General features: G+C 39.3%; 48 protein-coding genes, 1 pseudogene and 2 other annotated features. Of the genes and pseudogenes, 9 read left to right on the top strand and 40 right to left on the bottom strand.

Annotated elements, in window-relative coordinates; translation table 11 throughout:
- The 3 genes from HMPREF2619_RS00515 to typA form a co-directional block, all read right to left on the bottom strand.
- Window positions 1-687, bottom strand: a 687-nt coding sequence (locus HMPREF2619_RS00515; RefSeq protein ID WP_070458127.1) for a YSIRK-type signal peptide-containing protein, incomplete at its 3' end; no start/stop codon positions are given.
- Between the two features lie 365 nt (window positions 688-1,052).
- Window positions 1,053-1,298 (bottom strand): DUF3165 family protein, encoded by a 246-nt coding sequence (locus tag HMPREF2619_RS00510; protein ID WP_045763157.1) that lies wholly within the window; start codon window positions 1,296-1,298, stop codon window positions 1,053-1,055.
- A gap of 19 nt (window positions 1,299-1,317) precedes the next feature.
- Window positions 1,318-3,159: a translational GTPase TypA gene (typA, locus tag HMPREF2619_RS00505; RefSeq protein ID WP_049503436.1), complete on the bottom strand. Its 1,842-nt coding sequence runs from the start codon at window positions 3,157-3,159 to the stop codon at window positions 1,318-1,320.
- Window positions 3,160-3,320: 161 nt separating this feature from the next.
- Between typA and HMPREF2619_RS00500 the strand changes: the two genes are divergently transcribed.
- Window positions 3,321-4,046, top strand: a complete 726-nt coding sequence (locus tag HMPREF2619_RS00500; RefSeq protein WP_070458124.1) for a 16S rRNA pseudouridine(516) synthase — start codon at window positions 3,321-3,323, stop codon at window positions 4,044-4,046.
- Between the two features lie 42 nt (window positions 4,047-4,088).
- Here HMPREF2619_RS00500 and HMPREF2619_RS00495 read toward each other — a convergent pair whose 3' ends face one another.
- From HMPREF2619_RS00495 to HMPREF2619_RS00460, 8 genes are all read right to left on the bottom strand, one after another.
- Window positions 4,089-4,316: a hypothetical protein gene (locus HMPREF2619_RS00495; RefSeq protein ID WP_070458121.1), complete on the bottom strand. Its 228-nt coding sequence runs from the start codon at window positions 4,314-4,316 to the stop codon at window positions 4,089-4,091.
- A gap of 166 nt (window positions 4,317-4,482) precedes the next feature.
- A complete protein-coding gene (locus HMPREF2619_RS00490) occupies window positions 4,483-4,710 on the bottom strand; it encodes a hypothetical protein (RefSeq protein WP_006145992.1) in 228 nt (75 codons plus the stop codon).
- 91 nt (window positions 4,711-4,801) lie between these two features.
- The gene (locus HMPREF2619_RS00485) at window positions 4,802-5,182 is read right to left on the bottom strand and encodes a rhodanese-like domain-containing protein (RefSeq protein ID WP_000259323.1); all 381 of its coding nucleotides are present in this window, start codon (window positions 5,180-5,182) and stop codon (window positions 4,802-4,804) included.
- 5 nt (window positions 5,183-5,187) lie between these two features.
- A complete protein-coding gene (locus tag HMPREF2619_RS00480; RefSeq protein WP_000646475.1) occupies window positions 5,188-5,412 on the bottom strand; it encodes a YqgQ family protein in 225 nt (74 codons plus the stop codon).
- Window positions 5,413-5,480: 68 nt separating this feature from the next.
- Window positions 5,481-5,942 carry an ECF transporter S component gene (locus HMPREF2619_RS00475; protein ID WP_049529908.1) on the bottom strand — a complete coding sequence of 154 codons (462 nt, stop codon included), beginning with the start codon at window positions 5,940-5,942 and terminating at the stop codon, window positions 5,481-5,483.
- The gene (locus HMPREF2619_RS00470; RefSeq protein ID WP_070458118.1) at window positions 5,920-6,693 is read right to left on the bottom strand and encodes a bifunctional hydroxymethylpyrimidine kinase/phosphomethylpyrimidine kinase; all 774 of its coding nucleotides are present in this window, start codon (window positions 6,691-6,693) and stop codon (window positions 5,920-5,922) included. The genes HMPREF2619_RS00475 and HMPREF2619_RS00470 overlap by 23 nt, the downstream gene beginning before the upstream one ends.
- A complete protein-coding gene (gene truA, locus HMPREF2619_RS00465; RefSeq protein WP_070458114.1) occupies window positions 6,683-7,432 on the bottom strand; it encodes a tRNA pseudouridine(38-40) synthase TruA in 750 nt (249 codons plus the stop codon). Before truA ends, HMPREF2619_RS00470 begins: the two co-directional genes overlap by 11 nt.
- Before the next feature lie 85 nt (window positions 7,433-7,517).
- Window positions 7,518-7,973 carry a GNAT family N-acetyltransferase gene (locus HMPREF2619_RS00460; protein ID WP_070458133.1) on the bottom strand — a complete coding sequence of 152 codons (456 nt, stop codon included), beginning with the start codon at window positions 7,971-7,973 and terminating at the stop codon, window positions 7,518-7,520.
- Window positions 7,974-8,043: 70 nt separating this feature from the next.
- Here HMPREF2619_RS00460 and HMPREF2619_RS00455 point away from each other — a divergent pair, with 70 nt between their 5' ends.
- Window positions 8,044-8,706 (top strand): prepilin peptidase, encoded by a 663-nt coding sequence (locus HMPREF2619_RS00455; protein ID WP_070458110.1) that lies wholly within the window; start codon window positions 8,044-8,046, stop codon window positions 8,704-8,706.
- Here the strand turns inward: HMPREF2619_RS00455 and trpA are convergent.
- The 12 genes from trpA to HMPREF2619_RS00390 form a co-directional block, all read right to left on the bottom strand.
- The gene (gene trpA, locus HMPREF2619_RS00450) at window positions 8,675-9,457 is read right to left on the bottom strand and encodes a tryptophan synthase subunit alpha (RefSeq protein WP_070458107.1); all 783 of its coding nucleotides are present in this window, start codon (window positions 9,455-9,457) and stop codon (window positions 8,675-8,677) included. The genes HMPREF2619_RS00455 and trpA overlap by 32 nt on opposite strands.
- Window positions 9,450-10,673 (bottom strand): tryptophan synthase subunit beta, encoded by a 1,224-nt coding sequence (trpB, locus tag HMPREF2619_RS00445; RefSeq protein ID WP_070458104.1) that lies wholly within the window; start codon window positions 10,671-10,673, stop codon window positions 9,450-9,452. Before trpB (HMPREF2619_RS00445) ends, trpA begins: the two co-directional genes overlap by 8 nt.
- Complete coding sequence (locus HMPREF2619_RS00440; protein ID WP_070458100.1) at window positions 10,651-11,250, bottom strand: phosphoribosylanthranilate isomerase; 600 nt, start codon at window positions 11,248-11,250, stop codon at window positions 10,651-10,653. Before HMPREF2619_RS00440 ends, trpB (HMPREF2619_RS00445) begins: the two co-directional genes overlap by 23 nt.
- Window positions 11,237-12,004 (bottom strand): indole-3-glycerol phosphate synthase TrpC, encoded by a 768-nt coding sequence (gene trpC, locus HMPREF2619_RS00435; protein WP_070458097.1) that lies wholly within the window; start codon window positions 12,002-12,004, stop codon window positions 11,237-11,239. The genes HMPREF2619_RS00440 and trpC overlap by 14 nt, the downstream gene beginning before the upstream one ends.
- Window positions 12,001-13,005, bottom strand: coding sequence for an anthranilate phosphoribosyltransferase (gene trpD / locus HMPREF2619_RS00430; protein WP_070458094.1), 1,005 nt, complete (start codon window positions 13,003-13,005; stop codon window positions 12,001-12,003). Before trpD ends, trpC begins: the two co-directional genes overlap by 4 nt.
- Window positions 13,006-13,015: 10 nt before the next feature.
- Entirely contained in the window at window positions 13,016-13,582 is a 567-nt protein-coding gene (locus HMPREF2619_RS00425) for an aminodeoxychorismate/anthranilate synthase component II (RefSeq protein WP_070458091.1), read from the bottom strand.
- Window positions 13,579-14,940, bottom strand: coding sequence for an anthranilate synthase component I (trpE, locus tag HMPREF2619_RS00420; RefSeq protein ID WP_070458087.1), 1,362 nt, complete (start codon window positions 14,938-14,940; stop codon window positions 13,579-13,581). Before trpE ends, HMPREF2619_RS00425 begins: the two co-directional genes overlap by 4 nt.
- A 71-nt stretch (window positions 14,941-15,011) precedes the next feature.
- Window positions 15,012-15,244: a binding site (T-box leader), on the bottom strand.
- Window positions 15,235-16,413, bottom strand: coding sequence for a tryptophan synthase subunit beta (gene trpB, locus HMPREF2619_RS00410; protein WP_000208448.1), 1,179 nt, complete (start codon window positions 16,411-16,413; stop codon window positions 15,235-15,237). It overlaps the preceding feature by 10 nt.
- Window positions 16,414-16,476: 63 nt before the next feature.
- Window positions 16,477-16,707 (bottom strand) — a binding site (T-box leader).
- A gap of 60 nt (window positions 16,708-16,767) precedes the next feature.
- Window positions 16,768-17,994 carry a DegT/DnrJ/EryC1/StrS family aminotransferase gene (locus tag HMPREF2619_RS00405; protein ID WP_070458083.1) on the bottom strand — a complete coding sequence of 409 codons (1,227 nt, stop codon included), beginning with the start codon at window positions 17,992-17,994 and terminating at the stop codon, window positions 16,768-16,770.
- Window positions 17,995-18,034: 40 nt separating this feature from the next.
- A complete protein-coding gene (locus HMPREF2619_RS00400; RefSeq protein WP_000922181.1) occupies window positions 18,035-18,727 on the bottom strand; it encodes a sugar transferase in 693 nt (230 codons plus the stop codon).
- Between the two features lie 105 nt (window positions 18,728-18,832).
- A complete protein-coding gene (locus HMPREF2619_RS00395) occupies window positions 18,833-20,575 on the bottom strand; it encodes an ABC transporter ATP-binding protein (RefSeq protein WP_070458080.1) in 1,743 nt (580 codons plus the stop codon).
- Window positions 20,565-22,310: an ABC transporter ATP-binding protein gene (locus tag HMPREF2619_RS00390; protein ID WP_070458076.1), complete on the bottom strand. Its 1,746-nt coding sequence runs from the start codon at window positions 22,308-22,310 to the stop codon at window positions 20,565-20,567. The genes HMPREF2619_RS00395 and HMPREF2619_RS00390 overlap by 11 nt, the downstream gene beginning before the upstream one ends.
- A 262-nt stretch (window positions 22,311-22,572) precedes the next feature.
- On the opposite strand from HMPREF2619_RS00390, the gene HMPREF2619_RS00385 reads away from it, so the two are divergent.
- Together HMPREF2619_RS00385 and HMPREF2619_RS00380 are read left to right on the top strand one after the other, a co-directional pair.
- The gene (locus HMPREF2619_RS00385) at window positions 22,573-23,400 is read left to right on the top strand and encodes an exodeoxyribonuclease III (protein WP_070458073.1); all 828 of its coding nucleotides are present in this window, start codon (window positions 22,573-22,575) and stop codon (window positions 23,398-23,400) included.
- Window positions 23,401-23,411: 11 nt separating this feature from the next.
- A complete protein-coding gene (locus tag HMPREF2619_RS00380) occupies window positions 23,412-23,798 on the top strand; it encodes a bleomycin resistance protein (protein WP_070458070.1) in 387 nt (128 codons plus the stop codon).
- A gap of 87 nt (window positions 23,799-23,885) precedes the next feature.
- Here HMPREF2619_RS00380 and HMPREF2619_RS11460 read toward each other — a convergent pair whose 3' ends face one another.
- The 5 genes from HMPREF2619_RS11460 to HMPREF2619_RS00355 form a co-directional block, all read right to left on the bottom strand.
- The gene (locus HMPREF2619_RS11460) at window positions 23,886-24,656 is read right to left on the bottom strand and encodes a DUF6339 family protein (protein WP_222563149.1); all 771 of its coding nucleotides are present in this window, start codon (window positions 24,654-24,656) and stop codon (window positions 23,886-23,888) included.
- Window positions 24,649-25,512: a hypothetical protein gene (locus HMPREF2619_RS00370; RefSeq protein WP_070458067.1), complete on the bottom strand. Its 864-nt coding sequence runs from the start codon at window positions 25,510-25,512 to the stop codon at window positions 24,649-24,651. The genes HMPREF2619_RS11460 and HMPREF2619_RS00370 overlap by 8 nt, the downstream gene beginning before the upstream one ends.
- On the bottom strand, window positions 25,496-27,412 hold the full coding sequence (locus HMPREF2619_RS00365; protein WP_070458063.1) for a hypothetical protein: 1,917 nt from the start codon (window positions 27,410-27,412) through the stop codon (window positions 25,496-25,498). Before HMPREF2619_RS00365 ends, HMPREF2619_RS00370 begins: the two co-directional genes overlap by 17 nt.
- Window positions 27,413-27,425: 13 nt before the next feature.
- Window positions 27,426-27,662 carry a hypothetical protein gene (locus HMPREF2619_RS00360; RefSeq protein WP_070458060.1) on the bottom strand — a complete coding sequence of 79 codons (237 nt, stop codon included), beginning with the start codon at window positions 27,660-27,662 and terminating at the stop codon, window positions 27,426-27,428.
- A 105-nt stretch (window positions 27,663-27,767) separates the two neighbouring features.
- Complete coding sequence (locus HMPREF2619_RS00355; RefSeq protein WP_070458057.1) at window positions 27,768-29,258, bottom strand: Sau3AI family type II restriction endonuclease; 1,491 nt, start codon at window positions 29,256-29,258, stop codon at window positions 27,768-27,770.
- Window positions 29,259-29,374: 116 nt separating this feature from the next.
- On the opposite strand from HMPREF2619_RS00355, the gene HMPREF2619_RS00350 reads away from it, so the two are divergent.
- On the top strand, window positions 29,375-30,640 hold the full coding sequence (locus HMPREF2619_RS00350; protein WP_070458054.1) for a DNA cytosine methyltransferase: 1,266 nt from the start codon (window positions 29,375-29,377) through the stop codon (window positions 30,638-30,640).
- Between the two features lie 59 nt (window positions 30,641-30,699).
- Here the strand turns inward: HMPREF2619_RS00350 and HMPREF2619_RS00345 are convergent, their stop codons facing one another.
- From HMPREF2619_RS00345 to HMPREF2619_RS00335, 3 genes are all read right to left on the bottom strand, one after another.
- The gene (locus HMPREF2619_RS00345) at window positions 30,700-31,104 is read right to left on the bottom strand and encodes a PaaI family thioesterase (RefSeq protein WP_006152721.1); all 405 of its coding nucleotides are present in this window, start codon (window positions 31,102-31,104) and stop codon (window positions 30,700-30,702) included.
- A gap of 69 nt (window positions 31,105-31,173) precedes the next feature.
- Window positions 31,174-32,655, bottom strand: coding sequence for a UDP-glucose--hexose-1-phosphate uridylyltransferase (locus HMPREF2619_RS00340; RefSeq protein ID WP_070458051.1), 1,482 nt, complete (start codon window positions 32,653-32,655; stop codon window positions 31,174-31,176).
- Between the two features lie 18 nt (window positions 32,656-32,673).
- The gene (locus tag HMPREF2619_RS00335; RefSeq protein WP_070458048.1) at window positions 32,674-33,852 is read right to left on the bottom strand and encodes a galactokinase; all 1,179 of its coding nucleotides are present in this window, start codon (window positions 33,850-33,852) and stop codon (window positions 32,674-32,676) included.
- Between the two features lie 168 nt (window positions 33,853-34,020).
- Between HMPREF2619_RS00335 and HMPREF2619_RS00330 the strand changes: the two genes are divergently transcribed.
- The gene (locus HMPREF2619_RS00330; RefSeq protein WP_070458045.1) at window positions 34,021-35,022 is read left to right on the top strand and encodes a LacI family DNA-binding transcriptional regulator; all 1,002 of its coding nucleotides are present in this window, start codon (window positions 34,021-34,023) and stop codon (window positions 35,020-35,022) included.
- A 67-nt stretch (window positions 35,023-35,089) separates the two neighbouring features.
- Here the strand turns inward: HMPREF2619_RS00330 and HMPREF2619_RS00325 are convergent, their stop codons facing one another.
- On the bottom strand, window positions 35,090-36,127 hold the full coding sequence (locus HMPREF2619_RS00325; RefSeq protein WP_070458041.1) for a zinc-binding dehydrogenase: 1,038 nt from the start codon (window positions 36,125-36,127) through the stop codon (window positions 35,090-35,092).
- A 79-nt stretch (window positions 36,128-36,206) separates the two neighbouring features.
- Window positions 36,207-37,103 carry a cation diffusion facilitator family transporter gene (locus HMPREF2619_RS00320; protein WP_061863636.1) on the bottom strand — a complete coding sequence of 299 codons (897 nt, stop codon included), beginning with the start codon at window positions 37,101-37,103 and terminating at the stop codon, window positions 36,207-36,209.
- 133 nt (window positions 37,104-37,236) lie between these two features.
- Between HMPREF2619_RS00320 and HMPREF2619_RS00315 the strand changes: the two genes are divergently transcribed.
- From HMPREF2619_RS00315 to HMPREF2619_RS11455, 3 genes are read left to right on the top strand one after another with little or no spacing between them, the layout of a single operon-like run.
- Complete coding sequence (locus tag HMPREF2619_RS00315; RefSeq protein ID WP_070458038.1) at window positions 37,237-37,776, top strand: TetR/AcrR family transcriptional regulator; 540 nt, start codon at window positions 37,237-37,239, stop codon at window positions 37,774-37,776.
- A gap of 15 nt (window positions 37,777-37,791) precedes the next feature.
- Window positions 37,792-38,262, top strand: coding sequence for an HXXEE domain-containing protein (locus HMPREF2619_RS00310; RefSeq protein ID WP_070458035.1), 471 nt, complete (start codon window positions 37,792-37,794; stop codon window positions 38,260-38,262).
- Between the two features lie 35 nt (window positions 38,263-38,297).
- Entirely contained in the window at window positions 38,298-38,630 is a 333-nt protein-coding gene (locus HMPREF2619_RS11455) for a glucuronide permease (RefSeq protein WP_083279559.1), read from the top strand.
- A gap of 73 nt (window positions 38,631-38,703) precedes the next feature.
- Here HMPREF2619_RS11455 and HMPREF2619_RS00305 read toward each other — a convergent pair whose 3' ends face one another.
- From HMPREF2619_RS00305 to HMPREF2619_RS00275, 7 genes and pseudogenes are all read right to left on the bottom strand, one after another.
- Window positions 38,704-40,221 (bottom strand): ABC transporter permease/substrate-binding protein, encoded by a 1,518-nt coding sequence (locus tag HMPREF2619_RS00305; RefSeq protein ID WP_070458033.1) that lies wholly within the window; start codon window positions 40,219-40,221, stop codon window positions 38,704-38,706.
- Window positions 40,214-40,942, bottom strand: coding sequence for an ATP-binding cassette domain-containing protein (locus HMPREF2619_RS00300; protein ID WP_070458030.1), 729 nt, complete (start codon window positions 40,940-40,942; stop codon window positions 40,214-40,216). The genes HMPREF2619_RS00305 and HMPREF2619_RS00300 overlap by 8 nt, the downstream gene beginning before the upstream one ends.
- Window positions 40,943-41,902: pseudogene (locus tag HMPREF2619_RS00295) on the bottom strand (zinc-binding dehydrogenase).
- Window positions 41,903-41,915: 13 nt separating this feature from the next.
- Complete coding sequence (locus tag HMPREF2619_RS00290) at window positions 41,916-42,680, bottom strand: nuclear transport factor 2 family protein (RefSeq protein ID WP_070458027.1); 765 nt, start codon at window positions 42,678-42,680, stop codon at window positions 41,916-41,918.
- A 3-nt stretch (window positions 42,681-42,683) separates the two neighbouring features.
- Window positions 42,684-43,133, bottom strand: coding sequence for a MarR family winged helix-turn-helix transcriptional regulator (locus HMPREF2619_RS00285; RefSeq protein ID WP_049503489.1), 450 nt, complete (start codon window positions 43,131-43,133; stop codon window positions 42,684-42,686).
- A gap of 133 nt (window positions 43,134-43,266) precedes the next feature.
- Window positions 43,267-43,971, bottom strand: coding sequence for a hypothetical protein (locus HMPREF2619_RS00280; RefSeq protein WP_070458024.1), 705 nt, complete (start codon window positions 43,969-43,971; stop codon window positions 43,267-43,269).
- A gap of 152 nt (window positions 43,972-44,123) precedes the next feature.
- Entirely contained in the window at window positions 44,124-45,272 is a 1,149-nt protein-coding gene (locus tag HMPREF2619_RS00275; RefSeq protein WP_070458021.1) for a DUF4767 domain-containing protein, read from the bottom strand.
- Window positions 45,273-45,742: the final 470 nt, after the last annotated feature.

The following is a 45,742-nucleotide window of genomic DNA, read 5'->3' as shown; positions in this document are numbered from 1 at the left end:
TTCTGTCGTCACTTCAAGCTCTGGTTTCACTTGGACCAAACTTGGAACACCTTCGCTTGGAATTGAGGTGGATTCTAGCTTATCTGCTTGTAGGGAATGAGGTTTTGTATCTTCAGTCTTAGAAATTTCCTCATTTTCTCTTACAAAGTAATAACCTGTAAATTCATACCCCTCAATCCTTTCTGGACTAGGCAAAAATTCTCCTACAACTGTTTTGACAAGAGCTGGACGAAGCTCCACTAAGTTCTCCAAGGCAGAAACCGATAGAGCAGTCCCACCTACAGCCAAAACTGTCACTAGAAAGAGAGAGGCACCCTTTCTCTTTTTAATGAGAGTGAGCGAAACTAACAAGAGTCCTGTACCTAGCACTGGCAGGATGGCATTTGAAAACAAGCCAGTATCCGGTAACTTCGCAGTAGATTTTCGGTAGACGAAGTAATAATCCTTACCTTCCTCCACTTGGATAGCATTCTCTTCAAACCAACGTAGTTCAGCCTTCAAAGATTCAGGCAAGTCTTTATCTTCCACATAGTGTGACACTAGCTGGGGAATCCTTTCCTCTGCAAGCACAGTATTTCCACTTGTGCCTACAAAAAATAAACTCGTTCCTAATAAGACGGAACAAGTTCCTAATGCATACTTTCTCAAAGAAAAGCGTTGTTTTTCTTTAAAATGATGTTGTTTCATGACAAACTCCAATTTCGTATCTATTCCTTCTTCCAGTATATCAAAAATAGTAAACGCCTACAAAGGATTTGAATAACAAAATTGTTATATTTAGCTTCTTTATCCAATTTTGAAAGAAAAGCATCCGTAGCCTTTGTAAACATTCACAGTAAGAATGTGATTTCCTCCCAGAAGTTCTTCTATTATCTGCTACTTAATAAAAATCTATAGTGAATGAAAGTAGGAAGTCGATGAAGCTGAAAGAACCTAAATTTCTAGATTCTACAAAGCAAAAACCACAAGTAAACTCAGTTTTTCTGACTTCACTTGTGGTATGTTTAATAAATATCTTTACTGAATTCTAGCAGAACTCCACAGCCGTTTTCCTATCTCTTTTTCACCGACATTAAGGATATATCTCGCAAACTAAAGTAAGTAAGGACCAGCATGGCTACTGTAATAAAGAATTCTGTTGGTAGCTGAAAGATTTGCAGGATGGACAACATGAGCAAAATCACGAGGGAAACGAGACCAAAAACAAGAATTACAATATTAACCGTTCCCTTGATACTTTGAGGTGTCGCAAATATATAGAGTAAGAGTAATAAAATCCCTATGATTAAATAGACCATTTTCTGCTCTTTCTAGCTCTTATTCAGCTGATTTTTTCTTTTTGTTTGCTTTCTCACGCTCTGCCTTGTTAAGGATTTGTTTACGCAAACGAATAGATTCAGGCGTTACTTCCATGTATTCATCGTCGTTCAAGAACTCAAGTGATTCTTCAAGAGTCAAGATACGAGGAGTCTTGATAACCGCTGTTTGGTCCTTGGTAGCTGAACGAACGTTGGTCATTTGTTTGGCTTTAGTGATATTAACTGTCAAGTCATTTTCACGAGAGTTTTCACCGATGATCATTCCTTCGTAAACCTCAGTACCTGGGTTAACAAAGATTGTTCCACGTTCTTCGATAGACATGATAGAGTAAGTCGTTGCCTTACCAGTATCGATAGAAACAAGTGCACCACGGTGACGTCCACCGATTTCACCTGGAATCAATGGCAAGTATTGATCGAAGGTATGGTTCATGATACCGTAACCACGAGTCATTGACAAGAACTCAGTTGAGTATCCAATCAAACCACGCGCAGGAACGAGGAAGACCAAACGAGTTTGACCATTACCAGTTGAGATCATATCCAACATTTCACCTTTACGTTCAGAAAGGCTTTGGATAACGGATCCTTGGTATTCTTCAGGTGTGTCAATTTGCACGCGTTCAAATGGTTCACATTTGACGCCATCAATTTCTTTTACGATAACTTCTGGACGAGATACTTGAAGCTCATAGCCCTCACGACGCATTGTTTCAATGAGGATTGACAAGTGCAATTCCCCACGTCCTGATACAGTCCATTTATCTGGTGAGTCAGTTGGTTCAACACGAAGAGAAACGTCTGTTTGCAATTCTGCTTGAAGGCGCTCTTCAACCTTACGAGAAGTGACCCATTTACCTTCACGACCAGCAAATGGTGAGTTGTTGACCAAGAAAGTCATTTGAAGTGTTGGCTCATCGATGTGAAGAACTGGAAGAGCTTCAACTGCGTCTGTAGGAGTAATTGTTTCACCAACGAAGATATCTTCCATACCTGAAACGGCAATCAAGTCACCAGCTTTAGCTTCTTGAATTTCACGACGTTCCAAACCAAAGAAACCAAAGAGTTTTGTGACACGGAAGTTCTTAGTTGTACCATCCAATTTAGAAAGGGTAACTTGGTCCCCAACCTTTACACTACCACGGAAGACACGTCCGATACCGATACGACCTACGAAGTCATTGTAGTCTAAAAGTGACACTTGGAATTGAAGGGGCTCATCTGAGTTATCAACTGGAGCTGGAATGTGGTCGATAATAGTGTCAAAGATTGGCGCCATAGTCTTTTCTTGGTCTGCTGGATCATCTGACAATGAAGATGTTCCGTTGATAGCTGACGCATAAACAACTGGGAAGTCAAGTTGGTCATCATCCGCACCAAGCTCGATGAAAAGTTCCAAGACTTCATCTACTACTTCTGCTGGACGAGCTGATGGCTTATCAATCTTGTTAACCACAACGATAGGCACAAGGTCTTGTTCCAAGGCTTTTTTCAATACGAAACGAGTCTGTGGCATGGTTCCTTCGTAGGCATCTACGACCAAAACAACACCGTCAACCATTTTCATGATACGTTCAACTTCTCCACCGAAGTCCGCGTGCCCTGGTGTGTCCATGATATTGATACGAGTTCCGTTGTAGGCAACTGCTGTATTTTTCGCAAGGATGGTGATCCCACGCTCTTTTTCAATATCGTTTGAGTCCATTGCGCGCTCTGCCAACTCTGTACGCGCGTCAAGAGTTTCAGATTGTTTCAACAATTCGTCAACAAGGGTAGTTTTACCGTGGTCGACGTGGGCGATAATCGCGATATTACGGATATCTTCTCTTAATTTTGTCATGATTTCCTCTATTGTATTCAAAAATTTATTTTCTAACTGAACGATTATACCACAATTTTGAGCAAATGACTTAACTCAAGTAAGTGTAAATGTTTTCACTGTACTTTTCTTTTCACTTCAAGCCTTTTCAAAGCAAGCGACTTATGATAAGATAGGCTGGTATGCGTTTAGATAAATTATTAGCTCAGGAAAAAATCAGTCGAAAAGCCATGAAACAAGCTCTTTTGAAAAAAGAAATTTTAGTTGATGGACTCCCTGCTAGTTCCCTTGCACAGAATGTTGATACAGGACTTCAAGAACTGATGTTCCAAGGCATAAGAATTCAAGGATACGAACACACCTACCTCATGCTCCATAAGCCAAATGGAGTCGTAACTGCAAGCAAGGATAAGAAACTCCCAACGGTCATGGACCTCCTTCCTCAGCATCTCCAGTCTGACCAACTCTACGCCATCGGTCGTCTGGATCGGGATACGACAGGACTCCTCCTCTTAACAGACAATGGGCCTCTAGGTTTTCAACTCCTCCATCCTCAATACCATGTCGATAAAACTTACCAAGTAGAGGTCAATGGAGCACTGACTCCTAATCATATCCAAGAATTTAAGAATGGAATTGTATTTTTAGACGGAACTACCTGTAAACCTGCTCAACTTGAGATTTTATCCTCAAGTCCTAGTCTCAGCAAAGCCACTATCACCATCTCTGAAGGAAAGTTTCATCAAGTCAAAAAAATGTTCCTCTCTGTTGGTGTCAGGGTCACTGCCCTAAAACGAGTTCAATTTGGAGATTTTATGTTAGACTCTGACCTAGCAGAAGGTGGTTTCCGACCTCTAAACAAAGAAGAACTGCGGATTATTAAAACATACTTAGAAAATAGTGGATAAAACAAAAAAGCTTTAAACAAATAAAGCTTTTTTAAATCTTCTTTAGCGTACGAATAGCATAACACCTAAAATAAAGTGAAGTGCAGAAATGACAATCCCTAGGATGGACAAATTTTTTTCTCTCTTATAGTCTAGTCCAGATTCTTTTTGATGTGAGTTAGCTAAGACTAGACCAATAATCCCCAAAATCAAACTTACCACTGGCGAAAGCAAACCAAGAATGATAGATAAGATTCCTAAGACAAGTGACGCTTTTTTCTTTTCTTGCATATTCTAAAAACTCCTTAAACTAAACACAAATGAATAATACCATAAAAATCGGCTTTATCAATTGGGTGAAAAATATTAGCACTATGTTATCCGATTCTTGAACCGAGAAGAGTGGATAAAACAAAAAAAGCTTTTAAAAATAAAGCTTTTTTTGTTAGAATCCTGATTAGTGCATCATTAAGATGAGTCCTGCAACCCAGTTAATTACAGAAACTACAATCCCTACGATATTAAGAATTCGTTCTGTTTTATAGTCTAATTCAGATTCTTTTTGATGTGAATTAGCCAAGACTAGACCAATGATCCCCAAAACGAGACCTACGATTGGAGATAGCAAACCAAGAACGATAGATAGGATACCTAAAACAAGTGATGGTTTTTTCTTTTCTTTCATCTTCAAAAAACTCCTTAAATTTTATACTAACAATTATACCATAAAAAGCCGAGACTTTATATTAAACATATGTGACAAGTTTTTTCACATTTTAATTAGACTTCACCTTCCCAGTCCATGAATCCAATCCGTAAGAGAGGATATAAATTTCTGAGAAGCCTTGCTTTTTCAAGAAAAGTGCTGCATTGGTCACACGTTGCGCACGTTGGTTTTCATATAGAAGGACTGGTTTATCCTTGCGAAGAGCTGCAAGACTTGTCTTCAATTGATTTGAAGGAATATTACGAGCTCCAAGGATATGTTTTCTGTGGAAGTCAGCTGGATCACGCAAGTCAATTAACTGACCTGTACGAATCAAAGACTCAAACTCTGCATTGTCTACAATTTTTGCTGCACGACGAATGCGAAGGTAGTTGTATCCCATCCAAGCCAACATCGCTACAATAAGTCCCCATAATACCCAAGTTACCATATTACCTAATCTCCATTTTTTTCTAAATAGTCTAATTCTAGTTTGTGCTCTCTGCGAAGAACAGCTTCTGCTTCAAGATAATCTAGCTTATCCATCAAGCCTGCATCATAAATCCGTGATAGTTCAATCTTCATCAGTTCAATGTCATAGAGACGTTTTCCCATATAAACAATGATACCGAACTGTTTGAGAAATTGTTGCACATCGTAGAGTGTTTTCATAGCTTTCATTTTAGCAAATAATCAGAGTTTTTTCAATAGTTCCCTAATAGTTCGGAGTAGGTTTCCTTTTTTCACTATTATCTGAATTTCTTTACACTGTGACAAAGAAGAAATCCTAGAGTCATTCCAACAACATTTTGCATGAGATTTGGGATGATTTCTGGAATAGCTGCTCCCCAACCATTCATCCAAGCTGATGCCAAGGCATAACCAGCCACCATGAATAGAGTCGCTAAGACTAATCCTAACCATTGCCATTTCCCTTTAAAGCCTGCAAAATAGCCTTGCAAACCATGATTGATTAAGCTAAAAATCATCCACTGAGGGTAGCCTGAAATGAGGTCAATGAGAAATCCTGCTAACCCTCCGACAACGGCTCCTTCACGGCTTCCAAAGTAAAAGGCTGTGAAGAAGACTCCAACGTCCAAAAGTGTTAGAAAACCAGTTGGTGTTGGGATTTTTATAAAATACCCCAATACGACAGAACTGGCTGCTAAGATAGATACTAGGGCGATTTTAGTTGTTTTGGTTTGCTTCATATTGTCTCACTCCATATTGATCTGCTTGTGCAATAGCTCGGTAAACAAAGGCTTTAGAACTTTCTACTGCTGGTAAAAGTTCTTCTCCCTTAACTAGCTGGCTAGCAATACTTGATGCAAAGGTACATCCTGCACCAGCATTTTGTCCTTGAATGACTGGGTTTTCAAGAATAGTGAAATTCTCTCCATCATAAAAGACATCCACAGCCTTATCCTTACTGAGACGATTTCCTCCCTTGATAATGACTGCTGGCGCTCCTAAGTCATGCAATTTCTGCGCTGCAGACTTCATATCTTCTAAGGTTTCAATCTTTTGATCTGCTAGCAATTCTGCCTCAGGTAGATTGGGTGTAATGACAGTCACATAAGGGAAAAAGCGAATCAACTCTTGACAGAGTTCGCTAACTGCAACATCATGCGTTTCCTTACAAACCAATACAGGATCCAGAACGACAGGGACTCCTGATCTTTCCTTGATGAAATTCAATGCTTTCTCAGCAACACCAACAGTCGGCAAGAGACCAATCTTAATCCCTCCAAAGTCTACGCTTTTAAGACTATCCAACTGTTGTTGAAAAATAGTCTCATCCGTCGGGAAGACTTCAAAACCATTTTCTGTCAAGGCAGTCAAGCAAGTCATGGCTACAAAACCATGCAAACCATTCAAAGTATAGGTCGCAAGATCAGCAGCTAGTCCACCACCACTAAAAATATCATTTCCTGAAAGTGCTAAAATACGATTATTCTTCATAACGAATCTCCTTTAAATACAATCCATTAGGTGCTGCAGTTGGACCTGCCAACTGTCTGTCTTTTTTCTCCAAGATAAGGTCAATCTGTTCAACTGGCATACGGTTATTACCAATTTTCAGCAAGGTTCCAACCATATTTCGAATCTGCTTATAGAGGAAACCATTGCCTGAGAAAGTAAAGGTCAAAAACTGACCTGTTTCATCAACCATAAGACTAGCTTCCGTGATCGTTCTTACCTTGTCCTCCACACTGGTTCCGGCAGCAGTAAAACCGGTGAAATCATGGGTTCCTTCTAATTTCTTCACAGCCTTTTGCATGCGTTCCACATCTAGTGGATAGGGATAGTGGGTAGCATAATGACGTTTCATAGGATTTTTAGGACGCCCCCTGTCCACAATAAACTCGTAGGTTTTGCTATGCTTGGCATAACGGCAATGAAAATCATCAGCCACTATCTCAATCGAAATCACATCAATATCTTCAGGACTTTGAGTATCGAGAGCAAAGCGAAGCTTTTCCTCATCCATCTGATAGGGAAGATCAAAGTGGATGACCTGCCCTAAGGCATGAACACCACTGTCCGTTCGCCCAGCACCATGAATGGTAATGGCCTGCCCTTTATTTAATTTGGTTAAAGTTTTTTCAATTTCCTCTTGGACACTACGCGCGTGTGGTTGCCGTTGAAAACCAGCAAAGGCGTAACCATCATAGGAAATGATAGCTTTATATCTAGTCATATATCTATTTTATCAAGAAAATTTCTCTGCAACAAGTTTGAAAACCAAAAATTGTACGGGTACAGTTCTCAGTATCATCTAGTCCTTACCTAGATTTTCTCATCATATATTTTTGTTCTGGAATTTCAATAGTCTGAACAATTTCAAATCCTTCTTTTTGGTAAAGATTGTAAGCTGTTTGATTTGCCTCGTAGACATTTAGAGAAATAGTATCTATGTCTTCATTTTCAAAGGCCAAACTAACAAATTTCCTTAAAGCCTGGCTACCTAAGCCCTGCCCCTGTTTCTGAGGATTGATAAAAAATCTCCCGATATGAAGATTCCTGTCTTCTAGCCTGATTTTCTGGATGACACCTACAAACTCTTCATCAGCAAAAATGGAAAAAATTCCTTCCAGCTTTTGTAAGGATTGGACAATCAAGGGACAAGAAATTTTGGGTCCCATCCATTGCTTCTGAAAACTTTCTCCCAAAGCATTAGACCAGCGACAAATGAGTTGGGCATTTTCTATCTGAAGTCCTTTTTCAAAGTGAATTTTCATATTTGCTTCTAAAATTTCTCCTTTATCCAACTATTATACTCTTTCTCTTATTTTTTCCGAATTAATAAGTATGATTCACCTTTACTTTTTTCTTGTTGGAGCTATTTTTGCTTCCTTTCTTGGATTGGTCATTGATCGTTTCCCTGAGCAATCCATTGTTTTCCCTGCTAGTCACTGTGATTCTTGTCAGACTCGCTTGAAATCACTGGATTTGATTCCGATTGTCTCTCAAGTAGTCCATGGCTTTCGCTGTCGCTATTGCAAGGCCCACTATCCTTTCTGGTATACCCTCTTTGAGTTATTCTTGGGGCTACTCTTTCTAACTTTTTCTTTGGGATTTCTAACTTTGAATCAAGTCATTTTGATCGCCGCTGGCTTGACCTTAGGCATCTACGACTTTCGTCATCAAGAATATCCCTTGCTAGTCTGGCTGACTTTTCACTTATTCCTCATAGTTTGCTGTGGTTGGAATCTAGTTATGATTTTCTTTCTTATCTTGGGAATTTTGGCTCACTTTATCGATATCCGCATAGGTGCTGGAGATTTTCTCTTTCTGGCTTCTTGTGCACTTATTTTTAGCCTAACTGAAATGCTGATTTTAATTCAATTTGCCTCCACGACTGGTATCCTAGCCTTTCTCCTACTAAAGAAAAAGGAAAGACTTCCTTTTGTGCCTTTCCTCTTGCTGGCCGCTTGTATGATTATTTTTGGTAAGCTAGTGCTTCTCGGATAAAGTCAGCGATTTCTCCTACTTGTCCTTCATGCAGAGCCTTAACAATCTTGGAACCGACGATAACGCCATCCGATACCTCATTGAAACGTTCTACATCAGCCTGTGTGGATACACCAAAACCTGTCAATACTGGAATATGTGCCACTTGATGAAGTTGAGCCAAGTGCTTGTCCAAATCATCTCGGTAGTTTCCTGATTTTCCTGTCACTCCATTAATAGCAACAGCATAGACAAAACCTTCAGCTCCCTCAATGAGTTCTTTTTGACGCTCCATTCCTGTCGTTAAGCTTACAAGTGGAATCAAAGCAATGTCTGTATCTGCCAAGAAGGGCTCTACAAAATTAGCATGTTCATGAGGGAGGTCTGGGATAATCAATCCCTTGACCGCTGTAGTAGAAAGGTCTTTGACAAATTTCTCAACACCGTACTGAAAGAGGGGGTTAAAATAGGTCATGATGACAAGCGGGATTTCTGTTTCAATGGTTTTCAAGGTTTCAACCAAAGCCTGGGTAGAGGTTCCGCGAGCTAGACTGCGCAAGCCTGCTTCTTCGATAACAGGACCATCTGCAACAGGGTCTGAGAAAGGAACTCCCACTTCAATAGCAGACACACCCAAGTCTTCTAAAAAGCGAATTGTTTCAGCAAGACCATCCAAACCTTTTTCATGGTCTCCAGCCATGATATAGGGAACGAAAATTCCTTTTCCAGTTACTTTGATAGCGTTCAATTTTTCTGTTAGAGTCTTAGGCATGAGCTTCTCCCTTCTTTGCTGCGTCTGCTTCCAATCGGTCTTTAACTTGAATTACATCCTTGTCCCCACGACCTGATAGACAGACAATCATAGACTTGTCTGGTCCAAGTTCTTTAGCCAATTTCACTGCGAAAGCGATAGCGTGACTAGATTCCAAGGCAGGGATAATTCCTTCCACACGAGACAAGAGTTGGAATCCTTCCAAGGCCTCTTCATCTGTCACAGGCACATAGGACGCGCGTTTGATATCGTGGTAATGTGAATGTTCTGGACCGATACCAGGATAGTCCAAACCTGCTGAGATTGAGAAAGCTTCTAGGATTTGACCATGAGCATCTTGGAGCACATCCATGAGAGAACCATGGAGAACACCTGGACGACCCTTGGTCAAGGTTGCTGCATGATGCTCTGTATCCACACCGAGTCCTGCTGCTTCAGCTCCATACATAGCCACTGACTCATCTTCCACAAATGGATGGAAAAGTCCGATGGCATTAGAGCCACCACCAACACAGGCTACTAGGGCATCTGGTAAATTTTCACCTGTCAATTCACGGTACTGTTGTTTGGCTTCTCGTCCGATAACACTTTGGAAATCACGAACAATTTCTGGGAAAGGATGAGGCCCCAAGGCAGAACCAAGGATATAGTGGGTATCATCAATATTAGCCACCCATGAACGAAGGGCTGCATTGACCGCATCCTTGAGCACGCGCGAACCATCTGTCACTGCCTCGACCTTGGCTCCCAAAAGCTCCATACGGAATACATTGAGGGCTTGGCGTTTGACATCTTCCTCACCCATATAGATGGTACATTCCATGTTAAAGAGAGCCGCAGCTGTTGCAGTTGCCACACCGTGCTGACCAGCACCTGTCTCTGCGATAATTTTCTTTTTACCCATGCGTTTAGCAAGCAAAACTTGTCCCAAGGCATTGTTAATCTTGTGGGCCCCTGTATGGTTAAGGTCTTCACGTTTAAGATAAATCTTGGCTCCGCCGATATGTTGGGTCAAGTTTTTTGCGTAGTAAAGGGGAGTTTCACGACCCACATACTGGCGTAAGAGTTGGTTTAATTCCTCTTGGAAACTTGGGTCTGCCTGACTTTCACGATAGGCCTTCTCTAACTCCAAAACTGCTGTCATCAATGTTTCTGGGACAAAACGTCCGCCGAATTTTCCGTAAAATCCATCTTTATTTGGTTCCTGATATGCCATGCTTTACCCTCTCTATAAATCTTCTAATCTTTTCATGATCTTTTTGTCCATCTGTCTCCACTCCGCTCGATACATCTACTGCATAGGGAGTAAAGTGTTGAATTGCTTTTATTACATTGTCTTCCTTAAGCCCACCTGCGATAAAGAAGGGCTGAGTTAATCCAGTCGTATCCAGTTGACCCCAATCAAAGGTCTGGCCACTCCCTGCCACAGGGGCATCAAAGAGTAGATAATCTGCCTGAGAATTGGGTACATGCCCCCCTTCATCGACCTGAACAGCCTGAATACTTGCACAAGGCAAATCCCCAAACAAATCATCCGCCACCTGACCGTGAACTTGTACAAAGTCCAAACCAACTTTGTCTACCGCTTCTAACAGTTCTGCCCGACTGGGTGAAACAAATACTCCAACTTTTTTAACGTTGACAGGAATGAGCTTTGCCAGCTCAGCAGCCTGTTCCAAGGTCACCTGTCTTTTGCTAGGAGCAAAGACAAAACCAATGTAGTCTGCTCCAGCCGACACAGTTGTTTTTACGGCTTCTTTGGTCGATAGTCCACAAATCTTAACTTTTGTCAATTTGCAACTCCCTGATTCTCTGGGCTACATCTTCAGCTTGCATGAGAGCTGTTCCCACCAAAATTCCGTTAAAGTATGGTGCAACTCGTTTCGCATCTTCTTCTGTAAAAATAGCAGATTCAGAAATGTACAAGCAATCGTCCTTAAAGTATTGGGCCAAGTCTACACTGGTCTGCAAGTCAACTTCAAAGGTAGTCAAATTGCGATTGTTGACACCGATAATTTGAGCGCCAAGACGGTGAGCTACTTCTAGCTCCGCTAGATTATGAGTTTCCACTAATACTTCTAGACCTAGCTCTGTCGCATAGCCATACAGTTCCTTGAGGCGTTCTTCTGATAAAGCCGCTACGATGAGCAAGATAACTGTCGCACCTGCATTGCGAGCACGGATGATTTGCTTTTCATCGATGATAAAATCCTTGTTCAGTGTCGGAATCTGTACCTGGTTGGAAATCTCACGAAGATAATCCAAATGACCTTTGAAGAAAACTTCATCTGTCAGAACAGAAATCATAACAGCGCCGTTAGCCTCGTAAGTCTTGGCCTGTTGAACAATATCCACATCCAGATTGATATCACCCATACTTGGACTCGCCTTCTTGACCTCTGCAATGATTTGCAAGCGGTCCTGATGGTTTTTCAAATATTCAGCTAAGCGATAGCTTTCACGCAAAGGTTGAAGCTCCTCTCGCTCCATCGTTTCAACTTCACGCGCCTTCTGCTCTAAGATACGCAACAAAAATTCCTGACTCATCTTTGGTACTCCTGTAATAGTCTGAGTTTTTCAAGGGCCTTACCGCTGGCAATCACTTGACGTGCCATTTTAACTCCGTCTTTGATACTATCTACCTTACCATTGGCATAAAAACCAAGGCCAGCATTTAAGACTGTTGTTTCTAAGAATGGACTTGGTTCATTATTAAGAACGCTGACAAGGATGGCTGCATTCTCATGAGCATTACCACCACGAATGTCCTCAATGGCAATGCGTTCCATTCCCAAATCTTCTGGAGTAAAGGTTGACAAAGTGATTTCACCATTTTCAAGAAGGGCAATGCTGGTAGTTCCATTCAAACCAGCTTCATCCAATCCTTCTGGACCAGCTACTACGATAGCACGTTTGCGACCCATATTTTTCAAAACCTGAGCAGTACTTTCCAGAAGTTCTGGACGACTGATTCCTAGAAGCTGTGTTTCCAAGACCATTGGGTGAATGAGTGGACCTGTCAAATTCATGATAGTTGGAATTCCCAACTCCAAGCGTGCTGGCATGATGTATTTCATAGCTGGGTGCATGTTTTTGGCAAAGAGAAAGACGATTCCTGTTTGATCAAATACCTTCCCCAATTGTGCTGGCTTGAGGTCAATATTGATTCCCAAAGCTTGCAAGACATCTGCTGACCCAGATTTTGAGGAGATGGAGCGATTTCCATGTTTGGCCATGTGGATTCCCCCACCTGCCAAGACAAAGGCTGCAGTTGTTGAGATGTTAAAGCTAAATGACTTATCTCCACCTGTACCGCAGTTATCCATAGCATCTTGAATATTTGTTGGAATGTGTTGAGCATGTCCTCTCATAACTTGAGCGAGGGCTGTTCTTTCTTCAGGTGTTTCCCCCTTCATCTTAAGGGCTAAAAGGAGTGAAGCAATTTGTGCTTCTGTCACTCGCCCTGTCACGATACGTTCGATCACATCTGTCATTTCAACACTTGATAAATCTTCAAAGTTCGCTAATTTTTCAATAATTTCTTTCATTTTGTGTTCCTCACTTTACAACTTTCTCGATAAAATTCTGAATAGAAGATAGACCATCTGGCGTTCCAATACTTTCTGGATGATACTGCAAGCCATAAATCGGCAAGGTTTTGTGTTGAATCCCCATAATAGCTTGGTCATCTGTCGAACGGGCTGTCACTTCAAACTCTTCTGGCATCTCTTCAATTAAAATACTATGGTAACGCATGACTGGACGATTGTCCTCAATTCCTTGATAGAGAACTGATGGAGTCTCAAATCGAATCTGGCTTTGTTTACCGTGCATAACTTTAGGAGCCAAACCCAACTTACCACCAAAGACTTCTGCGATGGCTTGGTGCCCCAAACAAATCCCTAGAATAGGTTTCTTACCTGCAAAACCACGAATCATTTCTTCCATTTTCCCAGCATCAGCTGGCCAACCTGGGCCAGGAGAAAAGACCAGTCCATCTGCCTTTGTAGCTTCTTCATAAAGGTTTGGATCATCATTTCTCAAAACCTGAACTTCTGCGAAATTCCCGATATATTGAGCCAGGTTATAAGTAAATGAATCATAATTGTCAATCAATAAAATCATGGTCTTAGTTCTCCCATTCTTGTCATAGATTTAGCTTTGTTAATCGTTTCTTGGTATTCATTCTGAGCGATGGAATCATAAACAATTCCTGCACCAGCCTGTACGTAGGCCCTTTTATTTTTAAGAATCATGGTTCGAATTGCAATAGCAAAATCCATGTCTCCAGTTGCTGATAAGTAACCGATAGCTCCTGCATAGACACCTCGCTTCTCTGTTTCTAGTTCATAGATGCGTTTCATGGCCCGAATCTTTGGTGCTCCCGATACTGTTCCTGCCGGAAGTGTCGCCTTTAAGGCATCCATGGCAGTCAGTTCTGGTAATAAATGTCCTTTAACCACGCTGGTCAAATGCATGACATAGCGGAAAAGTTCGACTTCCATATACTTGGTTACTTGGACACTTGCTGTTTCAGCAATTCTACCGATATCATTTCGTCCCAAGTCCACCAACATTCGGTGTTCTGCCGTTTCCTTTTCATCAGAAAGTAGATCATTTGCAAGTGCTGCATCTTCCTCGTCATTGGCACCTCTAGGTCGCGTACCTGCAATTGGATTGGTTGTCACAATGCCATTTTTGACGGAAACCAAGCTCTCTGGACTGGCACCGATAATTTGGTAATTTCCAAAATCATAAAAGTAGAGGTAATTTGATGGATTGGTCACTCGGAGATTTCTGTAGAAGTCAAAAGGATTTCCAGTTACCTCTGCGGAGAAGCGCTGGCTAAGCACACATTGGAACATATCTCCGTTGCGAATCAAGTCGCGAGCTGTTTCTACCATTTCTTCAAATTTCTGAGGTGCAATATGTGGTCTAAACTGAAGTGGAGAAACGTCCAAATCTTCAAATTCATTTGGAGCAGGGATTTTCAACTCTTCTAAAACCTGATCTAAAGCCACTTCTAGTTCTTCACTACTACGCTCACTGTAGAGAGCATCCTCTATGATATGAATTTTTTCTTTCTTATGGTCAAAAACTATATAACTCTCATATACGAAGAAATGCATATCTGGTGTCCCAATCGTATCCTCAGGGAGCTGGCCAATTTCTTCATAAAGAGAAATCATATCGTAGCCAACAAAGCCAATAGCTCCACTACCAAAGGGTAGTTCTGAATGGTGCTGACTCTTATAAGTTACTTCATAAAGGAAATCCAAAGGATCACGATCAATCACTTGACCATTTTGATAAAGAACTCCATTTTCGAACTTAATTTCAAAAACTGGGTTATAGGCTAAGATAGAAAAACGAGCATTTTCCTTTTCTCTTGGGATACTTTCAAGTATGACCTTGTGATTTCCGTTCAAACGCATATAAGCCAAGATTGGTGATAAAACATCTCCATGAATGATTCGTTCCATTGTAATTTCCCTTTCAGTTCTTCTTAAATCCCGTGTTTATTCTACAAAAAATCCCCACGCAAAATAACTTGCGTGAGGACGAAATTCGCGGTGCCACCTCAATTATAGGATTTCTCCTATCTCTCATTCCTGTCTCAGATAGCTCCTGTAACAGGCTGTGCGATAAAGGGCACTCCCTTGAGAATTATGTTTTCTTCTCTCGTTTTCAGATAGACCCAATCTTACAGCTTTCTCTGCTTGTTTTCAGCAACCACAAGCTCTCTGTGAGAGAAATCTCTGTATCTTTTCCATCTTTTATTTTTTATCTTCAAGGTAGTCTGCAATAGCAGCTACGTCCTTGTCTCCACGACCAGAGACATTAATGACGATAATCTCGTCTTTACTTAGTTTTGGTGCTCGTTTGACTGCTTCTGCAATAGCATGGGAGCTTTCAATAGCTGGGATAATTCCCTCAGTCTTGCTAAGTAAAAGCAAGGCTTGGACAGCTTCTTCATCAGTCGCTGCGACATACTCTACACGACCAGAGTCTTTAAAGAATGCGTGTTCTGGTCCAACCCCTGGATAGTCTAAACCAGCAGAGATAGAGTAAACAGGTGCAACATTTCCATCTTCGCCAAAGACTGCATAGGTTTTCATTCCATCGACAATCCCTACACTACCCTTGGTCATTGTTGCCGCGTGTTTGTCGGTATCTAAACCGTGACCAGCAGCTTCTACCCCAACCAATTTTACTTCTTCATCAGCTACATACTGTGAAAAAGCTCCGATAGCATTGGAACCACCGCCCACACAGGCAATGACGTAGTCTGGTAGACGTCCTTCTTTTTCCAAGATTTGACGACGTGATTCTTCACTAATAACCTTTTGGAATTCATGAACAATCGTTGGATAAGGATGAGGGCCTACAGCAGATCCTAAAACGTAGAAGGCTTCAAGGTCATTCATCCATGCTCCAAAGGCTGCATCAACCGCATCTTTGAGGGTACGAGTACCAGTTTCAACTGCGTGAACAGTTGCTCCCATCATCTCCATACGGAAGACATTGAGACGTTGACGCTCCACATCTTCTGCCCCCATGTAGACATCACATGCCATACCAAATTTGGCTGCAGCTGCAGCTGTCGCAACACCGTGCTGCCCAGCTCCTGTCTCAGCAATCACACGTTTTTTACCCATGCGTTTAGCAAGAAGGATTTGTCCAAGGACATTGTTAAGTTTGTGTGACCCAAGATGGTTAAGATCTTCACGCTTGAGATAAATCTTAGCTCCACCTAGGTGCTCTGTCAAACTTTCTGCAAAATAGAGCGGTGTTTCACGACCTGAATAATCCTTCAAGTAATGGCGAAACTCAGCTAAAAACTCTGGATCATCCTTGTATTTATCAAAAGTCACTTCCAACTCATCTAATAAAGCCTGAATTGGTTCTGGTACAAAACTACCACCAAACTGTCCAAAATAACCTTTAGTTGTCATAAATTTTTCCTCTTTTCCATTGTTCCAAAATATGAAAAAGCCCACACACGGAATCTACTTCCATGTGAGGGCGTTTGTAACGCGGTACCACCTCATTTGTAAAGAGAATATCCCCTTTACATCTCTGCCTTGTCTAACAACAAGTTGCACTGTAAGGTGTGCCTACCGAATTTTCATTGTTTCAAATTCACTTTTAAAATCAGCCCAATTTCACTAGTTCCAACCACCTGTTCACAGTAACCACAGGCTCCCTGAAGATTAAAAATAATTACTTTTCTGATTTGTTGAGTTAATTATATGTTATTGTTTTTTCTTTGTCAACCGTTTTCACTAATTTTTTACTAATTTTTTTAATTATTTTTGTGAAGCACCTAGAACTTCATCAGAAACTTTGACAAAAGTCTCAATGATATAATCTACTTCTTCATCCGTTAATTTGGTGTGAAGCGGTAGTGTAATCTCGTTTACAAAGTAGGCATAAGCTTTAGGATAGTTTGCCATATCAAAGCCAAGATTCTTATAGGCAGTCAAAAGTGGAAGCGGTTTGTAGTGAACGTTACTTGCGATTCCAGCTTTGGCCAATTCTTGGATGATTTGATTACGTTGCTCAAGACTAGCACCTTCTACATGGGTAACGTAAAGGTGACGACAAGATTCAACAGTATCTGTCTCATGCGCCAATGGGTGAATACGAGTTCCTGTAAATCCACGGTCATAGCGAGTTACGATTTCTTTTCGACGTTGAAGCAAGCTAGGATAACGATCCAATTGTACCAAACCAATTGAAGCCATGATATCCGTCATGTTGCACTTGTAGGCAGGAGTTACGATATCGTATTCCCATGAACCTAGTTGCATCTTAGCTAGCGCATCCTTCGTTTGACCATGAAGAGATAGGATTTGGAATTCCTTGTACATTTCTTCATCGTCAATAGCTGGATTAGCTTTCCAGGTCGCACTTCCTCCTTCAGCAGTTGTAAAATTCTTAACTGCGTGGAAAGAGAATGATGTAAAGTCTGCAATGGAACCAGCTGGTTGTCCCTTGTAGGTTGAACCCAAAGCATGGGCGCTATCTGATACAACAACGATACGGTTAAAGACTTTTTGCCACTTGCTAGTAGCTGTAAAGAGGTCACGTTTCTTCTCAACAACTTGGAACAAACGGTCATAGTCACAGATAATCCCTGCAAGTTCTACTGGGATGATAACCTTAGTCTTCTCAGTAATCGCTTGCTCAAGTTTGTCATAGTCCATTTCAAAGGTATCACCTTGGATATCAACCATTACTGGTGTCGCACCTACGTGAGTGATAACGCTACATGATGCTGTATAAGTCATAGCTGGAACGATAACTTCATCGCCAGACCCCACTTCAAGCACGCGCAAGATCAATTCAAGAGCTGCTGTTGCAGAGTTAAGGCAGACTGTCTTAGGTGTCTGAGTATAGACGGACAGACGACGCTCCAATTCTTTTGTCTTAGGTCCTGTTGTAATCCAACCAGAACGGAGGGTATCTGCTACTTCAGCAATTTCTGCTTCGGTAATATCGGGTGGTGAAAATGGAATATTATACTTTGGCATTGTTTTACTCCTTTTATCGGTTTTCAATCTTAGGACTACTTTATTTTAAAACTTCAAATACAGTCTGGAACATGATTTTGATATCTCCGAAGAAATTAAAATCACGTAGGTAGGCTAGATTATAGTGCATCTTTTCTGGAAGGACTCTTTCGACATAAGCTTGGTCGACCGACATACCTTTTGCAGTCATTTGACTGATAATGGCATCCTCGTCCTTATAGTTAATGCTGGCAAGCGATGTAATCCCTGCTGGTAAGAGCAAGGTAGCCATCATTTCAGGGCTGTACTGCTCAGTATAGCGTGGTACTTCTGGACGAGTTCCCACAAAGGACATCTCTCCTTTGAGAACATTGACCAATTGTGGAAGTTCATCCAAACGAACACGGCGAATGAAATTTCCAACCTTGGTGATACGGCTGTCATTGGCAGAAGTTACTAGACTTCCTTTCTTGTCCGCATCGGTCACCATGGTCCGGAATTTCCAAATCTTGAAATGTCGGTTGTACTGGGTTACCCGCACTTGCTTGTAAATGACTGGACCCTTGCTATCTAGCTTGATCCAAATGCTTAGAATTAGAAATACGGGTGAGGTCAAGATTAACAAGACCAATGCTAGAAACAAATCTAGACAGCGCTTGAGAATCAGAGAGCCTTTTCTTTTAGAAACAAGCTGGTAGTATGGTTTTACCTCACTTAATTGCATTTCTTGAGGTAGTTCATCCCATTTCAGCATGCACATTCTCCTCTGTTTTTTAATATGTAATCTTTAAACATTCTACATTATACCACAAAATGAAAGAGGCAGTGCAAGAAATCTGTATTTTAAAGGAATTCTTCTCTAAGAAAGAGCCCCTGCCTGCAAACTATACATCTTGTGATAGGTTCCTCCCAAGGCTAAAAGTTCCTCGTGTGTGCCGCTCTCAATAATACGTCCCTTATCAAGGACATAGATACAGTTAGCATCCTGAATGGTAGAAAGACGATGGGCAATGGCAATGGTCGTCCGGCCCTGTCTCATCTTGGCTAGAGAATTTTGGACCAAGGCTTCTGTTTCAGAATCAATATTGGCTGTTGCTTCATCCAAAATCAGAATTTTCGGTTGACTGGCAACGGTTCTAGCAAAAGCAAGAAGCTGACGTTGACCAGTTGAGAAACTCGAACCACGCTCAGACACAGGGGCATCATAGCCTAATGGAAGATCCCGAATGAAAGAATCTGCATCGACAAATTCTGCCGCAGCCTTAACCTGATCATCGCTGATATCTTGGTACATAGCGATATTGGACTTGATGGTCCCATGATAGAGGAAGGGTTCCTGTAGGACAAGACCGATATTTTTTCTCAATTCCTCTTGGCTATACTTACGAATATCCACACCATCTAGGAGAACTCGACCAGACTGGAATTCATAAAAGCGCATGAGAACATTAATGATAGAAGATTTCCCAGAACCTGTATGTCCGACAAAGGCAATAGTTTCACCTTTATTGACGGTAAAGGAGATATCATCGAGAATCTGATGTTTTCCGTCATAAGAGAAAGACACATGTTCAAAACGGATATTTCCTTCTTGAATCTCCGCTTGTCCATCTTCTTGGACCGGTTCATAGTTGGTCTCATCGATAAGTGCAAAAACACGACCTGCTGACACCATAGATGTCTGAAGTGTAGAAAAGTTTTGTGTTACCTCGATGAGGGGGTCAAAGAGACGATTGATATACTGGATAAAGGCATACATGGTTCCTGCTGTTATGCCTAAATAAAGACCACGATAACCAAAGTAAGCCATCAAAACCGCATAGCCCAAAAGCTTCAACAAACTCATAGCTGGACGTAAAAAGAGGGAGTCCAAAGCTACTGAACGGTTGGCGTAGACCAGATGTTCCTGGTTTATCCCATCAAACTCTTCTTGCAGGCGCTTTTCTTGATTAAAGGCTTGAATAATGCGAATCCCTTCGATATTTTCAGCCAGCTTACTGTTAATATCTGACAAGAGACTTCTGGTTTTTTCGATAACCTTGACGGATTTTTTACGGTAGAGATTGACCAAAAGGAAAATCAAAGGCAGGAAGAGCAAGACTAAAGCAGTCAGACGATAGTCCAGAACTAACATGGTATAAAGGGTCGTCACGAATATAAAGACTGCCGAGATAAAGCTAGATAAGATCCCCGAAAACATATCACTGATAGTCTCAGTATCATTGGTCAAGCGAGAGACAATAGAGCCTGCAGGTGTTTTATCAAAATAAGACATGCCTAGCTTTTCCATATTGGCAAAGGCATCACGTCGAATGTCTCTAACAATGCTGTAGGACACACGCGCAAAGAGAAGGTTCCCCACATACTGGACAATGGTTTGAAGAATGTAGAGACCATAGTAGGCTAGCAAAACTGTAACAGCGAGCTGGTTGAGATTATGCAGATACTGGTCGATAAAGTGCGAAGCTACCAAGGGGATGATACTCTTGATAACAGTCGTCGTAAGGAGAAAAGCGAGTGCTAAAAAGGTGAGGAGACCGTAAGGCTTGAGATAGGACAACAAGCGTTTCAATACAGCCAATTGTTCTTGTTTATTGCGCATCTTCTTCTCCTTTCATTTCTAATTGTTGTGACTGGTAGGTTTGTGCGTACCAACCATCCAAGGCTAGTAAGTCTTCATGGGTGCCTCGTTCAATGATGCGACCATTTTGCATGACCAAAATCAAATCCGCATGGACAACTGCACTGAGGCGATGGGCAGTGATAATGGTTGTCTTGTCCTTGCGAGTTTCCTTGAGATTATCGATAATTGCGAACTCTGTCTTGGCATCTACCGCCGATAAGGAATCGTCTAAAATCAAGATATCAGGATTTAAAATCATAGCCCGACTCATGGCAAGACGTTGCTTTTGTCCACCAGATAGACTGACACCTTTTTCACCGATAACCGTGTAAAATCCCTGGGGCATGTCTTGAATATCTTGATAGACTTGAGCCAGTTTGGTTACTTTCTCTACTTCTGAGAAAGGCAGGTCAGGATTTCCAAAACGGATATTATCTAGGATAGAGCTGGCAAAGAGAAATTGATCCTGTGGGACATATCCCATCAAACTACGCAAGTCAGCTAGTCGATAGTCACGAATGTCATGGCCATTTAGATAAATGAATCCTTGATCAACGTCATACTCACGTAGGAGCAACTTAATCAAAGCGGTTTTTCCTGAACCAGTCTGTCCAACTAAGCCCAGAGTTTGCCCTTTTTCGAGACTAAAATGAATATCTTTCAGTGTCTCCTCGTCTTCAAAGGCAAAACGATCAATGGCATAGTCCAAACGCCCGTTTTCAATCCCGTCAAGTGGAGATTCTGGGTCTTTGACAGGTGATTCTTGGGACAATAGACTCTCAATCCGTTGATAAGAAACTTTTCCTCTCTGAGTGATATTAAAGAGGAAACCAATCGCCATCAAAGGCCAGACCAACATATCCAAGTAAGAGATAAAGGTAACCAGATTCCCAACGGTTACTTGTCCCGCTTGCACCATAAAGGCACCGACTAAGAGAGTTAAGGCATAAGAAGAACCAACAAAGAGCAAAACCATCGGGTCAAAGAGGCTATCATATTTCATGGTTTGCAGATTTTTTTGGAAGGTCAAATCATTGACTTCCTGGAAAGATGCCAATTCATCAGACTGATAGCCAAAGGACTTGGTTACCTTGATACCTGATACAGATTCTTGAACCTTATTGTTGAGTTCAGAAAAGGCTGCCTGTGATTCTCCGAAAGCCTTATGGGTCTTTCTCCCCAGACGACTAGTCCCATAGGCCATAAACGGCAAAGGTAGAATGGCAACCAAGGTCATCTGCCAAGAAATGCTAAAGAGCATAGTCAAGAGAGTCACCAAGGCTGTGATAGAAGCATCCACCGCAGACATGACACCACCACCTGCTAAACGAGTCAGAGCATTGATATCATTGGTGGCGTGAGCCATCAAATCCCCGGTTCGATAATTCTGATAAAAAGCAGGCGACATCTTTGTAAAATGCTCAAATAGTCTTGAACGCATGATTTGTCCAAGTCGGTAGGAGGTCCCTAGGATATACATGCGCCAAACATAACGCAAGTAGTACATCCCGAAAGCTGCCAGCAGGAGATAAAAGAGATGAAGCAGGAGGTCATCTTGTGTTAATCGTCCCGAAGTGATAGCATCAATCACGCGCCCCATGACCATAGGTGGGATGAGGTTTAGCACAGAGACTAAAACCAGAGCTACAATTCCAACTAGGTAACGGCGTTTTTCTAATTTAAAAAACCACCAGAGTTTTTGGATGATGGACATAAAATTCCTTTCTAATGACAAATGGAAACCTGAGGCGACTGCCTCAGGTTTTTCCTATTCATAGGTGATGACACTAACTTAAACTTTGTCATATTCAGCGATAAAGATACTCAAAGGAGTAACATTTCATTTATTTTCAATCTTTTACATAAATCATTCTTTATTATAAAGGAATGACCTGGATTTTTCAAACTATACGCTGGGGAATTACTTCTTTTTCTGGTATAATATTGTCTATAATCTGAATGAAAAGGTAAACATTATGAAACTGATTTCATGGAATATTGATTCCCTAAACGCTGCACTCACGAGCGACTCTGCGCGTGCGAAATTGTCACAAGACGTTCTCCAAACCTTGGTTGCCGAAGATGCTGACATTATCGCCATCCAAGAAACCAAGCTTTCAGCCAAAGGCCCTACAAAAAAACACCTTGAGGTACTGGAAGAACTCTTCCCAGGCTACGAAAACACCTGGCGTTCCTCTCAAGAGCCTGCTCGTAAAGGCTATGCCGGAACCATGTTCCTCTATAAGAAAGAACTCACTCCAACTATCAGCTTCCCAGAAATTGGCGCACCTTCTACTATGGACTTGGAAGGCCGCATCATTACTTTGGAATTTGATACATTTTTCGTGACTCAAGTTTACACACCAAACGCTGGTGATGGACTCAAACGCTTGGAAGAGCGACAAGTTTGGGATGTCAAATATGCGGAATACTTGGCTGAACTAGACAAGCAAAAGCCTGTCCTAGCAACTGGAGACTACAACGTTGCCCACAAGGAAATTGACCTTGCCAACCCGGCTAGCAACCGTCGTTCACCAGGATTCACAGACGAAGAACGTGAAGGATTTACAAACCTTTTAGCCAAAGGATTTACAGATACCTTCCGCCATATCCATGGCGATGTGCCAGAACGCTATACTTGGTGGGCACAACGCAGTAAGACTTCAAAAATCAACAACACAGGCTGGAGAATCGACTACTGGCTCACAAGTAACCGTGTAGCAGACAAGGTTACCAAGTCAGATATGATCGATTCAGGAGCACGCCAAGACCATACACCGATTGTCTTGGAGATTGAATTATAAGGATTTTCTTTATGGACTACAATGCAGTTATTCCCGAGTTTATGGTCTCAAATATAGAACAGTCCCGTTCCTTCTACTGTGATTTGTTGGGTTTTACCATCGAATACGAACGAGCAGAAGAAAACTTCCTCTTCTTATCGCTTGAAGATTGCCAGCTAATGTTAGAGGAGGGGACCAAGGATGAATTAGTTGAACTGACCTCCCCATTTGGTCGTGGAGTCAATATCTCCTTTGGCATAAAGGATGTTCCTCGACTCTATCAGAAAGTAATCGAGTCTAACTATCCTATTCATCGTCCTTTGACTAAAAGAGAATTTCGAGTTGGCGAACAATATATCTACCCTCATGAATTTGCAGTTTTAGATCCAGATGGCTATTTTTTAAGATTTAGTGAATAGAATAATAAAGCATTAGAGTGGGAAAGTAATAAAAAAAGAGGCGTGAACCTCTTTTTTATGTATAAAAATGATAGTTAATAAATCAATTTAAGACATACGATAAATCGCCTTAATACCCTCGGTCTCCATCAAATGACTTTTAACTATAACTTTTATATCTTCTCTCGTTAAAAAGTCTAAAACTATTACCCCACCAACTAAATTCAATATTTTGTTAGCATTGGTGTAGGAATACCTATTTTCAATCATTTTACCTTCATCAATTAGTTCATATATAGCTTGTAAACTCCCTAGAACAATATCTTTATTAGATACTAAGTTGCTTGAAAAATACGCAACAGCATTTCCTCTGTAACTCCCTGATAAAAATCTTTTTGTATAGTAATATGGATTTGAAGAATCTTCATCAAATGTATAGTAAGCAATCCACCATAGAGAAGAAATACTATTTATCATTAAAGATCGTTTATTACCTCTATTAAATATAGTTCTAGCTGTTATGCTTGCTTCCCTGGTTGTACCGTTAATATTACTTAGCTGGTCCAAATGATAATCTAAATAATATGTATTTTCAAGTGCAACCCAAATTTTTTCATTCTCTGCCTCTGCAATAGTTAAATGTTTTAAAGATTCCCAAATTATTTCAACATTCTTTTTTGGAGCTTCAGAATCCAAGGATTCTAAAATGAGTTCTTTATACTCAAACTCATTTAGCGAATCATAGACATTATTAGTATCAGAAAATAGGTTAATTATCTTTTCTTTATCATTATTTATATAGTACGGCAAGTATTTACTATGAAAATTTGTTTTAAAATCATCTAAAAATTCATCAGAAACATATTTTAATTTACTCATTTTTCATTTCCTCAAACATATAATATTCATAAAGAGAAGATTCTAAAGGAAAATCAAGCAATTGCTGAGCAACCATCATTGAACTTTCTTCTTGTAAATCTTCAATATTGTAATCAATCTTTTTTAATAACTCTCCAAGAGATTTATACCACTCTTTACTATCATCAACTTCTAACCTCTTAATTTTTTCAATCGCTACTGTTATTGCAGGTAGAATTATAGTTGTTAAGAGTAAGCGTTGTTGTACTTTACTAGAATTAGATAAACAGACATAAGCTAAATAAGATTTTTCAGGTAGATTTATTTGTATAACATCTCCATCTAAATCAACTTCCATATATTTTTTGTTATATTTAGCAATACGAACCATTGATTTCAAGCTACCATATTCATTATTAGCAAAATCAACTTGCAACTCAGCCATAGTATCATAAGCTAAAATACTGCCTTTTTCAATTTCTGGAATTACAAAATCTTTTCCGTAGTAATCAGGATTAAAACCTTTGTTGCTATAATTTTTTATTGCACTTGTTGCGATAATCATCATGTTGACAAATAGTTTTTTAGGCGTAGATTCACTAATTAATTCAATCTCTTTTCTTGTTTCTCCTTTTTCAAGGAAAAAGAGCTTCCTATAAGAAGATGCCTGCCCTTCAATATGAATTGCGAATTTTGCTTTATTTTGCTTTATCAACTCATCTATTTCACTATTACTCAAACTGAAGTTGAAAGTCAAAAGTATGCTATTTAAGCTCATTTTTTTTTGAGAAATATTTACTTCAAAATCTCCTGTTATAAAATCATCCAGTTCTTTACTTAAAACAGGATATGGGAACATATCAGATTTTAATTTCATTTATTTTTCCTTCCATCTTCATTAATAAATTGGAGTTTACTTTAATATCGATAATTACCCTCTTATCTTTATTAATGTCTAATACTCTAAAATCAGTATTTGATTTTTTAACCATATTAGATTGAGAGGTAAGCTCTCGTATTATAGCTTGTGTAATTGTGCCATCTTCTCCAACAAAGTTGAATTGTAAATCTATCTCTTTGAATTCTTTTTTAGGTTTCAATATACATCTATATTGTCCTTCTTTGCTGTTTAACGCAACAATTTTTATTCCAAAAAATTGAGTAACATCTACTAATTTTTCTTCTTTTGTCTTTTGATTAAAACCTAATCTTTCTAATATTCCCTTCTTTTTATTTGAGGTTTCTTTTTTAGGTTTCCTATCATCTTTTTCGTTATCCAAATTAAAATCTTTCAAAATAGAATCTACCTCTTTTTCGATTGGATTATAAAGATTATTTGTCTTATTCTTATTCCTATTAATTTCTACCGAATTAATAGAATTCTTTATTCCTGAATCCTTCCTTTTAACGTTTTTTTCTGAATCTGATGACAAAAGTGGCAAAAAATCTTTCATTCCAATCGCATCTATTACATCTTCTACATTTTGTTCATAAGAACTTTTAACACATTCTTTATACCAATCATATAAATCTTTTAGCAGTTTTTTAGCTACCTTTCTATCTTCCTTAGAAGCCTGATCGCTACTCCAATCAGTATGATTTGTATTCTCGAGACTCTTTAAAAACTTATCTAAACCTATACCAGTAGCACGAAAGACTCCGGTAAATAGAATATTACCGCTTACATTTCTTCTGTCATAGATTTTCATACCTGATATTCTAGTCTGTAATATGGCTCTATTAGCATCTTCTCTCTTCAAAAGTATTAATTTCCCATCGCTTTTTGATTCAACAAACGGATAAGCTAGAAAACGATTATCTAATTCAAACTCTAATCTATTTTCATTAGTCAATGCATCATAGTAATTCAGAGTATTTTTAAAAATTATTTTTTCATCAGGAGATTTTTTTAATTCTTCAAGCTCCCTAATAACTTCACTGATATTATCAGAATTGAGTCGAGCATTATTCACTCTAACTATTAATTTATTTTCTAAAATAGAGACTAGAAAATTATTCACTGCTGAAAGTAAAATTCGCTTTTCCCAATCATCTTCAGTATCTCGGAATCCTAAAATAAATAAATCTGTCCCATATTGTGATAAATCACGACTTTTAAAATTAAAATTAATTTGCCCAGATATATGTTTATATTGTTCCTCTTTATATAAAGCACGCTCTTGAGTTACAATTGTTTCATCATCTGCATCGCAATTAAATGATACAAAGTTTAAGACGCCAACATGTTTCGGACTTGAGTTGGTAGGAACAGTATTATAAAAAACTAATCTCAAGTCTGAATTGGCAAAAGGAGCAGCTTTACCAATCCCTTTACTTCCTGCCGCATTATCATCAATCTTTTCTGTATATCCATTTCCTAGAACTAGTGCATCATAGCTTTTATCATTTAATCCATATGTATTAAAATCACTAATCTTTAACACTCTAATTTTATCTGATCTAAGGACTTCTCTAAATGATTTCAGATACTCTAAAGTTCCAATATTTTCTTTTTTTCTCCAGAATTCCTCCGCTAATGGTAAAGCCGTATCATAGATTTCATCTATTCCCGGAATATCCCTTGTAGATATTTCATCAAAGTCAAATGTAATTTCAACAGGATTATTATTTTCCTTTATTTTCGCATCTAGAGAGTTCTGTATTACTTCTCTCGTTAATGAATCAATAACATTATCAAGAAACGAATTTATAGATGGATCATTTGCTCCCCTTGGAGTCAAATCCCTACCATGTGGGAATGCCCATTTTTTAGCCATAATATATACTCCTTTATTTTTTATTTTTTGAAAACGAAAATCTATTGTCTTTTTTTATAAATTCAACTTCAAACATCTTTTTTGTTCTTTGAATTTCTAATTCTATTGCTTTAAAAATTTCAGAAACTTCATCCTCATTATAATCGTAGTTACTTCTATTAGCTAGATCACCAATTAAATGTATCTTCTGAATAACTGTATTTGTTCTAGATTCAGCCAATCTTAAAAATCGTTCATGTTTATCTTCCATTTTTAACTCCTTTAAATATATATATTTATTTTACAATATAATGAAAATATTGTAAAATATAATTTATATAAAAATAAAAAGACTGCTTTGCAAGCAGTTTTTTATTTAATCCCATTTTTCATTAATTATTTCATATACAAACATTTTTGGCATCCAAAAAGAATGCTTGGTAATTCTTCGCCCATCAGGAAGGGGGTTCGTATCTGATAGTTTTCCTTTTCCTACAAAAACATTTTTTTCAATCTCATAATAAGAGTTTGATGCATGAATTTTGGTAAACAAGAACTTATTCACTTTGCTTTGAGGAAAGTTTGTCGAAACACCTTTTTTTGTCTGAGTTAACTGTACCCCTTCATTAATAATGGTACGTGTTTCATTCCAGACACGTTTTGCTTCATCGACTAAACGTTCAGGGAATCCCCAAAACTTCACTTGACTTAAAACATATTCTCCAGGTTCTTCTTCCTTAAATACAACAAACATATAGCGTTTGTCACAAATTTCTTGAAAAACATGAGATTCTTCCCAGTTATCATTTTTTGCCAATTCTATAAAATCATAAACTTTAAACGGTGAGTCTTCAGTAGGTAGCCCTTTTTTATTCACACTAATAACTCTAAGATTCATATTGGCTTTTTGAAATTCCTGAGTATTTTCTATATCACCAGTAATACCAATCATTTTACGAATCAGTAAATTATTTCTAGATTTTGAGCGACGAGGAACACCGAACGCATCATATAAGTCTTCCGCTCTCCATCCTTCATACTTCAAAATTTTTTCTTCAATAAGCTGGGTAAATGTTTTTTTCGTTCCTTTTGCAGTAGCTAATACACTCTCCTGTTCATGACTAGCAAAGATTTTATGATTAATCAAATACGTCATGTAACTAGACTTTAATTCCCAAGCACGTTGTTTGGCCAAAACATCACTAAAAGGTTGTTTTTTCCAATCTTTGTCTTTACCGGCTCCTTTGGTACAAGTTGATAAATAGTTCCCATCAGACTCAGACAATTCGTGCGCACGTCCCTCCTTAATTTTCTGAGTAATTCGAGCGTAATCATCTAAAATGACATTCATATCTTCCTCAAACCATTCATACAGAAACACTTTTTCAATCATGTAATCCAAAACTGTATTTTCAGGAATCAAACCGTTGTAAAATAATAAAAGTATTTTAGAACATTTTTGCCATAGATGAGTTTGATAAAAATCGTCCAAGTTCTCTTCACAATAATTAATAATCGTCAAGACTAGTCGTTCTTTTGCAGAGATGGTTCCATTCTTATTAACTTTAAATGGAGTTACCTTAAGCTCTACTCCAATTTTTTCAAAATCGGCTGCAGCATTACTGTTAGGCTGATAACCATAATAATAACGTTCTAAATAATTCCCATACTGTCCCTTTGACGATGGTTTAATTTCTTTTTTCTCATATTCATTAGCTTCTTGATTTTGATAATCCTCGTATGTTTTATAGAGAGAACGATTATATTCTTCCATAACCTCAGCAAATTTTCTATTCAAAAGTTTGTGAGAGTAATTTACAACACTATCAATATCTTCATCGTTATAATTAAATAAATTTTGTTTCATTCTTTTCTCCTACTCCCTATATTATATCAGATTAAATACAAAGCAAGCATTAATACTTGATCAATCGTTGAAAATAGTATATAATGGATTAAACTGAAAAATTGTAAGGAGAAAAGATGAAAGTTCTCGAACTATTTGCTGGGGTCGGAGGATTCCGAATAGGATTAGAAAAATCTGATAACCAGTTCTTTGAAACAAAGTGGGCTAACCAGTGGGAACCGTCTCGTAAATCTCAAGATGCATTTGAGGTATATGATTGTCATTTCCCCGACAGCGAGAATATCAATATTAGTATCTCTGATATTACAGACGAAGAATTTTCGAAAATGGATGCAGATATGATTGTAGGAGGTTTTCCTTGTCAAGACTATTCTGTCGCTAGAAGTAAAAAAAATGAAAAAGGCATCGAAGGAAAAAAAGGAGTCCTCTTTTGGGAAATCATTCGTGCTACCGAAAATATTAAACCTAAATATCTTATCCTCGAAAACGTTGACAGATTGCTAAAAGCCCCTTCTAAACAACGAGGAAGAGACTTCGCAATCATGCTAACAGCTTTCAATAATTTGGGATATTCAGTTGAATGGAGAGTTATCAATGCGGCTGATTACGGACGAAGCCAAAGACGTCGTCGTGTTTTCTTCTTCGTTTATCGTAATGATACTAATTTTGCAAAATCAATTGATGAACAATATGAAAACAATGAAGCAGTAGCTGAAGAACATAAATATGATGAGTATTTATTTCAAACAGGTTTATTTGCAACTCAATTTCCAATAAAAAATAGACCAGTTAAAAATAGACATGTTTTTCATGAACTTGGAGATGATATCGTAGAGGTATCTGATAATTTTACAGGTACCGTTTGGAACACAGGTATTATGAGATATGGAAAATACTACTCTATCGATACAGAGCCTAACTTTAATGGAAGACCAATTACATTAGGTGAAATTCTTCAGGATGAAAAGGATGTTCCTGATAAATATTTCATTACAGATCCAGCAAAATTGGAAAAATTCCAATTTCTAAGGGGACCAAAACGAATTGAACGTACTTCTGCAGACGGTCATACTTACATCTATTCTGAAGGTGGTATGGCTCCCTATGACGATTTAAACTTACCCGGTCGAACAATGTTGACTTCTGAAGGTACCGTTAATCGTTCAACCCATTTTCTTAAAGTTAATGGTAAATACCGTCTTATAACTCCAGTTGAAGCAGAACGTCTTCAAGATTTCCCAGATAATTGGACAGCTAAAAAGAAATTAGCTGATGGGTCTATTGTAGATGTTTCTGATAAAATGAGAATGTTCTTTATGGGAAATGCTCTTGTTACTGAGATTGTAAGAAAAATCGGTGATTTTATAAAGAAAATTGATTAAAACAAGTTGCTTACATTAAACAACATAAAAAAGAGGCGTTTGCCTCTTTTTTATGTTTCCTATATCCTCACCTGTCTATCTTCTGACCGTTGTCCTGTGACAAACATGGTGAAGGTTGCCTTGCAGACATTTCGGCCATCTTGATTGATGATATCAACATCGACGACACAAGTAGTGCGTCCTTGGTGGACACATTCTCCTTTGATAGTGAGAACATCTCCTAGATTTCCGGCTTTCAGATAGTTGATGGAAGACTGGAGTGTCACCCCGTCTAATCCTAGCGAAATCACCACAAGACCACTGATTTGGTCACATAGGGTAAATAGATAGCCTCCATGGGCATTTCCATAGTAGTTGAGTGAAGAGTCCACTACTTTTGTTGTCACCACCACGTGACCGTCTCTCATTTTTTCAATTTCGTAGTTTTCAAAGGCAGATATAGCGTCAAAGTGAAAATCTTTCATACGTTCCTCCTGATATTTCAAACGACACTATGATACTACTTTTCAAGACTCTACGCAAGAGAGAAGCACTTATTCGGGCAAAATACCAACCTGCTCCACAAAGCGCATAAAGGCAGCTTGTCCTTCTTCTGTTTGCTTGTAAACTCCTGCATATTCCAAAACTCGCGCAAAGATTTTTCCAACAGATTCTTGGACGATATTAAGAGCTTGGTCTTTGTCAGTCAATCCAGGATGGGATTCTTTCAACTCATCTGCCCATTCTTGGTGATAATCTGCTACTGAAACATCCTCTCCGACTAGATAAGCTGCCACCTGCTCCACTTCTTCCTTCAAGCGTGGTGGCAAGATTGCCAAGCCCATGACCTCTATCAAGCCGATATTTTCCTTCTTGATATGTTGGACATCCTTATGGGGATGATAGATACCATCTGGATGCTCTGGAGATGTTTGGTTATCCCGTAAAACCAAGTCTAACTCAAACTGGCCATCTCGTTTACGGGCTATCGGTGTAATGGTATGGTGCGGTGTCCCGTTGCTTTCTGCCAAGACCTGTACACTTGGGTCAGAATACTGACGCCAAGCCAGTAAGATTTTCTCAGCAAGGTCCGTCAAATCCTCTTTAGAATCTGAAGTTAGTCGAATCACAGACATAGGCCACTGAACAATCCCTGCTTTGACAGTTTCAAAACCTTCAAAGGTAAAGTTTTTCTGTAAATGAGCCACTTCCATTGGGAATACATGGCGCCCACCTTGATAATGATCATGGGTCAGGATGGAGCCACCCACGATTGGCAAATCAGCATTTGAACCAGCAAAGTAACCTGGAAATTGCTCCACAATTGCTAACAAACGTTCAAAACTTTGGCGACTAATGGCCATAGGACGGTGCTGGCTATCTAGGAAAATACAGTGCTCATTAAAGTAAGCGTAAGGCGAATATTGAAAGCCCCACTCCTGACCAGAAATATCAAAACGAATAATTCGGTGATTGCTTCTAGCTGGATGATTGACACGACCATGGTAGCCTTCATTTTCCATACAGAGCTGACATTGAGGATAGTTACTCGACTTAACCAACTTAGCTGCCGCTATCTCTTTTGGATCCTTTTCAGGCTTAGAGAGATTGATGGTAATCTCCAGTTCACCGTAGTCAGATGGTACACGATAAGCAATATTCTTTGCGATGGCCTTCAGTTTGATGTAGTCATTCTTCTGACTGAGTTGGTAGAAATCTGCAATTGCCTGCTCTGGTGACTGGGCATAGGTATCCCAAAAATCACGATTAACCTGACTTGGACAAGGGGTTACCAAGTCCATGAGGTCAGCACCGAGAATCTCACGCGCAGCCTGACTATCTTCAATCGTTTCCAATCGAACGGCTTCCTCGACAAGCTGATCTTTTAGTTCAATCAAATCATCTTGGTCAGTCTCAACTTCAAAAACTCCATCTCCCACCAGTGCTAAAACACGATTGGTCAGATAAATCCGATCCAACTCTTCAAAGCTACTTTCTGCAATAACTTTGGTCACAAAATTTTCTACTAAGGTCACTAGAAAACCTCCTTCTGACTAATCAAGAACGCGAGTTCCACCTGCCACTTCAGCGATATAGAAGCTTGGAGCGTAGCCAACTACTTCTTCGTAGTGTTTGCCAACAGCTTCTTTAAAGGATTCAACTGCATCTTTTTGAACCAAGGCAATGGCACAACCACCAAAACCTGCTCCTGTCATACGAGCGCCTAGAACACCTTCTTGAGCCCAAGCTGTATGAACAAGAGTATCCAATTCCAAGCCAGTCACTTCGTAATCATGCTCAAGAGAAACGTGAGACGCATTCATCAAACGACCAAACTTGTCCAAATCTCCTGCTTGAAGAGCTGCTTGTGCTTTAAGGGTACGTTGATTTTCAAGAACTGCGTGGCGAGCACGTTTCAAACGATTTTCGTCTTTGATCAGGTAGCTGTATTCATCAAAAGCCCATTCATCCAATTCGCCTAAAGTCTGGATATCCAAGGCCACTTGAAGTTCTTCCACTGCCTTTTCACATTCAGCACGGCGTTCATTATATTTAGAATCTGCTAGTTCACGACGTTTGTTGGTATTCATGATCACAACAACATTGTCTTTCAAATCAAGTGGAACCAAGTCGTATTCTAGAGTATTTGTATCTAGGTAAATAGCTCGTTGATCTGCTCCCATACCGATAGCAAATTGGTCCATAATCCCAGAGTTAACTCCGATAAAGTTATTTTCTGTTTGTTTCCCGATTTTAACCAAATCTAGACGGTCCAATTTTAGGTCAAAAAGGTATTCTGCCACGACACCAGTCAAAAGCTCCAAAGATGCAGAAGAAGACAAGCCCGCACCATTTGGGATATTTCCAAATACATAGAAATCAAAACCTTTGTCAATCACATGACCAGCTTCTTGCAAGAAATGAAGGACACCTTTTGAATAGTTGGTCCAGTTGTGCTCTTTCTCAAACTTAAGGTCAGCTAGAGGCACTTCAATGATGCCTTTGTCCTCAAAGTTTGCTGAGTAGAAACGCAAAACTTGGTCATCGCGCTTGCGAGCAGCCCCATAAGTTCCTAGTGAAATAGCTGCTGGGAAAACATGACCACCATTATAGTCAGTATGTTCCCCAATCAAGTTGATGCGCCCTGGTGAGAAGAAGGTTTGATCCGCTTCTTGACCAAAAACAGCAAGAAAATCCTTGCGAAGTGCTTCAGCAGTAAGATGTTGTGTCATATGAATTCTCCTTTTACGAAATATTAGGTAAAAAAGTTTATCCTGTAATCGTTTTCTTCTATTGTACCCAAGGGTTTTGCTTAGGTCAATATTTTTACCGATATTTTACTAAACTATGAGTAAAAAGGAAGAAAAATATGCTATAATAACCTAAAAAGGAGGGGAATTATGGCTACACTCAAAGATATTGCTCAGCTAGCCTCTGTCTCGATCGCAACTGTATCCCGTGTCCTCAATCGAGATCAGAGTCTATCTGTGACAGAAGAAACCAGACATCGTATTTTAACCGTTGCCGAAGAACTAGGCTACACCAAACATCTCAAAACAGGTGAATCACATAAACTCAAACAGAAAATCGCTATCATCCAGTGGGTCAGTGAACAGGGAGAGTTAGAAGATCTCTACTACTACCAGATTCGCCTAGGAATTGAAAATAGAGCTCAAGAATTAGATTACGACATCTTGCGCTATTTTAATGACCAGCCTTTTACGCTTAGCGAAGAAGTCATTGGTATTCTTTGTATTGGGAAATTTAGCCAAGCACAGATTGCATCATTTGAGGAATATCACAAACCCCTAGTATTTTTAGACAGTGATACGATTGCTCTTGGTCATACCTGTGTCATTACAGATTTTTATAATGCTGTTAGACAGGTTGTTGATTACTTTACAGACCACGGGATTAAAAAGATTGGTATCTTATCCGGTCTTGAAACTACTACTGACCAAGAAGAAGTCATCGCAGACAAACGCTTAGATTACTTTAAATCCTATACACAAGAAAAGGGAATTTATAACGAAGAATTCATTTTCCAAGGTCTATTTACTGCCCAATCTGGATACGACTTGATGAAAGAGGCTATCGAAAAATTAGGAGATAAACTTCCACAAGCCTTTTTTGCAGCCAGTGATAGTTTGGCAATCGGTGCCCTTCGCGCCCTTCAAGAAGCCAGCATCAGCATACCAGAGCGCGTCAGCATTATTTCCTTTAATGATACTATTCTAACCAAGCAAGTGTTCCCACCACTTTCTAGTATTACTGTCTACACCGAAGAAATGGGACGCACAGGAATGGATATTCTGAACAGAGAAGTCCTTCACGGCCGTAAAATTCCAAGCCTCACCATGCTTGGAACCAAACTGACATTAAGAGAAAGCACCTTGCATTAAGTACAAAACTTGAACATAAAAAAATCCTAATAAGAACTTTTCAGTTCTCTATTAGGATTTTCTTTTTTTAATCCATCACAATCATAGATTTAATGGTCTTGCGTTCATCCATGGCCTTATATGCTTTGTCAATATCTTCTAGTTTGTAACTTGAAGTAAAGACACGACCTGGATTGATATCATCATCAAGAACAGCTTTGAGCAAGAATTGCTTATCGTATGTTGTTGCAGAAGCTGCTCCACCTGCAACAGAGATATTTTGCATAAAGGTTGAACCAAGAGCACGATTCTTATAATGTGGAACTCCTACAAATCCCATACGACCGCCATTATGAAGGACACCCAGTGCTTGCTCAACAGCCGCCTCAGTACCAACACACTCAAGTGCTGCATCTGCTCCACCGCCAAGAATTTCACGCACCTTGGCAATGCCTTCTTCTCCTCGCTCAGCTACAACAGCTGTCGCTCCTGATTCCAAGGCCATTTTTTGACGATCTTCGTGACGACTCATGAGGATAATTTGTGAAGCGCCACGCATTCTAGCTGCGATGACAGCACATTGCCCAACAGCTCCATCGCCAATTACGACAACTTTATCACCTGTTTTCACATCTGCCACACGCGCTGCATGATAGCCAGTCGGCATAACATCAGCCAGAGTCAAGAGAGACTTGAGCATACCTTCTGTATAGTCAGATGGTTGTCCAGGAATTTTTACAAGGGCCCAATTGGCATAGTGGAAGCGGAGATATTCAGCTTGGAAATTTCCTCCTAGGTTATTTCCAATATGATTGTCACAGGAACCATCAAATCCAGCACGACAGGCATCACATTCGCCACAACCATGAGTAAATGGTACAATCACAAAATCACCGGGCTTGACCGTTGTAATGGCTTCTCCAGTTTCTTCAACGATTCCAATCGCTTCGTGTCCACTATTTTTATGTCCCGCTTTAATATCTGGATTTCGGTAACTCCAAAGATCCGAACCACAAACACAAGCACGAACTACACGGATAATGACATCATCCGATTCTTGAATTCTTGGACGTTTAACCTCTTCAATACCAACCTGACCTGCTTTTTTATAGACTGCTGATTTCATAAACATTTACCTCTCTGTATCTAACTTATTTCAAGTATACACTTTTTATGAAGCTTTCGCTCACTTATACTACGTCTCATTAATGATGATGTTCATGACTTTTATCTACTTCCAACTCCTCAATTTTACGCTTATGAACCTGGTGGCTTGCTAAGTCTGCATCTACCTCAATGGTAATATTTTGAAAACCACAATCTTTGAGTAGGGTTCGAATGGATTCTTTACAAACCTCCATCTGTCCGATCTCTTTTAGACAAACATGGATAATGGCATTTTTCTCCAAACCATCCATGGTCCATAGGTTAAGCTGATTGATACTAGCCACATACTCCAACCGTTCCAAATCACTCTTTACTTGCTTGATATCCACTCCTTCTGGCACGGCATCGAGGAAAATCTTGAGTGTAGACCAAAAACGTGGAATAGCCTTTAACAGAATGAAGAAGGAAATGACAAGAGATAAGAGCGGATCCAGAATATACCAGTCGGTAAATCGCAGAACAATAGCCATTAGGATAACAGCCAGCCAACCCAGAGTATCTTCCAGAAAATGCAGGCTAAGAATGGATTCGTTTTTTGTTTTTCCCTTGCGAACTACTAGACTCGCCAGCACATTAATGCTAACAGCAATGATTCCTAGCCAGAGGATACCCTCATCATTGACCGCTTGTGGATGAAAGAGTTTCGTTATATTCTCCAAAATGACTAAAGCAGATCCTGTCATGAGAATAACAGCCGTTACCAAGGCACCTAAGAGACTAAAACGTTTGTACCCCAAGGTGTAATGACTATCTTCTTCACGATTGGAGATTGTTTCTAGAAATGCTGATAGCCCAATTGCGATTGCATCTCCCAAGTCATGGACAGAGTCAGCAAGAACAGCACTAGAACCAAATACTCCACCAGCGATAAACTCGACAATGGCATAACTCAAATTTAAGAAAAAAGCTAGCCAAACCGCACCTTTCGTTGTCATTTTTCCGTCCTCCTTTGGTATAATAGTAGTATAAATATTCCCTTTACTAGTATTATCTCTTACTCCGAAAAGAAAGGATAGGGGCAAACTGTTCTCTTTGTAAGTTACTGAACGATTTGTTCAAAGTGTCCATATGACTAGTCAAGACCGTCGCATTACCAAGACACGAAAAGCTATCTATACTGCTTTTTTACAATTATTGAATCAAGAAGATTACGAATCCATCACAGTTCAGGAGATTATTGACCTAGCAGATGTCGGTCGCTCCACCTTTTACAGTCACTATGAAAGTAAGGAACTGCTTCTAGACGAGCTCTGCCGTTATCTCTTTCATCATCTTTTTGAACGTGAGGAAAATATATCTACAGAAGCTTATTTGGCTCATATCTTTTCACATTTTAAGAAAAATCAGGACCACGTCACCAGTCTTCTTTTCTCTAAAAACGACTACTTCCTCCGTCAATTGCAGAAAGAATTGGAACACCATGTTTATCCTATGGTCGCAGAGGACTTGCAAGTTTCCTATCCTAATATTCCTGCTTCTTATCTCAAACACTATGTTGTAACTAACTTTATCGAAACATTGACCTGGTGGCTGAAAAAGGGGAAATCTTACACAGAACAAGAAGTTATCCAGTTTTATTTGGAGATTTTAAAAGTGGGTTCGAACTAGAAAGGAGTATTTTCAATGACCAGCGTGCAATTTTATTTTCTATTTCCATCACTATTCATGCTTCACGAACTCGAAGAAATCGTTTGGATGCCATCCTTTGTCAAAAAAATATCAGCGCAGTTTCCAGATAATCTAATCCTTTCTTATTACACGCCTTTTGCTTTCAATGCTATTGTCTTAGAGCAATTTTTGATCCTACTTCTTTCGCTTTTCCTTAGTTACTGGTTTAACAACTATACCATTTACGCAACCATTGTAATTGCTTATATCTACCATGTTTTCGGACATCTGATTCAGACAGTCGTTATTCGAAAATATGTGCCTGGCTTGTTAACGGGCATTTTAACGAGCTTGTTTTCTCTATGCAATCTCAAAAATGAATTTCCAATTATACTTTATGGTTACTCTCTTTTTACCTTGTTGGTTATCATTTTAAATCTTGTAGTTTCATTTATGATTCTTCATAAAATCAGTCATAAAAAATAGCACTCAGGCAATCATATCCTAGAAAGGAAACATCTATTTCACTTTATCTTATTTTTAGCATCATCACAACCTTCTTAGCCCTTGCCTTTGCCCTCCTTCATTTATTGGCCAGCCTTTCAGAATTAAGAAAAGGCAAGAATACTCTAGGAAATCAACTTCTATTCATCGGAAGTTGCCTTGCGACCTTATCTCTCATCCTCTACTTCCTTTTGCCGATTGTAGCTTTATTCATTTGGCTGATTGGCTGTGCTTTGATTTGCTACGGAGCCTATTGGAATGGCAAACAAAAAGAAAACTTCCATCCAACCCACCATCTGGTTCGAATTGGAATCGCACTTGTGCTTACCCTCTTGTTAGCCTTGATATAATAAAAAGGATCGTCTGATCCTTTTTATTTACTGATAGGAGTATCAACTAATCCAATACTCCTTTGAGAATTGATTACTTTAGAATCCCTTCCTGCACCAAAAACTCACGTGCTACTTCTTCAGCCGATTTCCCTTCCACACCAACTTGGTAGTTCAGCTGACTCATCTGGCTTTCAGTGATTTTACCAGCTAGTTTATTAAGAACAGCTTCCAACTCAGGATGTTTTTCGAGTAATTCAGCTTTCATGAGTGGGGCTCCTTGATAAGGAGGGAAGAGGTGTTGATCATCCTCCAAAACTACCAAATCATAGCGAGCAATCTCCGCATCCGTCGAATAAGCATCCGTTATCTGGATATCACCTGATTGAATAGCTTGATAGCGTAAAGCAGGCTCCATGGTAACAACATTAAGATTCAAGCCATAAAGAGTTTTTAATCCTTTATTACCATCCTCACGGTCATTAAATTCGAGTGTAAATCCTGCTTTTAGCTGACCCTCAACCTTTTTCAAATCTGAAATCGTCTTAAGGCCATATTCTTGTGCAATCGTTCTTGGTACAGCTATTGCATAAGTATTTTGATAAGCCATAGGCTTAAGAAAATTGAGTTGATCCTGCTTTGAGATACCATCACGCGCTACTTCATAGACCTTCTCTGGATCATGACTAACTTTTGGGAAGGGCTGCAATAAACTTTCTGTTATAGTACCCGAAAACTCAGGATAAATATCAATGTCCCCTTTTTTCAGCGCTTGATAAAGGAAATCTGTCTTCCCAAAGTTAGGCTTGACCGTCACCGTCATATCCGTATTTTCCTCAATGAGAAGCTTGTACATATTCATGAGAATCTCAGGTTCAGGTCCCAACTTCCCAGCTATAACCAGATTTTCTTTCTCTTTATTTGGAATCATGCTTGGAGCATAACTTGCTCCCAAACCAAGCACCATAACAGCAAAGGCTGCAACAATTGTACGCAACTTTGCCTTTTCCAACCATTTGAGAACAACATTAAAGAGAATGGCCAAAATGGCTGATGAGATTGCACCGATTAAAATCAGACTAGCATTCCGACGATCAATTCCCAAAAGGATAAAGGAGCCCAATCCTCCAGCTCCAACAAGAGCAGCTAGAGTTGCTGTCCCAATGATCATAACGGTTGCTGTACGAACCCCCGATACAATGACTGGCATGGCAAGTGGAATTTCAAACTTCTTGAGTCGCTCCCACTTGGTCATTCCAAAAGCAATCCCTGCCTCCTCAAGGCTAGGATCAATGCCGTTCAAGGCTGTGATTGTATTTTCCAAAATCGGGAAAATAGCATAAATGACTAGAGCTGTAAGGGCCGGTAAGGTTCCAATTCCCATGAAAGGAATAAAGAGACCCAATAAAGCCATTGAAGGAATGGTCTGGAAGATACCCGCAATTTGTAGCACCCAATTCGCCGCTTTTTTGTGGCTATTTAGATAAACCGCAAGTGGGATGGTCAGAAAAATAGCAACCAATAAGGTCAAAAGCGATAATTGTAAGTGTTGACCAAGAGCGGTTAACCATTCCCCAAAACGCTCTTGAAAGGTTGAAATCAAATTAGACATGAAGGCTACCTCCAAATAAGTTTGCTACAAAGTCTGTCGCAGGCGCTTGTAAAATTGTTTCAGGGTCTGCGACCTGACGAATTTCTCCATCCTGCAAAACTGCAATTCGATCCCCTAATTTTAAGGCCTCATCCGTATCATGTGTTACGAAGATGGTCGTCATGCCGAATTCTTTATGTAATGCCTTGGTCAATTCTTGCAACTGCTTGCGTGAGATGGCATCCAAGGCTGAAAAAGGTTCGTCCATCAATAAAATTTTTGGTTCCCCAATGATGGCTCGTACAATGCCAATCCGCTGTTGCTCCCCACCAGATAACTCGCTTGGTAAACGATGAGCATAATCTTCCGCAGGAAGCCCCACTTTGGCTAAGAGTTCTTCTGTTTTAGAAATGATTTGTTCTTTAGTCCATCCCTTCATCTCAGGAATGAGAGCTATATTTTCCTCAACGGTCAAGTTAGGAAATAGGGCAATGGCTTGAAGGACATAGCCGGTACTGAGACGTAACTCCCGTTCATCATAGTCCTTGATGCGTTTCCCATCCATATAAATATTGCCATCTGTCGGCTCCAAAAGACGGTTAATCATCTTGATCATAGTGGTCTTTCCAGATCCTGAAGGTCCCACAAGAACCATAAATTCTCCATTTTCAATGCGGAGATTGACATCTTTTAAAATGTCCTTTTCCGTATAGCGCAAGGCTACATGTTTGTATTCAATCATTTAATCTACCTCATTTTTCACGATAACTTTACCAAAAGAATGGCTTCCTTCCAGATAAGCATGCGCTTCCTGAATTTGGTCAATCTTATAAACTTTTTCAGGCCCTACATCTACACGATACTGCTCGACAAAATCTACCAAAGCCTGAAGCTTGTCTTGACACACATTGCCAGAAGCAAAGGTCGTCAAGTAGAGATTGCGAGAGAGCATCTCAATCGGATCAAAGTCTGGAATAGTCCACTGTCCACCCAGTAGCCCACAAGAACAGATAATCGCACCTTCTGCTGTCCGCGCAAAAGTATCGAGAATAGCACTTGGACCAACAAGATCCAAAACCTTATCGAACTGCTCTTTCGTGTGCAAGACACCATCCTTCTCCAAAATCACTTGATCAAATCCGACTGCCTTTAACTGCTCTTCTTTAGCTAAATTTCGGCTAGTTCCTGCCAGATGAATATTAGGAAATTTCCCTTTCAGCAGTTTAGCAAAGGCAATTCCTACACCACTGGTTGCTCCGCGAACTAACACGCTATCTTTCTCCTCAATCTTGAGGTTAAGAAAAGATCCAAAAGCCGTGTAATAGATTTCCGGAAGGGCGATCAAACTTTCCAAATCAAGTTCTGTCTTGATTGGATAAATTTGCTCATTGGGAGGAAGGGTATACTCTGCATAGCCTCCATCAAAGGCTCGCCCCATCTCCCCCATAATGGAAATGATTTGCTGGCCAATCTTCAAATCCGGTCGTGTTGTTTCCTCCACAAGACCGACACACTCAATTCCTAACACACGAGGAAACTTTACTGATGGTGATTGTCCCTTGCGGGTAAAAATTTCACTGTGATTGATGCCAAATCCTTGGATTTTCACCAGGGTTCAACCTGCCTTCAGGACTGGTTTTGGTCGTTCGACCACTTCTAATACCTCTGGTCCACCTGGAATGCTCACCACAACTGCTTTCATAAGGTACTCCTTCTTAAAACTTTCCTCTATTGGTCAAGTCTTCCACCTTAGGCATCACTTCCTTATTGTCCCAATGTTCAACAATTTTTCCATTTTCTAAACGGAAGATATCGTATTGAGCATAGGCAACGCCATCAATCAATACCTGACCATAACTCACTGCAAAATTTCCTTGAGTCAAGAGTTGGAAAACAAAGTCATAGGCCACATGGTGCTCGCGTACGTAATCCTTATAAGCTTGACTCCCTTGCCCAATCTCATGATTATGCTGAATCACATCCTCTGCCACAAAGTCTTCCCATTGATCGAGCTCCTTGTTTTGGAAAATTTCTGTCAAGAAACGACGGACCAGCTTTTTATTTTCCGCTGACTTGTCTAAGTCCTTGAGTTCAAAATCTCCAAAGATCTGATCTAGTTGTCCATTTTCAGGTGTGCGATAGTAGTCAATAACGTCCCAATGCTCAACGATACGACCATTTTCATCTGCACGGAAAGTATCTGTCGTCACCCATTGGGCTTCTCCACCGTTAAGGTATTGGTGCACATGAACAAAGACCAGATTTCCATCTTCAATGGTACGAACAATCTTGATTTCACGTTCTGGATGGCGCTTAAAAAAATCTGCAAAGAAAGCAGCGAATCCTTCTTTCCCATCCGGCACTCCTGTCGAGTGTTGGATATAGGTATCCCCTACTGAGCTTGCTTGCGCTTCTGCTATACGGCCATCTTGAATAGCACGAATATATAGATTTTGTGCATTTTGTGCTTGAATGGACATGATTTATTCCTCGTTTTCTTTTTTCTTTAAATTAGTGATAATACGCTCTTGATAAGCTTCAAATTCCTGGATTTCTTGATCCGAAAATCCTTGGTAGAAAATTTCACCTAACTCTTTACTGACACGGTCTCCAATTTCTTTTTGCGCCCAACCGAGATCTGTCAAAGAGATATATTTTTTTCTTTTATCCTGTGTACAAGGCTTAATCGTAACCAAACCCTGTTCTTCTAATTTCTTAACCATACTGGTCAGCGTATTGTTTGCCAGACCTGTCGCAAGAGCAATATCAGTTGCGGTAGCACAACCCAACTCTTGCTTCCACAAGATTGTTAAAATTTTTCCCTGCTCACTTCTGTATTGGGCATCTGGTTCCTTGCTCAAGAGTTTTTGAAAGATACGCCCATTCAACAATCGAATCTGTAGAGCTTGGTAGCCCCCTAACATCTTGTCCATTTTATCTTCTTTACTTCTATATAGAACTTTCTTAATTTATTGTAATACTTTTTATTACATCTGTCAACTATTTCGATATAGAAATAATAAAAAACTTCCTACCCAAAAGTAGAAAGTCATCATTTTTATAAAATTAAACATGAATCACATCTGAAGCATTCCTCTTAAAGAAACTACTATGGACCAGATAAGGGCCATACTTAGAATTTTGACTAGAAACCAAGCATAAAGGAATGATAAAAATTTTTATAAAGTAGAGTAAGCAAAAAAGTAAAAAATAACTAAAATTAAGAGTTTTTAAATCAAGAAAGTAAAGATAACAGACAATTGATGTATTCAATAGAATATTAAATCCCGTAGCAAAACTAGCCGATAAGATATTCGTCTTTATCTGAGAATTAAAGAGTTTGACAAGAAATAAGGCTAATAAAGAAGTATTATAGATACAAATCGGTTTATAATTATTACGATAGAAAACTAAACATTTATTGTTATAAAAAACAAGCCCTCTGCTAAAATTACTCCCTTTGTTAATCCAAACATGGGAAACTCCACTGATATCACTCCAAGGAACAAATAAATCTAACCTTCTAATGTATATCCCATCCTGAGTAATATAAAATTTCCAAGGAAAAAGAAAATTAATACCAATGCCAACTAAAATTAATAAAACAAGGGAATACCCTAACTGTGTTTGATGAAAGTTGAAGGCGTAATCAAAGATAGTAACTGTTTGAATACCTCGCCCAACAATTTGATGAACACCCAAAAAATATAAAATAACTATAAATAGAACAAATCTATAATAAATACTATGAAACTTCACACTTTTTGGCATAGAAATTATTCTCCTGGATTATAGAATCATCATCAAATAATGCTTTACGTTCTTATATAACACTAGTATACCATTAAATACTCAAAGAATATAAAAATGAAAGAAGGGATTTTAAAAAATAGAGCTTGGCCTTGACCAAACTCTTCATTTTTCTACTCTTCCTCAACTAAGCGTTTAAACTCTGCTTGGATCTCTGTATTCTCTGTCGGTTTTAAGTACATAATCCCACCATTTGTTGTTGGAGAATGAAAAACAATCGCTTCCCCAGTATCAGTTATCGCAAAAAAGTAGCTATGCACGTCCGGGTATTTATCCCAGTTACTATAGCGTTCCACAATTCGATACTTAGCATTTCCTAAACCTGTATCAGTGTATTCGGCATTCATTTTTTCGCTTGGTCCATCTCCAAAGGTATAGAGATTATCTGCACCAACATCACCACCAGAAATTCCCTTTTTGTAATTCGGTTGACCAAGTCTTTCTCCCCATCCTTTAATGAAAGCTTCTAATTTAGCAGATTTACTAGTATTCCAAGGGGCCCTTTGCTTATCTCCCGAGATAGCCGAGCTACTAGAATCTTCAAATTTCTGCCAATCTAGTTGCTTGAAATTCATTAATTCTGCCTCTGTCTTACCAAAATCAGAATGCAAACTTTTGTTACCAGGGACACGAATGTCCTGTTCCTGAACTTTACTTGCTGCTTGTTGGTTCGAATTCAGATGATAAAGTACTCCCCTACCTTCACCTGTACCAGATGACCAGCTTAATTCTAAGATGTCACCACCCTTATAGATATTCATAGAATTTCTAGCACCACCATGACCTGCAACAAAGCCTTCTGCTAAAAGGAGTGGTTTCTCATTCACAAGATAATAAAGACCCGAAATAAAATAATCACCATTAGATTGCTCAACTCCTATTAGCAATTCCTCTACACCATCTTTATTAAGATCCGCATAGGCATAACCCATTTTATCTGATTGAAAAACCGCATTTTCAACCGACCAACTATTGATAGGGCGTTCAGTGCCTTGTAAACTCTTATAGAGATTAGCAATCACATTAAGATTTTTCGGTGTAGATAGGATTTTTTTGTAATCCTCAAAAACTGGCTTGTATAAATCTTTATAATCTTTCTTAGACTCTCCAGACTTTATCTCGTTACTAGTAGTTGACTGACTAGTTGTAGTAGATAAACTAATATCATTACTAGAAACATCAGAATTTTGATTACTACAACCAACTGTTAAAAAACTAAATATAAGAATAAACAGATTTCCTACTATACTTCTATTACCCATAAAAATCTCCTCTTGAAATGAATGGTGACCATAGCTTTGCCTACATTATATCAAATATTTTAGAGTTTCGGTAAAATAAAAAAACTTATATATACAAATACTAAGTAAATAAGTTCTATAATTCTTATATTAGATACACCTTCGATAAATACTATAGATCTAAACATAATGTAGGAAAGGCCAATAGGAGCTATAACAAAAAGAGATTAAACCATTATTTAAAGGTAATTTATAATACGATTAAATTATAATAGAAACTTACATGAAAATAAAGAAAAGAACATTAACACATCGAAAGACCAAAATAGAAATGCAGATAGAATCTAGAAAAAAAATACAAAATTGCTAAAAAAACTTATATATTCGGTTAGTTTAATAACATAAAACCTAGAAACTTCCTAAGTGTGAAACAAAAAGAGTGAATCTTTTGTTTCACTCCAGATTATGTGACTTTCAGTCCGTCTCGCTCC

The sequence above is a fragment of the Streptococcus sp. HMSC074B11 genome (genome assembly GCF_001808705.1).
Taxonomy (GTDB): Bacteria; Bacillota; Bacilli; order Lactobacillales; family Streptococcaceae; genus Streptococcus.
Note: the sequence above shows the minus strand (reverse complement) of the source record. Positions and strands in the feature narration are given on the sequence as shown.

What these genes read in the sequence shown, in the direction of transcription:
- HMPREF2619_RS00510 (WP_045763157.1), bottom strand. Translation starts at nt 1,298, where the DNA reads ATGGTCTATTTAATCATAGGGATTTTATTACTCTTACTCTATATATTT.
- typA (WP_049503436.1), bottom strand. Translation starts at nt 3,159, where the DNA reads ATGACAAAATTAAGAGAAGATATCCGTAATATCGCGATTATCGCCCAC.
- HMPREF2619_RS00500 (WP_070458124.1), top strand. Translation starts at nt 3,321, where the DNA reads ATGCGTTTAGATAAATTATTAGCTCAGGAAAAAATCAGTCGAAAAGCC.
- HMPREF2619_RS00495 (WP_070458121.1), bottom strand. Translation starts at nt 4,316, where the DNA reads ATGCAAGAAAAGAAAAAAGCGTCACTTGTCTTAGGAATCTTATCTATC.
- HMPREF2619_RS00490 (WP_006145992.1), bottom strand. Translation starts at nt 4,710, where the DNA reads ATGAAAGAAAAGAAAAAACCATCACTTGTTTTAGGTATCCTATCTATC.
- HMPREF2619_RS00485 (WP_000259323.1), bottom strand. Translation starts at nt 5,182, where the DNA reads ATGGTAACTTGGGTATTATGGGGACTTATTGTAGCGATGTTGGCTTGG.
- HMPREF2619_RS00480 (WP_000646475.1), bottom strand. Translation starts at nt 5,412, where the DNA reads ATGAAAGCTATGAAAACACTCTACGATGTGCAACAATTTCTCAAACAG.
- HMPREF2619_RS00475 (WP_049529908.1), bottom strand. Translation starts at nt 5,942, where the DNA reads ATGAAGCAAACCAAAACAACTAAAATCGCCCTAGTATCTATCTTAGCA.
- HMPREF2619_RS00470 (WP_070458118.1), bottom strand. Translation starts at nt 6,693, where the DNA reads ATGAAGAATAATCGTATTTTAGCACTTTCAGGAAATGATATTTTTAGT.
- truA (WP_070458114.1), bottom strand. Translation starts at nt 7,432, where the DNA reads ATGACTAGATATAAAGCTATCATTTCCTATGATGGTTACGCCTTTGCT.
- HMPREF2619_RS00460 (WP_070458133.1), bottom strand. Translation starts at nt 7,973, where the DNA reads ATGAAAATTCACTTTGAAAAAGGACTTCAGATAGAAAATGCCCAACTC.
- HMPREF2619_RS00455 (WP_070458110.1), top strand. Translation starts at nt 8,044, where the DNA reads ATGATTCACCTTTACTTTTTTCTTGTTGGAGCTATTTTTGCTTCCTTT.
- trpA (WP_070458107.1), bottom strand. Translation starts at nt 9,457, where the DNA reads ATGCCTAAGACTCTAACAGAAAAATTGAACGCTATCAAAGTAACTGGA.
- trpB (WP_070458104.1), bottom strand. Translation starts at nt 10,673, where the DNA reads ATGGCATATCAGGAACCAAATAAAGATGGATTTTACGGAAAATTCGGC.
- trpC (WP_070458097.1), bottom strand. Translation starts at nt 12,004, where the DNA reads ATGAGTCAGGAATTTTTGTTGCGTATCTTAGAGCAGAAGGCGCGTGAA.
- trpD (WP_070458094.1), bottom strand. Translation starts at nt 13,005, where the DNA reads ATGAAAGAAATTATTGAAAAATTAGCGAACTTTGAAGATTTATCAAGT.
- HMPREF2619_RS00425 (WP_070458091.1), bottom strand. Translation starts at nt 13,582, where the DNA reads ATGATTTTATTGATTGACAATTATGATTCATTTACTTATAACCTGGCT.
- trpE (WP_070458087.1), bottom strand. Translation starts at nt 14,940, where the DNA reads ATGGAACGAATCATTCATGGAGATGTTTTATCACCAATCTTGGCTTAT.
- trpB (WP_000208448.1), bottom strand. Translation starts at nt 16,413, where the DNA reads ATGACAACTAAAGGTTATTTTGGACAGTTTGGTGGTAGTTTTGTACCA.
- HMPREF2619_RS00405 (WP_070458083.1), bottom strand. Translation starts at nt 17,994, where the DNA reads ATGCCAAAGTATAATATTCCATTTTCACCACCCGATATTACCGAAGCA.
- HMPREF2619_RS00400 (WP_000922181.1), bottom strand. Translation starts at nt 18,727, where the DNA reads ATGCTGAAATGGGATGAACTACCTCAAGAAATGCAATTAAGTGAGGTA.
- HMPREF2619_RS00395 (WP_070458080.1), bottom strand. Translation starts at nt 20,575, where the DNA reads ATGCGCAATAAACAAGAACAATTGGCTGTATTGAAACGCTTGTTGTCC.
- HMPREF2619_RS00390 (WP_070458076.1), bottom strand. Translation starts at nt 22,310, where the DNA reads ATGTCCATCATCCAAAAACTCTGGTGGTTTTTTAAATTAGAAAAACGC.
- HMPREF2619_RS00385 (WP_070458073.1), top strand. Translation starts at nt 22,573, where the DNA reads ATGAAACTGATTTCATGGAATATTGATTCCCTAAACGCTGCACTCACG.
- HMPREF2619_RS00380 (WP_070458070.1), top strand. Translation starts at nt 23,412, where the DNA reads ATGGACTACAATGCAGTTATTCCCGAGTTTATGGTCTCAAATATAGAA.
- HMPREF2619_RS11460 (WP_222563149.1), bottom strand. Translation starts at nt 24,656, where the DNA reads ATGAGTAAATTAAAATATGTTTCTGATGAATTTTTAGATGATTTTAAA.
- HMPREF2619_RS00370 (WP_070458067.1), bottom strand. Translation starts at nt 25,512, where the DNA reads ATGAAATTAAAATCTGATATGTTCCCATATCCTGTTTTAAGTAAAGAA.
- HMPREF2619_RS00365 (WP_070458063.1), bottom strand. Translation starts at nt 27,412, where the DNA reads ATGGCTAAAAAATGGGCATTCCCACATGGTAGGGATTTGACTCCAAGG.
- HMPREF2619_RS00360 (WP_070458060.1), bottom strand. Translation starts at nt 27,662, where the DNA reads ATGGAAGATAAACATGAACGATTTTTAAGATTGGCTGAATCTAGAACA.
- HMPREF2619_RS00355 (WP_070458057.1), bottom strand. Translation starts at nt 29,258, where the DNA reads ATGAAACAAAATTTATTTAATTATAACGATGAAGATATTGATAGTGTT.
- HMPREF2619_RS00350 (WP_070458054.1), top strand. Translation starts at nt 29,375, where the DNA reads ATGAAAGTTCTCGAACTATTTGCTGGGGTCGGAGGATTCCGAATAGGA.
- HMPREF2619_RS00345 (WP_006152721.1), bottom strand. Translation starts at nt 31,104, where the DNA reads ATGAAAGATTTTCACTTTGACGCTATATCTGCCTTTGAAAACTACGAA.
- HMPREF2619_RS00335 (WP_070458048.1), bottom strand. Translation starts at nt 33,852, where the DNA reads ATGACACAACATCTTACTGCTGAAGCACTTCGCAAGGATTTTCTTGCT.
- HMPREF2619_RS00330 (WP_070458045.1), top strand. Translation starts at nt 34,021, where the DNA reads ATGGCTACACTCAAAGATATTGCTCAGCTAGCCTCTGTCTCGATCGCA.
- HMPREF2619_RS00325 (WP_070458041.1), bottom strand. Translation starts at nt 36,127, where the DNA reads ATGAAATCAGCAGTCTATAAAAAAGCAGGTCAGGTTGGTATTGAAGAG.
- HMPREF2619_RS00320 (WP_061863636.1), bottom strand. Translation starts at nt 37,103, where the DNA reads ATGACAACGAAAGGTGCGGTTTGGCTAGCTTTTTTCTTAAATTTGAGT.
- HMPREF2619_RS00315 (WP_070458038.1), top strand. Translation starts at nt 37,237, where the DNA reads ATGACTAGTCAAGACCGTCGCATTACCAAGACACGAAAAGCTATCTAT.
- HMPREF2619_RS00310 (WP_070458035.1), top strand. Translation starts at nt 37,792, where the DNA reads ATGACCAGCGTGCAATTTTATTTTCTATTTCCATCACTATTCATGCTT.
- HMPREF2619_RS00305 (WP_070458033.1), bottom strand. Translation starts at nt 40,221, where the DNA reads ATGTCTAATTTGATTTCAACCTTTCAAGAGCGTTTTGGGGAATGGTTA.
- HMPREF2619_RS00300 (WP_070458030.1), bottom strand. Translation starts at nt 40,942, where the DNA reads ATGATTGAATACAAACATGTAGCCTTGCGCTATACGGAAAAGGACATT.
- HMPREF2619_RS00290 (WP_070458027.1), bottom strand. Translation starts at nt 42,680, where the DNA reads ATGTCCATTCAAGCACAAAATGCACAAAATCTATATATTCGTGCTATT.
- HMPREF2619_RS00285 (WP_049503489.1), bottom strand. Translation starts at nt 43,133, where the DNA reads ATGGACAAGATGTTAGGGGGCTACCAAGCTCTACAGATTCGATTGTTG.
- HMPREF2619_RS00280 (WP_070458024.1), bottom strand. Translation starts at nt 43,971, where the DNA reads ATGCCAAAAAGTGTGAAGTTTCATAGTATTTATTATAGATTTGTTCTA.
- HMPREF2619_RS00275 (WP_070458021.1), bottom strand. Translation starts at nt 45,272, where the DNA reads ATGGGTAATAGAAGTATAGTAGGAAATCTGTTTATTCTTATATTTAGT.